At 41.3% G+C, this 57,671-nt stretch carries 55 protein-coding genes and 2 pseudogenes (1 of these 57 only partly in view); 21 read left to right on the forward strand and 36 right to left on the reverse strand.

Going from position 1 to position 57,671, the window contains the following annotated elements; all coding sequences use genetic code 11:
- Positions 1-39: 39 nt before the first annotated feature.
- From NON16_RS05105 to gerQ, 4 genes are all read left to right on the forward strand, one after another.
- The gene (locus tag NON16_RS05105) at positions 40-816 is read left to right on the forward strand and encodes a sporulation protein (RefSeq protein WP_257347528.1); all 777 of its coding nucleotides are present in this window, start codon (positions 40-42) and stop codon (positions 814-816) included.
- Positions 817-1,298: 482 nt separating this feature from the next.
- Positions 1,299-2,045, forward strand: a complete 747-nt coding sequence (gene hemQ, locus NON16_RS05110; protein ID WP_257347529.1) for a hydrogen peroxide-dependent heme synthase — start codon at positions 1,299-1,301, stop codon at positions 2,043-2,045.
- Positions 2,046-2,219: 174 nt separating this feature from the next.
- Entirely contained in the window at positions 2,220-2,651 is a 432-nt protein-coding gene (locus tag NON16_RS05115) for a cell wall hydrolase (protein ID WP_257347530.1), read from the forward strand.
- Positions 2,652-2,762: 111 nt separating this feature from the next.
- The gene (gerQ, locus tag NON16_RS05120; protein ID WP_372508749.1) at positions 2,763-3,212 is read left to right on the forward strand and encodes a spore coat protein GerQ; all 450 of its coding nucleotides are present in this window, start codon (positions 2,763-2,765) and stop codon (positions 3,210-3,212) included.
- A 202-nt stretch (positions 3,213-3,414) separates the two neighbouring features.
- Here the strand turns inward: gerQ and NON16_RS05125 are convergent, their stop codons facing one another.
- The 11 genes from NON16_RS05125 to NON16_RS05175 all read right to left on the reverse strand — a co-directional run bounded on the left by NON16_RS05125 (position 3,415) and on the right by NON16_RS05175 (position 13,483).
- Complete coding sequence (locus NON16_RS05125; protein WP_257347531.1) at positions 3,415-3,786, reverse strand: DUF423 domain-containing protein; 372 nt, start codon at positions 3,784-3,786, stop codon at positions 3,415-3,417.
- A gap of 385 nt (positions 3,787-4,171) precedes the next feature.
- Positions 4,172-4,456, reverse strand: a complete 285-nt coding sequence (locus NON16_RS05130) for a helix-turn-helix domain-containing protein (protein ID WP_257347532.1) — start codon at positions 4,454-4,456, stop codon at positions 4,172-4,174.
- On the reverse strand, positions 4,416-4,628 hold the full coding sequence (locus NON16_RS05135) for a YvrJ family protein (protein WP_257347533.1): 213 nt from the start codon (positions 4,626-4,628) through the stop codon (positions 4,416-4,418). The genes NON16_RS05130 and NON16_RS05135 overlap by 41 nt, the downstream gene beginning before the upstream one ends.
- The gene (locus NON16_RS05140; protein WP_257347534.1) at positions 4,621-5,148 is read right to left on the reverse strand and encodes a sigma-70 family RNA polymerase sigma factor; all 528 of its coding nucleotides are present in this window, start codon (positions 5,146-5,148) and stop codon (positions 4,621-4,623) included. Before NON16_RS05140 ends, NON16_RS05135 begins: the two co-directional genes overlap by 8 nt.
- Before the next feature lie 360 nt (positions 5,149-5,508).
- Positions 5,509-5,808, reverse strand: coding sequence for a YwdI family protein (locus NON16_RS05145; RefSeq protein WP_257347535.1), 300 nt, complete (start codon positions 5,806-5,808; stop codon positions 5,509-5,511).
- An 87-nt stretch (positions 5,809-5,895) separates the two neighbouring features.
- Complete coding sequence (locus NON16_RS05150; protein ID WP_257347536.1) at positions 5,896-6,153, reverse strand: hypothetical protein; 258 nt, start codon at positions 6,151-6,153, stop codon at positions 5,896-5,898.
- Between the two features lie 614 nt (positions 6,154-6,767).
- Complete coding sequence (locus NON16_RS05155) at positions 6,768-8,696, reverse strand: TRAP transporter permease (protein ID WP_257347667.1); 1,929 nt, start codon at positions 8,694-8,696, stop codon at positions 6,768-6,770.
- 41 nt (positions 8,697-8,737) lie between these two features.
- Positions 8,738-9,265, reverse strand: a complete 528-nt coding sequence (locus NON16_RS05160) for a DUF1850 domain-containing protein (protein ID WP_257347537.1) — start codon at positions 9,263-9,265, stop codon at positions 8,738-8,740.
- 294 nt (positions 9,266-9,559) lie between these two features.
- On the reverse strand, positions 9,560-10,543 hold the full coding sequence (locus NON16_RS05165) for a TAXI family TRAP transporter solute-binding subunit (protein WP_257347538.1): 984 nt from the start codon (positions 10,541-10,543) through the stop codon (positions 9,560-9,562).
- Positions 10,544-10,644: 101 nt separating this feature from the next.
- Positions 10,645-11,025: an SLAP domain-containing protein gene (locus tag NON16_RS05170; protein WP_257347539.1), complete on the reverse strand. Its 381-nt coding sequence runs from the start codon at positions 11,023-11,025 to the stop codon at positions 10,645-10,647.
- Positions 11,026-11,131: 106 nt separating this feature from the next.
- Complete coding sequence (locus NON16_RS05175; RefSeq protein WP_257347540.1) at positions 11,132-13,483, reverse strand: FdhF/YdeP family oxidoreductase; 2,352 nt, start codon at positions 13,481-13,483, stop codon at positions 11,132-11,134.
- A gap of 195 nt (positions 13,484-13,678) precedes the next feature.
- Here NON16_RS05175 and NON16_RS05180 point away from each other — a divergent pair, with 195 nt between their 5' ends.
- Complete coding sequence (locus NON16_RS05180) at positions 13,679-15,181, forward strand: amidase family protein (protein ID WP_257347541.1); 1,503 nt, start codon at positions 13,679-13,681, stop codon at positions 15,179-15,181.
- Positions 15,182-15,301: 120 nt separating this feature from the next.
- Here the strand turns inward: NON16_RS05180 and NON16_RS05185 are convergent, their stop codons facing one another.
- The 4 genes from NON16_RS05185 to NON16_RS05200 all read right to left on the reverse strand — a co-directional run bounded on the left by NON16_RS05185 (position 15,302) and on the right by NON16_RS05200 (position 17,738).
- Positions 15,302-15,649: an MOSC domain-containing protein gene (locus tag NON16_RS05185; protein WP_257347542.1), complete on the reverse strand. Its 348-nt coding sequence runs from the start codon at positions 15,647-15,649 to the stop codon at positions 15,302-15,304.
- A 316-nt stretch (positions 15,650-15,965) separates the two neighbouring features.
- Positions 15,966-16,478 (reverse strand): DUF6886 family protein, encoded by a 513-nt coding sequence (locus NON16_RS05190; protein ID WP_257347543.1) that lies wholly within the window; start codon positions 16,476-16,478, stop codon positions 15,966-15,968.
- Positions 16,475-17,065, reverse strand: coding sequence for a histidine phosphatase family protein (locus NON16_RS05195; protein WP_257347544.1), 591 nt, complete (start codon positions 17,063-17,065; stop codon positions 16,475-16,477). The genes NON16_RS05190 and NON16_RS05195 overlap by 4 nt, the downstream gene beginning before the upstream one ends.
- A 133-nt stretch (positions 17,066-17,198) precedes the next feature.
- Positions 17,199-17,738: a DUF420 domain-containing protein gene (locus tag NON16_RS05200; protein WP_257347545.1), complete on the reverse strand. Its 540-nt coding sequence runs from the start codon at positions 17,736-17,738 to the stop codon at positions 17,199-17,201.
- 376 nt (positions 17,739-18,114) lie between these two features.
- Here NON16_RS05200 and NON16_RS25445 point away from each other — a divergent pair.
- Both NON16_RS25445 and NON16_RS25830 read left to right on the forward strand, forming a co-directional pair.
- Positions 18,115-19,791 (forward strand): annotated as a pseudogene (locus tag NON16_RS25445) (M4 family metallopeptidase); the annotation flags it as partial.
- 129 nt (positions 19,792-19,920) lie between these two features.
- Positions 19,921-20,574 (forward strand): annotated as a pseudogene (locus tag NON16_RS25830) (PPC domain-containing protein); the annotation flags it as partial.
- 228 nt (positions 20,575-20,802) lie between these two features.
- On the opposite strand, the gene NON16_RS05220 reads toward NON16_RS25830, so the two are convergent.
- The 5 genes from NON16_RS05220 to coxB form a co-directional block, all read right to left on the reverse strand.
- Positions 20,803-22,398, reverse strand: coding sequence for an FMN-binding glutamate synthase family protein (locus tag NON16_RS05220; RefSeq protein ID WP_257347546.1), 1,596 nt, complete (start codon positions 22,396-22,398; stop codon positions 20,803-20,805).
- 122 nt (positions 22,399-22,520) lie between these two features.
- A complete protein-coding gene (locus NON16_RS05225; protein WP_257347547.1) occupies positions 22,521-22,781 on the reverse strand; it encodes a cytochrome C oxidase subunit IV family protein in 261 nt (86 codons plus the stop codon).
- Positions 22,778-23,386 carry a cytochrome c oxidase subunit 3 gene (locus NON16_RS05230; RefSeq protein ID WP_257347548.1) on the reverse strand — a complete coding sequence of 203 codons (609 nt, stop codon included), beginning with the start codon at positions 23,384-23,386 and terminating at the stop codon, positions 22,778-22,780. Before NON16_RS05230 ends, NON16_RS05225 begins: the two co-directional genes overlap by 4 nt.
- Positions 23,383-25,257 carry a cytochrome c oxidase subunit I gene (ctaD, locus tag NON16_RS05235; RefSeq protein WP_257347669.1) on the reverse strand — a complete coding sequence of 625 codons (1,875 nt, stop codon included), beginning with the start codon at positions 25,255-25,257 and terminating at the stop codon, positions 23,383-23,385. Before ctaD ends, NON16_RS05230 begins: the two co-directional genes overlap by 4 nt.
- A 71-nt stretch (positions 25,258-25,328) precedes the next feature.
- Positions 25,329-26,357 (reverse strand): cytochrome c oxidase subunit II, encoded by a 1,029-nt coding sequence (coxB, locus tag NON16_RS05240; RefSeq protein WP_257347549.1) that lies wholly within the window; start codon positions 26,355-26,357, stop codon positions 25,329-25,331.
- Between the two features lie 343 nt (positions 26,358-26,700).
- Here coxB and NON16_RS05245 point away from each other — a divergent pair, with 343 nt between their 5' ends.
- The 4 genes from NON16_RS05245 (at position 26,701) to NON16_RS05260 (ending at position 30,583) form a co-directional block, all read left to right on the forward strand.
- Positions 26,701-27,846, forward strand: coding sequence for a zinc ribbon domain-containing protein (locus NON16_RS05245; protein WP_257347550.1), 1,146 nt, complete (start codon positions 26,701-26,703; stop codon positions 27,844-27,846).
- Positions 27,847-27,859: 13 nt separating this feature from the next.
- Positions 27,860-29,026: a S1C family serine protease gene (locus NON16_RS05250; RefSeq protein ID WP_257347551.1), complete on the forward strand. Its 1,167-nt coding sequence runs from the start codon at positions 27,860-27,862 to the stop codon at positions 29,024-29,026.
- A 73-nt stretch (positions 29,027-29,099) separates the two neighbouring features.
- Positions 29,100-29,645: a 5' nucleotidase, NT5C type gene (locus NON16_RS05255; protein ID WP_257347552.1), complete on the forward strand. Its 546-nt coding sequence runs from the start codon at positions 29,100-29,102 to the stop codon at positions 29,643-29,645.
- A complete protein-coding gene (locus NON16_RS05260) occupies positions 29,645-30,583 on the forward strand; it encodes an NAD(P)/FAD-dependent oxidoreductase (protein WP_257347553.1) in 939 nt (312 codons plus the stop codon). The genes NON16_RS05255 and NON16_RS05260 overlap by 1 nt, the downstream gene beginning before the upstream one ends.
- Positions 30,584-30,766: 183 nt before the next feature.
- Here the strand turns inward: NON16_RS05260 and NON16_RS05265 are convergent, their stop codons facing one another.
- The 3 genes from NON16_RS05265 to NON16_RS05275 form a co-directional block, all read right to left on the reverse strand.
- On the reverse strand, positions 30,767-33,166 hold the full coding sequence (locus NON16_RS05265) for a penicillin acylase family protein (protein ID WP_257347554.1): 2,400 nt from the start codon (positions 33,164-33,166) through the stop codon (positions 30,767-30,769).
- A gap of 32 nt (positions 33,167-33,198) precedes the next feature.
- Positions 33,199-34,053 carry a DUF4037 domain-containing protein gene (locus NON16_RS05270; protein WP_257347555.1) on the reverse strand — a complete coding sequence of 285 codons (855 nt, stop codon included), beginning with the start codon at positions 34,051-34,053 and terminating at the stop codon, positions 33,199-33,201.
- A gap of 153 nt (positions 34,054-34,206) precedes the next feature.
- Positions 34,207-34,389: a hypothetical protein gene (locus NON16_RS05275; protein WP_257347556.1), complete on the reverse strand. Its 183-nt coding sequence runs from the start codon at positions 34,387-34,389 to the stop codon at positions 34,207-34,209.
- A 422-nt stretch (positions 34,390-34,811) separates the two neighbouring features.
- On the opposite strand from NON16_RS05275, the gene NON16_RS05280 reads away from it, so the two are divergent.
- Positions 34,812-36,023 (forward strand): mechanosensitive ion channel family protein, encoded by a 1,212-nt coding sequence (locus tag NON16_RS05280; RefSeq protein WP_257347557.1) that lies wholly within the window; start codon positions 34,812-34,814, stop codon positions 36,021-36,023.
- A 63-nt stretch (positions 36,024-36,086) separates the two neighbouring features.
- Entirely contained in the window at positions 36,087-36,212 is a 126-nt protein-coding gene (locus NON16_RS05285; RefSeq protein ID WP_257347558.1) for a YuzL family protein, read from the forward strand.
- A 69-nt stretch (positions 36,213-36,281) separates the two neighbouring features.
- On the opposite strand, the gene NON16_RS05290 is transcribed toward NON16_RS05285, so the two are convergent.
- From NON16_RS05290 to NON16_RS05300, 3 genes are all read right to left on the reverse strand, one after another.
- Positions 36,282-36,464, reverse strand: coding sequence for a YbxH family protein (locus tag NON16_RS05290; protein ID WP_257347559.1), 183 nt, complete (start codon positions 36,462-36,464; stop codon positions 36,282-36,284).
- Between the two features lie 50 nt (positions 36,465-36,514).
- On the reverse strand, positions 36,515-37,204 hold the full coding sequence (locus NON16_RS05295; protein WP_257347560.1) for a uracil-DNA glycosylase: 690 nt from the start codon (positions 37,202-37,204) through the stop codon (positions 36,515-36,517).
- A 77-nt stretch (positions 37,205-37,281) separates the two neighbouring features.
- Positions 37,282-37,836 (reverse strand): flavin reductase family protein, encoded by a 555-nt coding sequence (locus tag NON16_RS05300; protein WP_257347561.1) that lies wholly within the window; start codon positions 37,834-37,836, stop codon positions 37,282-37,284.
- Between the two features lie 161 nt (positions 37,837-37,997).
- Here NON16_RS05300 and NON16_RS05305 point away from each other — a divergent pair, with 161 nt between their 5' ends.
- From NON16_RS05305 to bshB2, 5 genes are all read left to right on the forward strand, one after another.
- Positions 37,998-39,236 carry an aminopeptidase gene (locus NON16_RS05305; protein WP_372508750.1) on the forward strand — a complete coding sequence of 413 codons (1,239 nt, stop codon included), beginning with the start codon at positions 37,998-38,000 and terminating at the stop codon, positions 39,234-39,236.
- A 463-nt stretch (positions 39,237-39,699) separates the two neighbouring features.
- A complete protein-coding gene (locus NON16_RS05310; RefSeq protein ID WP_257347562.1) occupies positions 39,700-40,281 on the forward strand; it encodes a GNAT family N-acetyltransferase in 582 nt (193 codons plus the stop codon).
- A gap of 130 nt (positions 40,282-40,411) precedes the next feature.
- On the forward strand, positions 40,412-41,221 hold the full coding sequence (gene pdxK, locus NON16_RS05315) for a pyridoxine/pyridoxal/pyridoxamine kinase (RefSeq protein WP_257347563.1): 810 nt from the start codon (positions 40,412-40,414) through the stop codon (positions 41,219-41,221).
- Positions 41,222-41,299: 78 nt separating this feature from the next.
- Positions 41,300-41,647, forward strand: coding sequence for a YojF family protein (locus NON16_RS05320; protein ID WP_257347564.1), 348 nt, complete (start codon positions 41,300-41,302; stop codon positions 41,645-41,647).
- Between the two features lie 137 nt (positions 41,648-41,784).
- A complete protein-coding gene (gene bshB2 / locus NON16_RS05325) occupies positions 41,785-42,453 on the forward strand; it encodes a bacillithiol biosynthesis deacetylase BshB2 (protein WP_257347565.1) in 669 nt (222 codons plus the stop codon).
- 183 nt (positions 42,454-42,636) lie between these two features.
- Here bshB2 and NON16_RS05330 read toward each other — a convergent pair whose 3' ends face one another.
- Entirely contained in the window at positions 42,637-43,080 is a 444-nt protein-coding gene (locus tag NON16_RS05330) for an RrF2 family transcriptional regulator (protein WP_257347566.1), read from the reverse strand.
- 201 nt (positions 43,081-43,281) lie between these two features.
- Between NON16_RS05330 and hmpA the strand changes: the two genes are divergently transcribed.
- A complete protein-coding gene (gene hmpA, locus NON16_RS05335) occupies positions 43,282-44,499 on the forward strand; it encodes an NO-inducible flavohemoprotein (RefSeq protein WP_257347567.1) in 1,218 nt (405 codons plus the stop codon).
- Between the two features lie 367 nt (positions 44,500-44,866).
- Here the strand turns inward: hmpA and msrA are convergent, their stop codons facing one another.
- The 3 genes from msrA to NON16_RS05350 all read right to left on the reverse strand — a co-directional run bounded on the left by msrA (position 44,867) and on the right by NON16_RS05350 (position 48,957).
- The gene (msrA, locus tag NON16_RS05340) at positions 44,867-45,832 is read right to left on the reverse strand and encodes a peptide-methionine (S)-S-oxide reductase MsrA (protein ID WP_257347568.1); all 966 of its coding nucleotides are present in this window, start codon (positions 45,830-45,832) and stop codon (positions 44,867-44,869) included.
- A 77-nt stretch (positions 45,833-45,909) separates the two neighbouring features.
- Complete coding sequence (locus NON16_RS05345; protein WP_257347569.1) at positions 45,910-47,085, reverse strand: class I SAM-dependent methyltransferase; 1,176 nt, start codon at positions 47,083-47,085, stop codon at positions 45,910-45,912.
- Positions 47,086-47,850: 765 nt separating this feature from the next.
- Positions 47,851-48,957, reverse strand: coding sequence for a PRK06851 family protein (locus tag NON16_RS05350; protein WP_257347570.1), 1,107 nt, complete (start codon positions 48,955-48,957; stop codon positions 47,851-47,853).
- A 168-nt stretch (positions 48,958-49,125) separates the two neighbouring features.
- Here NON16_RS05350 and NON16_RS05355 point away from each other — a divergent pair, with 168 nt between their 5' ends.
- Both NON16_RS05355 and NON16_RS05360 read left to right on the forward strand, forming a co-directional pair.
- A complete protein-coding gene (locus NON16_RS05355; RefSeq protein ID WP_257347571.1) occupies positions 49,126-49,476 on the forward strand; it encodes a DUF488 domain-containing protein in 351 nt (116 codons plus the stop codon).
- Positions 49,477-49,785: 309 nt separating this feature from the next.
- The gene (locus NON16_RS05360; RefSeq protein ID WP_257347572.1) at positions 49,786-50,058 is read left to right on the forward strand and encodes a hypothetical protein; all 273 of its coding nucleotides are present in this window, start codon (positions 49,786-49,788) and stop codon (positions 50,056-50,058) included.
- A 422-nt stretch (positions 50,059-50,480) separates the two neighbouring features.
- Here NON16_RS05360 and qoxD read toward each other — a convergent pair whose 3' ends face one another.
- From qoxD to desB, 6 genes are all read right to left on the reverse strand, one after another.
- Positions 50,481-50,855: a cytochrome aa3 quinol oxidase subunit IV gene (gene qoxD / locus NON16_RS05365; protein WP_257347573.1), complete on the reverse strand. Its 375-nt coding sequence runs from the start codon at positions 50,853-50,855 to the stop codon at positions 50,481-50,483.
- Between the two features lies 1 nt (position 50,856).
- Positions 50,857-51,504 (reverse strand): cytochrome aa3 quinol oxidase subunit III, encoded by a 648-nt coding sequence (gene qoxC, locus NON16_RS05370; protein WP_257347671.1) that lies wholly within the window; start codon positions 51,502-51,504, stop codon positions 50,857-50,859.
- Positions 51,464-53,398, reverse strand: coding sequence for a cytochrome aa3 quinol oxidase subunit I (qoxB, locus tag NON16_RS05375; RefSeq protein ID WP_257347574.1), 1,935 nt, complete (start codon positions 53,396-53,398; stop codon positions 51,464-51,466). The genes qoxC and qoxB overlap by 41 nt, the downstream gene beginning before the upstream one ends.
- 23 nt (positions 53,399-53,421) lie before the next feature.
- Entirely contained in the window at positions 53,422-54,333 is a 912-nt protein-coding gene (gene qoxA / locus NON16_RS05380; protein WP_257347674.1) for a cytochrome aa3 quinol oxidase subunit II, read from the reverse strand.
- Between the two features lie 464 nt (positions 54,334-54,797).
- Positions 54,798-56,666 (reverse strand): cation:proton antiporter, encoded by a 1,869-nt coding sequence (locus NON16_RS05385; protein WP_257347575.1) that lies wholly within the window; start codon positions 56,664-56,666, stop codon positions 54,798-54,800.
- An 876-nt stretch (positions 56,667-57,542) separates the two neighbouring features.
- Positions 57,543-57,671, reverse strand: partial view of a Delta(10) desaturase DesB gene (gene desB / locus NON16_RS05390; protein WP_257347576.1) — the end only. The gene runs 939 nt beyond the window's last position; only the last 129 of its 1,068 coding nucleotides appear in the window; its start codon lies beyond the right edge, outside the window — the gene reads right to left on this strand; it ends in the stop codon at positions 57,543-57,545.

A 57,671-nucleotide genomic window follows, 5' to 3' on the forward strand; every position in this document is an offset into this window, starting at 1 on the left:
ACTATTAACTATTCTTCAAATTAGAAAGGGGTATGTTAGATGTCTTTTGTTAATCGAGTACTTGCTAGTGTTGGAATTGGTGCCGCTGTTGTTGATACAAAACTGGAAGAGAGCATGTTTTATGCAGGAGAGATGATTAAAGGGGTTGTCGAAATTAACGGAGGAAAGGTTGAGCAACATATCGATGAAATCAACCTATATCTGATGACCGAATATATACGCGAGGTGGACGATAATAAAGTCAAGCAAGCACACACTCTTGATTCTGTTCGTGTAGCTCAGGACATTACGATTGCAGCTAATGAGCAGAAGAAAATTCCTTTTACCATGCCTTTACCATACGATGTCCCACTAACAATCGGAAAGACGCCGGTATGGTTAAAGACAGGACTAGATATCAAACAAGCTATAGACCCGAAGGACGAGGATTATATTACGATAAAATCTACAGATATAGTTGAAAACGTGTTTGCCTCCCTAGAACAGCTTGGCCTTCGCCTTCGAAAATCCATGTGTGTACATGTGAAAAGGCATTTACAAAACAACCGGCCTTTCGCACAGGAATTTGAATTTATTCCATCATCAGGACCGTTCCATGGTGACCTAGATGAACTTGAGGTCGTCTTTTACCCGGAGCGCGATCGTGTTCGCTTAATGCTTGAGGTTGATAAGCGCGGAAAAGGAATGCTTGGGTTCTTGGAAGAAGCTCTTGATGTTGATGAGCAAAAATCAATGCTAACGATCTCTCGTATTGAAGCCGAGGACCAAGCAACGCTAACACAAACACTAGAAAATCATATTCGAAGATACATTTAAGATTATAACGCGGGCTACACGAGTTGATTTACCATCTCCATTGTTGTAATGAAAACATCAATAATTTGAGCGTTTTGTGTCAGCTTTTAATCTTCAGGACTAATTATGGTATGATAGAAACGGAACTTTTATAGAGGTTGTTCAAAAAGTCCGGTAAAAATAGCTATCGAATTTCTTCGTTACTCGATCTCTGCGGTCCTCACGTATTACAAGAAAGCGTTGAGTTCATCGATGTACATTCATTGTGCACCTGCGTCTAACTAGTCAATGCTATCGATGAAAGTTTCCTCGGTGCAAGGCAGCAAAGAAACCTTCAAGTGAGTGGCCTTCCTCGAGATTTTCGTGCCTTGGGCTCACACGATGTGAGTCAGTTCAACGTTGTAACAGGACGTTACGAATTTAGTTGAAATTCATATATGACGGCTCTTTTTGTCCTCCTTTTTGAACACGCACTTATAGTAAAGAAAAGGGAGTGTCTTGTGATGAACGAAGCTGCCAAAACATTAGATGGTTGGTATTGTTTGCACGATTTCCGTACGATGAATTGGGCTGCCTGGAAAGCCTTATCAAGTAATGAACGAGAATATGCGATAAATGAATTGCTGACTTTTCTCGAAAAGTGGGAAGTTAAAGAAGCACAAAAGCAAGGGAGTCACGCGGTTTATTCAATTTTAGGACAAAAAGCAGATGTAATGATCATGCTCCTCCGCCCGACGATGGAAGAATTAAATGAAATCGAAACTGCATTTAATAAGACAACATTTGCCGAATTTACGCTTCCTGTTTATTCCTATGTTTCGGTAGTCGAGCTAAGCAACTACATGGCTTCAAAAGATGTCGACCCAGAAACAGATCCGATGATTCAAGGACGCTTAAAGCCTGCTCTACCGAAATGGGATCATGTATGCTTCTACCCAATGGATAAGCGACGTGAAGGTAATGATAACTGGTACATGCTTCCAATGGGGGAGCGTCGTGAAATGATGCGCAAGCATGGCATGATTGGCCGTGGATATGCCGGTAAGGTGAAACAGATTATTACTGGATCAGTTGGATTTGATGATTGGGAGTGGGGCGTGACATTGTTCTCGAATGACGTCCTCCAATTTAAAAAGCTTGTATATGAAATGCGCTTTGATGAAGTGAGTGCACGCTTTGGAGAGTTTGGTACCTTCTATGTCGGGAATATCCTGCCAAAAGAAAAGATCAGCTCCTTCCTAGCAGTATAAGCGGATATAAACATTGTACGAAGCACCTCTTTTATGAAGCGGTGCTTTTTCTGTTTATTGATTTTCCGGGTAATGGTTTCATTATTTGCTGTCATGATTTTTCTAATATCATCATAAGTATAAAAATGTGCGTTTTAGGCAGTTATGTATTGCTAATTCGAGGAGGTGACAGGTATGGCTGTTGTAAAGGCACCTCAATCTGATGTCAAGTTGCTTGCTAGGCTCATGCGTGCTGAGGCTGAGGGTGATGGTAAACTCGGGATGTTGATGGTCGGTAATACTGGAATCAACCGTGTACGAGGAGATTGCATGGATTTTGAGAACATTGATACGATTCGCGATATGGTATTTCAGTCACCAGGAGGATTTGAAGCGACCCAAAAGGGATATTTTTACCAACGCGCACGACAAAGTGAAATTAAACTTGCCAAAAAAACGATTGCTGGTAAAAGATATCATCCTGCTTCCTACTCACTTTGGTTCTTTAAGCCACCAGGTAATTGTCCTGAGCAATGGTTTAATCAATGGAATGCTGGTCGTTATAAATCTCATTGTTTTTATAAGCCTACTGAATCTAACTGTGCGGGCGTTTACTCTACTTATTAAGGTGAATTCAACTTGCTGTAATCCCGATTCTTCCTTTTAGGTGTCATAACTCATACGAGCATTGAGTATACCTAATTAGTAGAAGTCTCATTGAAGACGAGGAGGTCTCTTATGAATTATCGGCAAAATCCAGGCGGTATGAATGGTTATCCGATGGGTATGAACCCAGGGATGAATCAAGGTGGGATGCAAGGGCAAGGCGGCTATCCATCAGGATTCCCAGGGCAAGGACAGGGGCAAGGCGCAGGCCAGGCACAAGGCCCACAAGGTATGCTCCCTGTCGAACAGTCTTATATTGAGAATATTCTACGACTCAATCGTGGAAAAATCGGAACCTTCTATATGACATTCGAAGGCAATCCGAAATGGACTGCAAAAATTTTCAAAGGGGTTATTGAAGCAGCTGGGCGTGATCACATTATTATAAGTGATCCAGAAACAGGTAAACGGTATTTACTTCTAATGGTTTATCTTGATTACGTTACATTTGATGAAGAGTTGGATTACAGCTATCCTTACGGTGGGCAAAGCGGGCAAATGGTAACATATTCTCCAAGGTGATAAGGTGGAATTAATAGCACCTGGTCAGGAGCTGTGACAGTGGGTTTATCGTTAACTGAACTGTGAAACACGAAAGAGATGCCTCCTGTGAGACATCTCTTTTCTTTACACGTTAAGAAAGTATAAAGCAAGGGCCTTCAGGTCATCCCTTTAGGGACTAAGGCTCAGCCTGCGCAGAAGGCTTGGCATTGCCAAGTTTTCTTTATGCCTTAATTGCAGCAATTACAATCAACAGCCAGCTAATGATGAATGCCAATCCACCAAATGGAGTAATGATCCCGAGCTTTGAAATGCCAGTTGTGCTTAGGACATAAAGACTTCCTGAGAAAAGTACGATTCCAATTAGCATCACCCATCCTGCCCAGTGAATTAATGCGGAGCCCGCAAACTTATCTGCCAAGAAGGCAATAACAAACAGACCGAGCGCGTGAAAAATATGGTATTGAACGCCTGTTTTAAACACTTCCATCATTTTTGCAGATAGTTTTGATTCAAGGCCATGCGCACCAAATGCACCTAATATTACGGCTAGCCCAGCATTAACTGCGCCAAGTATGATAAACAACTTAAACATTAAGCTTCTCCTACCTATCTTTTATAAAATATTGATTGTTCAACTCTAACTTACTAACTAATTTTAATGTTAAATCATCGAACCCTTCTTGCCAACTCCCGGCTCTGTATATTCGAAGTTTTGTCACCTTTGGTTAAGAAAAGCGGAAGCGCCCTGGGTAGCCAGGAAGGTCACTGGAAGGCCACTGAGGAGGCTCGGCCCAAACAAGTTCGGCCCTGCGTGGGAATATACATGGAGTACTTCAGTGTGTTGCCGCCGGAAGGGGACTGAAGTGATCCGAGTGGCTGGGCGCTGGAGCTAGACATTGCCTCTTTGCATTAAAATTTTATACTTTCTTACCTCTTAAGAAAAGCGGAAGCGCCTTTTTAGGTGTGGTAAAGAATGATTAAGAATGTTCCGACTTCTTAGTGAATTGTTGGACCTCCTCTAAAAGATCCCTTCCCTCCTTCGACTTTTGCAATAACTGACTTAACGATGGTGTACCACTCGTGTCATACGTACGAACCGCTTCAAGAATTTTCAACTTTACCTCCTGTTCTACGTCCTCCTGATACCTTGTTCCCATTGACTTTACCGTTTGCTTTATTTTCGGCTCGAAGCGGTCAATAAGATCTTGCTGTGCCTTCACATCACCTTGCTTTGCGCTTTTGACTAGTTGAAGAAGGTTCATCTTTTTCCTCCCGATCCTGATTTTGTAAATCATCGCTAAGCGTTTCAATCGACTTTTCAAGACTTTGAAGACGCTTGTCGTACTGAAGCAGTAAATAGAGTGCCACAACCGCAGGAAATCCAACATTGTGAATAAGGTTAAACCAGCCGACAGCACTTGCTCCTTCAAGCATATTTTTTCCCCTCCATTCGTAATTGGAGCTGATCTAACGCTCGTCGATGTGTTTTCGAAATCGATTGCGGACTCACATTGAGGTAGTTTGCAATTTCCTTTAACTTCCACCCTCTTTGATAGTGAAGTTCAACAATTTGTTTCTGAAGACTTGTTAAATCACTCATTGCCGCAAAAAGCAAAGGGCTAGCGATCTCATTTTGCTCAATTGTAAGATCCGCCGCATTTACAATCCACTCTCCTTCTGCTGTTTCACCATACATAAGTCGGGACTGACTTTTCCGGAGCTTACGAATGTAATTAATCGCCTGAAAATAGATCATTCGAGAAACGTAATGGATGAAGCGGCACTCGAAACAAAAGGCTTGGAATTGTCTATCTATCCGTTTGTAATGTTCTATTGTTGGATTTTCAATCAAACGTATTATTTCTTGCTCGTTTTCTGGACTTTGTAAAAATGCGCTTAAAAAGTCTTGTTGTTCTGCGATTCGATTCAAGAGCTGCTGTTTGTTCTTTGTCATGTTAGAATCACTCCTTTATCAATAAAGCAAGTCCACACATTAAAAAAACAAATTAAATGCGAACATTTGTTCTTGTTTTAAGTATAAAAAACGAACACCCTTTTCCGCATGAGGCTTTTCGGGTGTTCTTTGAACGCTTCTAAAGACCTAATATTTCCATAAATGAACGATTTTATGTAAATTTCTCGAAACTTATTTTGATCAATTCCCAGGAAATGAACAAAAATCTAAAGAAAACTTGGCTAGCGCCAAGCTTTAGCGCTGGCGATCGCCTTAGTTGCACTTATACTATAGAAAGTATTTTTATACTTTCTTAACGTGTAAAGAAAACTTGGCTTTTGCCAAGCCCATTACTGTTTCTTAAAAATCAAAAATGGAATCCCCATTATCCTCTTCACCGTTCAATTTACTAGAATTATTCGAGGGCCAATTTTGTACAGACTGCTGCTCTCTCGGTTCCGATCCCGACTTAATAGAGCGTACAGTAGGCTTTTCTGATGTGTTATCATTTGACGTTTCCATTAATAGGTCACAGTAAGCTTTCACGGCACTTAGCTCTTCCTTTACCTTGCTTGATGATGGATTTTGGTCAACCTCACTTTTAATATTTACTAAACGATCGATCATTTTTTGTACAACAGAGCTTGATTGTATGCTCACGAACATCCCTCATTCCTTCATAACATTCTCCTTCCATTATATAAGTCATTCAGTGTAAAGAAAACTAGTAGCCCTCAGCCTTTTGTCTTATGAAGTATCCCAAAGCACATCCCCCTTCAGACGAAATAGTTCACTTCTTCTTAATTTACGTATAATTTGATTCCTATTTCGTTTGACTGTAATTTCATGCTGAACCTTTACAAACTTACAGAAAGTCGGAGTAGAGAAGTTCCATTCTTGTTGTTTTGTGCAAACCATATGAATAATTGCAAACCATAAAACCATACAATACGATACCAAATCAACCATTATAAATCCCTTCTCCCTTCTATTTTTCAATCTCATATCCCGATCCCCCTCAATAGACACCTCCTTCAAATCGGAACCTAATATTCTATGCCTTTGATAATATGAGTATACTTTGTCCGATTCACAATGTTTGTCAGAATCTGGTCAAAATTTAAAAAAGTTATCTACAAAAACCAATCCTATTTGTCATGACTGGTCAAACAGTTCAATCCTTTTTATTTACCAATCGCAAAAACCCTCGTATCACCACATTTAAAGGCTGAATTTTGTATAAAGAAAAATGCAAGCGGCTTTAATTCTATACAACAAAAGTTTCATACTTTCTCACCTATGACCACCTAAGAAAGAACGGATTGGCCATCGTGTAAGGATCCGTTTATTTTCTTGTACATTAGGAGATTAAAATTTTTTTATCAAGGGGTAAAGCGGAATCGGGACTATTTTACTATGTGTGGCCGATATAATTCAATCTGTGGCCGAAATAAAAGAGGGAAAATGATCATAGGAGCTTAAAACTTATTCAAATTAAACAGGAGGTACCCAAAAAGAAGGACCCCCTGATTTTACGATTTTCCTTTATAAGGTAGGCTGAATTTATATATCCACAGCCTTTAGTTTAAATTTGTCTACGCTATATAATCGATCACCGATTAAACATTTGCAGATTGGGGCGTTTGATCAACATCCTTACGTTTAACAAGGTATTGAACAGCGAGAATACCTGCAAACATTCCTAATCCGATTAGATCTGTTAAGCCCTCAGGATAAATTAACAGAATACCGGCTGCAAGAGCGAGTATCCGTTCAATCCAGTTTGTTCGTTGGATCCAATACCCAATCATAGCGGCACTAATAGCAATCATCCCGAGGAACGAGGTGAAGAAAATCCAGATGACTTCTGTCCACGTCGTATCAATCATCATTAGTTCCGGTGAATAAACGAAAATAAACGGAATAATGAAAGCTGCAATCGCTAGTTTTGAGGATATGACCCCGGTTTTGAGCGGGTCACCCCCAGATACCCCTGCGGCAGCAAAGGCAGCAAGTGCAACAGGTGGTGTAATGTCGGCGATAATTCCGAAATAAAAGACAAACATATGGGCAGATAATTCTGGGACAGCTAATGCCATTAAGGCCGGTGCTGCGATCGTGGACGTAATCACATAGTTGGCTGTCGTCGGTGAGCCCATCCCGAGGATAAGGGAAGCGATCATTGTAAAAACCAGTGTTAAAAACAGGTCGTTGTTAGCAAGGTCAACAAGTCCATTGGCCATTTTTAACCCGAGCCCTGTAAGTGTTACAACACCAACGATAATACCAGCTGCTGCTGTAGCCGTCGCAACACCGATCGCAGTCCTCGCACCATCGATCAGCGCGTAAATGATATCCATCAATCCCATTCGCTGATCCCTATTAATAAAACCAACCACAATTGTTGACAAAATTGACCATAATGCAGCGCTCGTAACACTCATGCCGGTCATTAACAGGATGACAACAATGACAATCGGAAAGAGTAAATAGATCTTTTTAAGAATTTCCTTTCGATCCGGTAATTCATCTTCTTTAAGGCCTTGAAGACCAATCTTTTTTGCTTGGAAATGGGTCATAATCCAGATCCCCGCAAAATATAAAACTGCAGGAATCGCAGCTGCTTTTGCGATTTCCCAATAGGAAATACCACCAATAAATTCAACCATTAGAAAGGCTGCAGCTCCCATAATCGGCGGCATCAATTGTCCTCCCGTGGAAGAGGCTGCCTCTACCGCACCAGCAAAATCTTTTCGATAACCCAGCTTTTTCATCATTGGGATTGTAAAAGCTCCCGATGTTACTACGTTAGCGACAGAGCTTCCAGAGATTGTCCCCTGCAGTGCGCTTGAGAAAATAGCAACCTTTGCAGGTCCACCAACACGCTTTCCTGCAACAGCAACAGCTAGATCGTTAAAATACTGCCCTACTCCAGTCTTTATAAGGAAAGCACCGAACAATAAGAATAAAAAGATGAAGGTTGATGATACCTTTAATGGCGTACCGAGAATCCCTTCGGTAGTGAAGAACATTGTCCGTATAATTCGGTCGATATCAATACCTCTATGCTGAATGAAACCAGGCATATAAGGTCCGAAATAGGCATATACGAGAAACAAGGCTGCAATAATCGTAATCGGCATTCCGACTACACGCCTTGTTGCTTCTAGGACAAGGACTATCGCAAGTCCCCCTATGACAAAATCCATCATTTCCAACCGACCAACTCTTAAAACAAGTTCTTGAATATTAAAAGGCCAATACAATCCGACAACGACGCTCAATAACGCTAGAACGCCATCAATCCAAGATATTTGAAACTTTTTCTTTTTCGTCCGCGGCTTTTTTTTCTTAGATGCCGGGAACAACAAAAAGGTCAGTGATAATGCAAAGCCTAAATGAATCGATCGGTGAATTTGCGGATCGAATCCAATAAAAAGAGAGGTATATAATTGATATAGTGAAAAGCTGAGGAGTAACGCTATTACAATCCAACCCATGACACCCGTCAGCTTTCGAAAGCCAGCCTCAGGATCATACTTTGCCATCAGCTGTTCAATTTCTTCCTCAGACAATTGTTGATTCTTCTTCAATCCTTTTTCTTCCAAGTAATTTCATCTCCTCTCAACCGCTGCCAGAAACTCAGTGATGCCACTTCCAACCTCGCCCAAGTACCAGGTTCAACAAACTCACGAAACGGCTTTTGAACACCATCGACAATCAAAGTGTGGTTTGCGATAACTTGTCCCGTCCGTAAATCTATTTTGTTAAAAACACGGTGCATATTCGAAATGAAATACTTCCCGTCTTTGTGATTAAATGTTTCTTCGCCATGTGCATTTGAAGGCATTCCAATGGCAAAGTTTTCATAGATAAGCTCTACTTGCACAATTTGCTCATTATCGATTTGATAGATTTCCACAACAAGAGTGCGATGAACGGAATGGGTATAACGGATTTGAAAGCGTTGTTGATCTTCGATAGGCATATAAGCAAGTAATCGATTAGAATTCTCGTATTCTACTGTTAATGCCTTTCCATATGGGATTAAGCCTGACAAAGCCACTAACAGCATTATTATTAATAGAAGAATGATACCTTTACGCTTTACTATCATGTGTTCACCTGAATGCATATTTATCATTTTTAGTACAGCCTTTATAAGTGCGTGTTCAAAAAGGAGGACAAAAAGAGCCGAGAAGTTCGAGACGTGAAAATCTCGAGGACCAGAACGTATGCTATTAATACGTGAGGACCGGAGAGATCGAACAACGAAGAAATTCGACAGCTATTTTTACCGGACTTTTTGAACAACCTCTATAAAAAACATCGCATCTATGCAGCAAAATTTGTACTTCTTATCTCTCATGTAAAGAATAGGCCGAGGAGGCTGCCCCGACCTAGACTTTGTTTACTTAGTTTCAATCCCTTTTTCATCAAAGTATTTTTTAGCACCTGGGTGGAGTTCGATTCCAACTCCATCCAGTGCTTTTTCAGCGCTGATTTTCTCACCTTTAGCATGTTTAATTTGATCCAAGTTATCGAACAGTGCTTTTGTTAATTCGTAAACGGTATCTTCACTTAAATCTTTACGTACAACAAGCATGGCAAGAACCGCTACAGTCGGCACTTCCTTCTCAAGACCATACGTACCCGCCGGAACTACATCCTCCGCATAGTATGGATATTCATCTGCAAGCTCTTTCGCTTTATCTGCAGAAATTGGTACAATCTTAACTGGTTTCATGGCAGATAAGCTTTCAACCGCTCCAGTCGGGGCACCTGATGTAATAAATGCCGCATCAATTTTACCGTCTTGGATGCCTTCGGTAGATTCATCGAATGCTAGATTTTGAACATCGATATCTTCTAACGAAAGGCCGTGAACTTTTATAATTTGCTCAGCATTAGCTGCCGTACCACTACCAAGTGCTCCGATTGAAACCGTCTTCCCTTTTAAATCCTCAACGGACTCGATGTCACTATCTTTTAGTGTGACGATCTGAATCGTTTCAGGATACAAAGTTCCAATCGCTTGGATATTGTCCACTTTACCGTCCTTGAACATCAACTCTCCATTAACTGCATAGCTCGCAATATCTGTCTGGGTGAAGGCTAAATCAGCATCTCCACTTTGTAATGTTTGCATGTTTTCAACCGATGCACCAGATGATTGTGCAGTGACAGTCTTTTCAGTTTTGTCAGACATGAGGCTAGCAATTTCTCCACCAAGTGGATAGTACGTTCCACCTGTACCCCCGGTTAGAAGACTAAGTTCACTAGGCTCTTCCTCGGAACCCCCATCGGAACCCCCGCCACTTGAATTACAAGCTGCAAGAATCATAGAAAGACCAAGTACAATGACTAGCATTGATAGCAATCTTTTTGTTTTCATCTAAATCCCCCTTGTAAAAATATGTACATTCCTCTTCATATTACCATAGTATTTTGGAGGTTAGTAGATAAAAAGACTTATTTTTTAAAATTATTTGAATATTAATGATCTGCTAGAATCCAATTTATTAATAACGGTCGTTGGGCAATTGTATCTTGTGGAAAAACGAAGGTCCAAGGCATTGAAGTGTGTTTTTCGATGATAATTTTCGGAAGGTTGAAACAGTGTTGTGCGATGACCCCTCTTCCTTCTTCTTCGTATTGAAGATCTAGATTTCGAATCGAAAATGAATCTTTGGTCCCGTTTTGAATTAAAACCATCGCTAATAGTGCGCCATAATGGTTAAGTGCCGCCCGGATCGTTGTATATGTAATGGTGTTTCCAACTGGTGGTTGGTTAAGATAAATTTCCGTGATCGTTTTGCGGTCAACCGGTGAAATGGCTTTTTCCCATGAGGATTCGAACATTAATTTATGATTCATATTATTTTCCTTTCGAGGGTGGACTAGAACAGTCGATAATGAATTATCAACGTGTAAACGAGGATTGGCTCTCATACTTGGAGCCAATCCCCGTTTCTTTAATTCATTATCCTACTTCCTGCTCCAGTTCTTCAACTCTTTTTTCCAGATACTTCGTGTCCTTTTGGGCATGGAAGGTTTCTGATTTTTCCACAATTACTGCTGTATTATATTCAGGAATACCTGCTAGTTCTTCATAAACACCCTTCGGCAAGAGGACGTTTCCCTCTGGCCAGTGCACCTCAATGTTTCCAGTCTTTACATTCACAAACTTGGCTTTCCCATGAAGAAGACCGAACTTATTGTAAACAACGATAGCTTCCCCTTCTTTAATTCCGTATGTCTTTCCATCATCAGCATTCATCAACACATCATAACGATCGGCATCATTGAATGGATCTTTGTCTGAATAAATCATTGAATTAAATTGCTTTCCACGCCGAGTCGTAACATAGAAACGTCCTTCCGCCCGTCGTAATTCAGGGATGTCCATCGCAATCAAGTTCCCTTTACCATCCGGAGTTGGGCAATTACCGTCTTCACACAACCAAGCACCACCCCACTGGAACACATCTCCCTTTTCCTTAAGGTACTGTATTCCATTATAATTCGGTGCAGCTTTCGCAATTTCATCCCGAATTTCCTGCGCGTTTTTAAATTCAATCAGATGACTTTGCTCCGGCTTAACACGTTTAGCAAGATCCACATAAATCTCCCATTCAGCACGTGCTTCTCCGATACGGGGACCCTTAATCTCAGGTGAAAAATAGACCATTCGCTCTGTCGATGTTGACGTTCCTCCTCCTGGCTGCTCATATCGAGTCATCGCAGGTAGAACAATGACTGCTTCCTTCGCATCGGCAAATGTAGACGTATTGAAAATGATGTCCTGATGAACACGGATATCTACTCCCTCAAGACACTCTTTTACAAAGTCAGGATCAGGCATCGTTTCGAGGAAGTTTCCACCAGACATATAATAGAGTTTAAGCTTCCGTTCATGATCTTCCGGTAACACCGCATTTTCAAGACTTACCCCAACGATATCCCCCTGCCATTTCGGAATATCGAAGTTCCAAATCTTTTCAAGTCGGGCTACGTTCTTTTCATCAAAACCGCCACCAGGTAGTACAAACGGGTCGGCTCCCATTTCTCCTGAACCTTGTACACCGGAATGTCCGCGGATGGGCATAACACCACAATGCTCTCGTCCAACATATCCTTGTAAAAGTGCTAGATTTGCAACTTGTGAGACGTTGTCTGTACCAAAGCGATGCTGAGTGAGACCCATCGACCAAACGAATACGGCTGACTTTGATTTTGCGAGTAAAACAGCAAGCTCTACCATCCGCTCTTTTGATAAACCCGATGACTCTTCAAGAGTTTCCCAATCATAGGACTGCACTTTCACTTTTAGCTCATCGAAATGGTTCACATGCTCTTGAATAAATTCATGATTAACGGCTGAACCTGGTTCCGCTTCCTCCATCTCAAACCAATGCTTCATGATTCCGTGCATGAAAGCAATGTCACCGCCGATGTTCACTTGATAGACATCATCTGCAATCTTTGTTCCAAATAAGGCAGATTCTGCAATCGAAGGAATCCAATAGTTATCCATTGAAGGTTCATGGTAAGGGTTTATAACAATAATCTTCGTACCTTTGCGTTTCGCTGCGTACATGTATTTCGTAGAAACAGGTTGGTTGGTTGCAGCAACTGATCCCCAGAATACGAGGACGTCAGTACCGATCCAGTCCTTATAAGTACAGCTTGAGGCACCAATCCCCATTGAACGACTCAATGCTGTTTTTGAAGGTGAATGACAAATACGAGAAGCATTATCTACATGATTTGTACCAAGGAATCGGGCTGTCTTTGCTGCTACATAATAAGATTCATTTGTGATTCCTCGAGACGTTAAATAAAATCCATATTGTTTTGGGTCAATTTTCTTTACTTTTTCCGCAATTGTATCAAGTGCATCATCCCATGAAAGGCGGCTGAATTTCTTTTCACCTGGTTTTCGAATGAGAGGATACGGAATTCTCCCAAGCTTTCGAAGCTCTGTACTACTCATCTTTTTCAATTCATCAATGTCCGCATGAACAATTTCAGGCTTCATTTCAGGCATTGTGTTTAGTCGGAGTACATTCAATCGTGTTGTACAAAGGTGTGGCCCCTGAAGGGTTTGATCTTGAAGGCCTGCAACACCGAGCGCGCACCCATCACAAACACCTTGTGTTAAAATTCGTGTCGCATATGGCAGATTATCTTTATTCTCCCAGGCAACCTTTATCGTGTCTCGAATGTGGTGCGGTTTTATTTTACCAAGTCCAAATGGAACCTTACTCACCCAGAGTGAAGGATCCGGAGATTTCGAAATATGCATCGGTCCTGTATGTTTTGTTTTCCCCACGTTCATTCCCCTTTTTTTGTGATAGTAGTTTAATAGTAGTATGAAAGCGGCTTCAACGCAACATTAGCTGATTGGATTATACGGCTAATCAACAGCTTTTTCAGAGACGGGTTTCCTGAGTTACATCTGAATCATTCGGTTATACTGATATGAAGGAAATACGATCGTTTTTGTGGAATAGTTAAGAGAATACATATGCAAAAGGAGAAAGAGACAATCATGAGAGAAAGCTTTAAATTGCGTAACGAGGACTGGCTGGAGAGAGCAACGGTCCTCGAACTTCAGAAAGCAATGAACAACGGTGAATTGACTTCTATGCAATTAGTTAGCCGTTGCCTCGAATATATTTCTCGCCACAATCACAAATCGGAAAAACTAAACGCCGTATTGGAAGTGAATCCTGATGCGCTACAAATTGCAGAAACTCTCGATTCTGAGCGGAAGGTAAAAGGAATGCGTGGGCTTTTGCACGGAATCCCTATCCTTTTAAAAGACAACATTGAAACTGGTGATCGTATGCATACGAGTGCGGGGTCGGTTGCTCTTGAGAATCACTATGCTGAACACGATGCCACAATCGTCCAGAAACTACGTAATGCGGGAGCCGTTCTTATCGGAAAAGCCAATATGACTGAATGGGCAAATTTCATGAGTGAATCGATGCGCAATGGGTACAGTTCACGAGGCGGACAGGTCCTTAACCCCTACGGAGGGGAATTTGACGTTGGTGGATCAAGTTCAGGTTCAGCTGTCGGAGTCGCTGCTCATTTTTCAACTCTTTCAATCGGAACGGAAACATCCGGATCAATTTTGAGCCCTGCAAGCCAGAACAATGTTGTTGGAATTAAGCCTACCGTAGGACTCGTAAGCCGTACAGGAATCATACCGCTTTCACACAGCCAGGATACTGCAGGTCCCATTGCTCGGTCTGTAACGGATGCTGCCATTCTTCTTGGCTCATTAACTGGACTCGATGAAACAGATGCAATTACGCAAACCAGTATGGAACGTAATTTTCGCGACTACACTTCTTTTCTTAATGCAAAGTCACTGCACAGTGCCAGAATTGGGGTAGCGCGTTCCATGTATATTGACGGCCTTAATCCACTGCAACAAGATGTCATAGAGCAAGCAATTCGTGACCTTGAAGCAGAAGGAGCGTCGATTATTGACCTTGAATCCATCTCTCCAATGGAAAAAGATGAATCGTGGGATTACAACGTCTTACTTTATGAATTCAAATCCGATGTGGACCACTATCTGAAAGGCCTCCATCCATCATTACCTGTTCACTCGTTGTCTGAAGTAATCTCCTTTAATGAGCAGCATTCAGAGCGAACACTTAAGTTTGGACAAGGCATTTTGATTGATTCAGATAACACGTCTGGAACGATGACCGAGCCGGAATACCTTGAAAGTAAACTTCGTGATCTAGAGCTTTCACGAACAAGGGGTATTGATGTTGTCATGGAGGAACACCAATTGGATGCACTTCTCTTTCCGAACTCGAACGGGGCTGGGATCCCGGCAAAAGCAGGCTATCCCTCGATAACGGTTCCAGGTGGATTTACTAAAAAAGGAGAACCAGTAGGGGTTACGTTTACTGGAATTGCCTACAGCGAACCTGCATTAATAGGACTAGCCTATGCCTATGAGCAAGCAACGAAACACAGGAAAGCCCCTGATTGGAAGAAATAATATTGAAGCCACCGTTCTAAAAACGGTGGCTTTTTATATAGGAAAGTATAAAATTTTGTTTCATAAATGCACTGTCTAGCTCCAGGCCAGTGCTTCTGCTTTTCCTAATTGGAGAAATCTTCATTGTAGTCGGACGATATCATTTTTCTGGATCTGACCGTTTTTCACTACTGTCGGATAAACGCCAAAGATCATTTTGTTTTCCTTTACTACTGTTTTCAATACACTATGATCAATTTGCTGGGTGGATGGATCAATGTTGACATAGGCACAACGCTGGCACCCCTTTTTTATGGACAATACAGCATCACCAATCCTCACTTCCTTTCCAATCCATACTTCTTCTTGAAAAGGTGTGTGATCATCTAGGTCGATAATGAGGTTCGGTCGAAAACGAAGCATATCTAGTTCATTGCGGTGGCTTACTTTTTGAATCGCCTGCAGTGAAGCCGTGGTTGTAATAAGCAACGGTTCTTCCCAGTAAGCAGGACCTTCAGTGTTTGGATTATCTCTACTAATTCTCCTTTAATCGATTTAAGGTTTAATCTAAATTACGGAGGTGAAAATAAAATAGCAGAAATTGAAAACAAATCCATGGAAGTTAAAGAAAACTTGGCTAGCGCCAAGCCTTAGCGCTGGCGATCGCCTTAGTTACACTTATACTATAGAAAGTATTTTTATACTTTCTTAACGTGTAAGAAAAGCGGAGGCACCCTCTTTATCCCCCGTATTTCAATTCATGTTTAGGCATCATAACATGCTTACACCTTCAGCCACCTTTAGCTTATACTAGATAGGCATTTCGCATTCGAATCATTGAATAGGATAAAGAAGAATTCAAAACGTCGTCGCGCAAATTTTTTAATGAACGAATCCACCTGAGCTCCACACTCGAATCAATCAGATGTTCCCGCAAGTGACCTATTTTAACAACCTCGATTGGCTTTACACTCTTTTCCGATGTAAAATAACCCGCATTTTCATCAAAGCATTGAAACGATTCCTCTGCAAATGTGTATTGAAAGATCACCGTCTCCTCTAGCTTTGGCAACCACCTGCTTTCAATTGTGATGACCATTTTCGCATTCAGATGAAACCGTTCCATATCCTGATCTGTTGTGTCCTTCCCTTTCCAAATCGCGATTCTTGGACAGTCCCTCGGGAAATAATACAACGGGGCATGCGTCTTATCAATTGCCCAGACCTTTGGAGGCAGCTGTGGAAAGGAAGAACTTTTTCTCGGTATGAACTGCTTAATATCTGCTTCCTCGCTAAAATGGTAAAGAAACTCAATCACGATTTTTGTTCTCCCTGTTTGGACAGGTGTTTACAGCAATTGAATAACTTTAGTTCCCATTTATCCTTTTGCTCCAAAATGGTCACAGATGTATTTTCCAGGCGTCCTTTTTTATACTCTTGTTTTAAAAGAATACCAAAAAGATCATTAAGGAATGCTCCGTGGCTGACTACGATCACATTACCACTTGGGTGTTGCTCAACAATTTCCTTTATAAACGTTTCAACCCGCAGTTGGACAGCCTCGTCGGTTTCAATCTCAAGATCTAGGTCCTTCCAGTTCTCTCCCCATTGCTTCACGCGTTCTTCCTCAATCGTTCCCTCCATCAAGCCAAAGCTCACTTCTCGAAGCCGTTTATCTTCTATAACGGGCAAGTCCAGGATCTCACTGACAGCCGCAGCGGTTCGTTTTGCTCGTTTCAAATCACTTGTGTAAATCGCATCCCATTTCTCGCCGTCAAAACGTCTGCTCAGCGCTTTTGCTTGGAGAATCCCATCCTCATTCAATGGGATATCTGTTTGCCCCTGAGCCCTTCGCTCCAAGTTCCAGCTCGTAGTACCATGCCGTATAAATGCAATCGTCGTCATGATTATCACTCCTTAAATTTATCCAGAACATTTGCTATTCGGTATGAATAAGTGGATTTCCTTCCTTTGTTAAGAAAAAATAGAGGAGGCTTTATGTAGGCCCCCTCTATCATATGAATCATCCGTAATTGTGCTAGTAGTATGGAGAAATCAAGATATAAACTAACACACCTGTCACGCTGACATAGAGCCATAACGGCATCGTCCAGCGAGCGATTTTGCGGTGTTTCTCAACCTGCATGCTCAACCCTCTAAACAAGGACAACAGTGCAAGTGGTACGATGGCCGCAGCGAGAATGATGTGTGTAATTAGAATAAAGTAATAAATATATTTAAGAGGTCCTTCTCCACCATAAGAGGTAGATTCAGATAAATAATGGTAGCTAACATAGGACAATAAGAATAATGTGGTTGATGTAAATGCAGCAAATATAAAACGTCTGTGCAGCTTTATATTCTTTCGCAAAATAAACCAAAGCGCAGATAGTAAAAAGACGAATGTAAAACTATTAAATATCGCATTCAATAACGGCAAGATGGTAATGTCGAATCCTGTCTCCCCACCATACTCCGGTAAAAAGAAAAGGATTACAACGAGTGCATTAACCACGATTGATAAAAGGACGACAATTCCCGTATAGCTCTTTTGTTGAGTAGGTTCCTTGTAAGTCATAGTTTTTCTCTCCTGTTCTTGTAAGCCCCAGTTATCCTTGGCCACTTTTTGAACATCTCCCTCAAGGATATAAGAAGTGGAGTCCTATCGGCAACTATTAACCAACGATTCCACAGAACGTTCACATACACTGTCAATTGTTTTTGAATTCGACCGGCTTTGAACATAGACTTCTATCGAACCATTCTTTATCAAAAAACCGAACATTCACAAGTTAAAAATACTGTTTTATAAAGAAAATGCTGCAATTTTTGACAAAAAATACACCAAATGTACTATATAACTGACTATTTCGATATAGATAGTAAAATTATCCTATTGATATAATATTTTGAATTTTATACTTTTAATATAATACTTAATAAGGGGTGACCAAATGAGTAAAAAATTTACAAAAAAGAGAGTTAGAAAAAAAGGGGTTGCGGTAAGTTTAGCATTATCACTTGCACTTAGTGGTTCTTTATTTCCACACGATGCTGATGCTGCAACAGTAAAGAATGACAAGATTGGTAAGAAGCAAGAGCAGATGAAGGTACTTCACAAGTTCGACAAGAATAACTCTAAGAAAGAGTTGAAAGTTTCTTGGGATAAGAAACGCGGGGTTCCAGATTTTGTTTCTGGCGTTTTATCAGACAAGCCGGTCAAATCTAAAGAGGATCTTCTTCAATACTTGGAGAACCAAGCAGAGTTATTCGATTTAACCGCTGGTAGTTTTAAAATATTGGACGTAAAAGAAGATGAGCTTGGCATGACTCATTACAAGACACAGCTCACAGTGGATGACATTCCTGTATATGGTGCAGAACTTTCTGTACATACGAATAAAGATGGTAAAGTCATTGCCATGAATGGACAGGTAGAGCCAAAGCTTGCAAATATTAAATGGAGTAAGAGAGTAAAAGTTTCAGAAAAGAAAGCGATCAAAAAAGCAGAAAAAGTCTTAGATTTCAAACCAACTAAAGAAACGTATACTTCGGAACCAACAGCGGATCTTTACCTTTATAAAGATAAAAACCGTTGGCTGCCAGTCTATCTGATAGAGTTGCAATATCTTTCACCAGAACCAGGACGTGATTTTGTATTTGTAAGCGCTGTCAATGGTAAAGTTGTTCATCATTACAATGCTTTACATGAAGCCACTGGATCTGGGATTGGGGTGAACGGGGATACCAAAACATTAAATACGTATTTAAAGAATGGTCAATATTATCTCTATGATGATACAAAACCTATGAATGGAGTTATCAGGACATACACAGCAAACAATGGTAGTTCCCTTCCTGGAAGCGATGTATTAGATGCTGATAATAACTTTAATGCTACTTCACAAGCGGCAGCAGTTGATGCCCATTATAATGCTGGTGTGACGTATGATTATTTTTACAATACACATAATCGCAACAGCTATGATAACAATGGATCTGATATCATTTCTACGGTCCACTACGGAAATAATTACAACAACGCATTCTGGAATGGTTCACAAATGGTTTATGGAGATGGGGATGGAAGTACATTCATACCGTTATCGGGTGCATTAGATGTTGTTGCTCATGAATTGACGCATGCTGTTACAGATACATCTGCTGATTTGGTATATGAATTGCAGCCTGGCGCACTAAATGAATCTTTCTCTGATGTTTTTGGTGTTATTGTAGACGCTGAAGATAGTGAATTGGACTGGTTACTAGGAGAAGATGTTTACACACCAGATACCCCAGGGGATGCTTTACGAAGCATTTCAAACCCTGAACAATACAATCAACCTGCACATATGGATGATTATAGAAACCTACCAAATACCCGTGAAGGAGATTGGGGTGGCGTTCATACAAATAGCGGGATTCCAAACAAGGCGTTCTACTACATTGCTTCTGACATCGGTTTAGATAAGTCTGGAAACATTTACTATAGAGCTCTTACGACTTATTTAACATCACAGTCTGACTTCAATGATGCTAGAGATGCGTTATTACAATCAGCTACTGATTTGTATGGAGCAAGCAGTGCAGAGTATCAGGCTGTCGCTGATGGTTATGCTGCAGTTGGTATAGGTGGTGGTACAGATCCTGGTGGTGAGGATACGTATGAGCCTAATAACTCTATAAGTGATGCATATGGTCCAATAACAACTGGTACAACCTACAATTCTTATATTTCATCGGCTTCAGATGTTGACTATTATAAATTTGATGCATCAACTACAGGAAATATTTCTGTAAGCTTATCAAATCTACCTGGGGACTATGACGTTTATCTTTATAACAGTAATGGTAGTTTAGTAGCTCAATCAGAAAATGGCGGAACATCGAGTGAATCTATCTCGTATTCGGCATCAAATACAGGAACTTACTATGTAAAAGTTGTCGGATATAACGGAGCATCAAGCACATCCACTGCTTATGCATTGAATGTAACCTACCCATCCGATTCATCAAGCACTGCACAGTGGTATTATGAGACAGCATCGGCTGACACACCACATCCATACCCTGACAACTACAATAATGGTCATACGTACTCTAAGCCAGGTGCACAAAAAGTTGCGATTCACTTTTCAAGATTCGAAACAGAAGCTGGATATGATTTCGTAAATGTAAAAGATAAAAATGGAAATGTCATTGCACAGCATGATGGAACTAAATCAGCATTCTGGGTAATAGTAGATGGCGACGAAATCACGGTCAACCTTGTTTCTGACGGTTCTATAACCGATTATGGCTATCATATTGATCAAGTTGCATACTTTAATGACCAACCATTACTAAAAGGCGATAATACAATTGTTAAAGATGAGCAAAAAGCAGATACAACTTTTAAAACGCCCATAGAATAATAAGAAAAGCGCAAGCGCCCTGGTTAGCCACGAAGGTCACTGGAAGGCCACTGAGGAGGCTGTTGCCGCCGGAAGGGGACTGAAGTGTCCGAGTGGCTGGGCGTTGGAGCTAGACATTACATCTTTGCACCACAAATTTATACTTTCGCTTAACATGTAAAAATACAAAAAGCGATGGCTGTCGATAAGCCATCGCTTTTTGTTATAACATGTTTCAATTTACTCAAGTTACATCTGTACCATTTCATCCTTCTTCAAAATACGGTCGACACTATATAAGCGCCCTTGCTCATCACGATAGGTAATATGCTTTGATTCAAATTTCGTCGGTGAATCAATACCCACCGCTGCTGCTAAATAAAATAAACCTTCTCGCAAGGACAATACGTAGTTACATACACGGTATGATTTTTCTTCTACAATCAATGCCTTTTGCAGTTTAGGATCCGTCGTTGCAACCCCAACAGGGCAATTATTCGTGTGACATACTTCAGCCATGATACAGCCGACACTGAACATGAATCCTCTAGCAATGTTCACAAGGTCCGCCCCCATTGCAAGTGCCACTGCAATTTTATCTGGCGTAATCAATTTTCCCGAGGCAATAATCTTAACATGATCTCGCACCTCATATTCTCGCAATGTTCGATCGAGCAAAGGTAACGCTGTTAGGAGCGGCAGACCCGCTGCATCAGCGAGCTCCTGATAAGACGCGCCTGTACCTCCTTCACTACCATCAACCGTGATAAAGTCAGGGCCTTTTCCAGAAGACTGCATATATGCAGCAAGCTCTTCAAGTTTCTCCAAATCCGCTACGACAATTTTGATCCCGACTGGTTTACCGCTTACATCGCGTAACCGATCTATAAAATCAAACATCGTTGGGATATCATCAAACTCACGGAATCGGTTTGGACTATCAACGGTTTTCCACGGCTCAACGTTCCGCATTCTTGCAATTTCTTCATTAATCTTTGAACCATCCACGTGACCGCCGCGTGTTTTCGCCCCTTGTGCAAGCTTTAGTTCAAACGCTTTAACCTGCTCGATCTCACTTTTTTTCTTAAATTCTTCCCAGGAAAATTCACCGCCCTTTGTACGAACACCAAATAAGCCAGGGCCAATTTGCATGATAATGTCGACGCCGCCCTTTAAATGATAGTCGCTCAGGCCGCCTTCGCCTGTGTTCATCCACGTTCCACCGGCAATCCCGAGTCCAGTTGAAAGAGCCGTTATTGCCCGGTCACCTAACGATCCAAAGCTCATTGCAGATTGACCAATCAGTCCTTGAGCTTTGAAAGGCTTCCGAGCTGTTTTTCCCCCGATTACAACCGTATCCTCCTCATGCAGAAAGTAAGGTAAACGGTCTTCTGTTTCACGGTGTTCTTTTCTGTTAAGCAATTTTTCATTATCAATATGGTAAACACGTGTTGTGATCTTTGGATTTTGTTCCATACGCATTTCCTCGTGCTGCTTCGGAAACATGGCATTTTTAATATAATATCCTGGCTTACTGAAATCACGCTCCGAGCCAAAGCCCATCATTCTTGTTACATATTTACCTGCTTTCACCACGTTGATATAGTCATTTCTTGAAAAGGGTTTCCCCTCATTATTGTTATTAAACAGATATTGTCTGAATTCAGGACCAATTTTTTCTATAATGTAACGTGCTTTTCCTAAAACGGGGTAATTTCGTAATACTGAATGTTCATCTTGTCTGGCGTCCTCTAGATAAAGCCACACAAATAAACCAACTGGCACAAGAAAAACAACCCCGATGATTACGAGAATAATCGTGGTTAATGTTGTCGTTAAACCCATTCTGTCTCCCCCTTGTTCACCTATTCACTTTAAAAGCATAAAGAAAACTTGGCTCAGCCAAGCCTTTGGCGCCGGCTGAGCCTTAGTTGCGCTTATACTATAGAAAGTATTTTTATACTTTCTTAACGTGTTAAATAAACTATTGCTAGAATCGCCACAAGTAAACCACCGCTTAAAGAAATCCATTTAAACCCTTTTCTCTCGGTTTGGATATCCATGAAAAAGAACAGTTGAAGCATTACCTGTACGATTGCAAAACCTATCAACACGACTGCAGTCCATTCCGATATAACGCGCTTATTCATTACTAAATAAAAAGCGATTCCACTCATAAAAAGCATTGCAGCAAAACCCATCCATTGAGCTCTCGTTGATATTTTCATAATACCACTGCCTTTCCGATCAAATAGACGATCGTGAAGATAAAGACCCAGACGACATCAACGAAATGCCAATAAAGACTAAACACTTCAAGCTTTGTACTTGTATATGAAGAAACCTTTTCTTTACCAAGGTGGACGAGTAGGACAATCATCCAAAGGCATCCAACGAGCACATGCATCCCATGTGTCCCGACCAGTACGTAGAACGAAGACATAAATGGGCTTGATGTAAACGTATGACCATCGCGTACATACGAATAAAACTCGTGCACCTCCAACCCTAAGAATATCAAGGCTAATAATAATGTGCCAATAAGGAAGCTTATCGTTTTGTTGAATTGTCCTTGTGTCGCACCAATCAGAGCCTGTGCGCACGTAAAGCTGCTTGATAATAGTACAAAGGTAGACAGAATAATCTCTTTAAGTTCAAATAATTGTTCAGGGGATTCCCCAGCTCGCGTTTGGCCGTTCAGCGTTAAATAAACTCCAAACAAACAACCAAATAAGACGATCTCAGCTCCGATGAAAAACCATAAGCCAAGTACCTTGTCAGCTTGTTCCGATTTTGAAAATTGCTTGCTTGATACTGTTCGTGAAGTCGTCATTCCTTCTCCCCTCCGATCGATTCATCCTCATCGTAAGGTGGTTTAATCGATTGGCTGCCAGTATCTTGGAAAGACCTTGCTACCAAGAGCAAAGCAACTCCAGTAATCCCTACTATTTGAAAGACAAGAACGTGAAAGATGAACCCGAAGGAAGCGATCGTTAACGCACCACTCATCAAGACTGGTTTCACAGTCGACAAAGGCATTTCAATCTCACCAAGCGGTTCAGCTGCTTCAATTTCTCCATTGGTATACGTTTTCGCTTGCCATAGCGGGTCGATGCCGCGAACTTTAGGAATTCTTGCAAAGTTATATTCGGGAGGTGGTGAAGGGATTGTCCATTCTAACGTACGTCCATCCCATGGGTCCTTCCCAACAGATCGTTCACTATGACGTGCACTATAATAAAGATTCCATAAAAAGATCATCATCCCTGCTGCCATCATGAAAGCACCTATTGTACTTACCATGTTCAAGCCAGCAAGCCCATCCTCAGGTAAATACGTATAAACCCTTCTCGGCATTCCCTTCAAGCCCATAATATGCATTGGAAAAAATGTAATGTGGAATCCGATCAGAAATGTCCAGAAATGCCACTTACCAAGCACTTCATTTAGCTTGAAGCCAAACATCTTCGGCCACCAGTAATATATACCAGCAAATATCCCGAGAATCGTCCCACCAATAATCACATAATGAAAGTGTCCAACGACAAAATAGCTGTCATGGAATTGATAATCAGCTGGAACTGTTGCAAGCATAACACCAGTGACTCCACCAATAACAAACGTAGGAATAAATCCAAGTGCAAACAACATTGCGGTGCGCATTTGAATAACGCCGCCCCTGATCGTAAACAGCCAATTGAAAATTTTAATTCCAGTCGGTACCGCAATGGACATTGTTGAGATTGCAAAAATTGCATTTGAGGTTGGCCCGAGTCCGACGGTAAACATGTGATGTACCCATACCATAAATCCTAGGAACCCAATCAACATGAGAGAGATGACCATCGAACTATAGCCAAATACACGTTTTCGTGAAAACGTACTGATCACATCTGAGAAGATTCCGAACGCCGGTAAAACGAGGATATATACTTCCGGGTGACCGAAAATCCAGAATAGATGCTGCCATATCAATGAGTTCCCTGCATCAGCAGCCAAGAAATTCGTTCCATAAAGACGATCGAACATTAGCAATAACAACGCCACAGTTAAGGCTGGAAACGCAAATAGAATCAAAATGGATGTAACCAGTGTTGACCAAGGAAATAACGGCATACGCATAAAGGTCATCCCAGGCGCTCGTTTATTGATAATGGTTACGAGAAAGTTAATGGCCGTTAACAAGGTCCCTATACCAGAGACCTGGAGACCGAGGGTATAATAATCGTTACCTGGCCCTGGCGCAAACTTTTCTAATGCAAGAGGCGCATACGATGTCCACCCAGCTGTTGGTGACCCACCGAGAACAAAGCTTATATTGACTAAAATGCCCCCAGCCAAAAACAGCCAAAAGCTCATTGCATTTAAATACGGAAAGGCAAGGTCGCGGGCTCCAATTTGCCATGGAATCGCTACGTTCATAAGTCCAATTAGAAGCGGCATCGCGACAAAGAAAATCATTGTTGTCCCATGCGTAGTCATCATTTGATTGTATTTATCACCTTGAAAGACCCAAAATTCATTTTGTGGCAATGCAAGTTGGACACGCATGATCAACGCATCCAGTCCTCCCCTTAGAAAGAAAGCAAAGCCTGCAGTTAAATACATAATACCGACTTTACTATGATGGGTAGACTTCAGCCATTTCCAGAGGGATCTCCACTTTTTGTAGTAAGTTAGAAGAATGGCTACAGCAATACCCATAATCAATATCGAAAGATCGGCTACGATAATATCGGACATCATTTTGATTTTCGTATCAAAAAATGTAAAGGTCATTTCTCATCCCCCTCGACCTCTAAAGACATTAGAAAGTTAATCAAGTCTTCTTTCTCTTCATTATTAAGCTTATCTTTAAAGGATGGCATCGCGACGTCAGGCTTGATCGCCTCAGGGTTATCCAACCATTTCTTCAAGTGCTCAGGTGTATTAGGAAGAACATTGGCAATCCGCTCACGTGAAGCGAAATCCCCTAAATGGGGTGCCACTGCCCGATTAATTTCAGAATCCATCGTGTTCGTAGCATGACAGCTAAGACAATTATCCTTAAATAATGCTTTCCCACGCTTTTCCGAAGATGTTAAGTTACTTCGGTCAGGATTCTTCATACCTTCCACCCATGAATCGAAATCAGCTTCGGATTCAACCTTTACATGAAAACGCATATACGCATGGGCTGCTCCGCACAACTCGGCACATGATCCACGGTACATCCCCGTTTCTCTCGGAATGAATGATAACTTATTCGTCCGATCCCTTATCGCATCCTGCTTACCTGCTAGCTGTGGAACCCAGAACGAATGGATTGTATCAGCAGATGTTAGCTCAATAACGACATTTTTATCAACAGGGACATGAAGAATTTCAGCGGTCGTAATCCCAAAGTCAGGGTACTCAAACTCCCACCAATATTGATGAGCTATCACCTTTACCGTAATCGTTCCCTCTGCTTCTTTCGGTTCATCTGCAAGTTTATATGTATCTTGCACGGTTGGAATCGCTAGTAGCGTTAAAATAAGGATCGGGATGATGGTCCAGATGATTTCAAGCTTTTTGTTTCCCGCCTCTTGTGAAGGGTTCCGGTTTGTCTGTCCAGGTTGTTCCCTATATTTAACGAGAAAAACCGTAAATAATGTAATAACGGTTACAAGGACAATCGACATTAATAACATACTTAGTTGTATTAAAGAAAGCTGTGTTTCAGCAGTGGAGCCTTTCGGATTCAACACATCCCATTTAGACGGACTACACCCTGTAAGTAGCAACATAAAAACAGACCACATTAATAAATGAATTGGCTTCAAGGAACCTGACCTCCCCACTCATTGTAATGTTATCGATCGTTCGGAAAAATTGTAATAAGGGGAATGGATTACCACCTCCCCTTTTATGTACCGAGTTTTTTACACGTTGAGAAAGTATAAAAATACTTTCTATAGTATAAGCGCAACTATGGCGATCACCTGCGCTAAGGCTTGGCGCTAGCCAAGTTTTCTTTATATACTTATTCCCCGACAGATTTCATGCCTAAACCCAGAATTGAAAAAGTTCGGAAAAATGAGGTAATAATTCATAAAAGTTGTTCCATAGTATACTAAATTATGACAGAATAAGTAGAGGAAACAACGGTAAAGAGAGGGAAGAAAAATGTATTGTTCGAATTGTGGGAACCAGCTTCACGAAGAGGATAATTATTGCCAGTCATGTGGGGCAAAACGGACATCCACAGCTGAAAATAAACCATTACATATACGTAAGTGGCACTGGATTGTTCCTTTACTGACTCTTATCATTGTAGTTAGTAGTTTAGGAGTCTATGCTTTATCGGAATTTGTACAAACAAACTCCGCCCAAGAGGCATTTCAAAAAGGGGAAAACCTCGCGCTTGAAGGGGATTATCAAAAAGCAAAAAAGTCGTTCGAACGCGCTCTCGAACAACGTGCGAACTTTAAATCCGCCACAATGAACCTGAAACTAATCCAAGCTGCTACTGCTACTGATGAACACCTACATAAAGCTGAAAAACTCCAAAAAGACCATAAATACGAGAAGGCAATGGACGAGATCCAGGCTGCTGAAACGATTCTCTCAGGATACACTGGTAAATTCATTACTCAACTTGAGAAGGAAATAAAGGAAAGTAGAGTTGAAGCAAATGTTGCTCAGCTACGCTTTGAAATGAAAGGGAAATCGACTATTGAAGAACTCGAGCCGATACTTGTAAAAGCTGAAAAGCTCAATATCCCTGAGGCAAAACAGATCGCCAACAAAATTCGAGTGCAAATTGCTGACTATGCCTACACTGCAGCGAGCGACCTTTTGAAAGAGAAGCAATTTTCTGCCGCACTCGCTTCTGTCACTAAGGGTTTGTCTTATGAACCTGAAAACAAAAAGCTAACCAACCTAATGGCAACAATTAAAAGTGAACAAAAAGCGTTTGAACATGCTGAGCAGAAACGAATCGAACAAGCACTTTTAGCCGCTTCCAAAGAAAAAGAGCACAATTTAAATAGTGCAATTGAGGTTACTTCCATTAAGACGACTTTGGATGAATTTGGAGATGTTGTTGTATCAGGGAAAGTAAAAAGTAACGCAACAGTACCTGTTTCATCAATCATGATTTCCTACACACTGACGAAAAAAAATGGCACAACGTTTAATGAAAATGAAGTATACGTATATCCAGATGTTTTGTATCCGGACGAAACTGGTTCATTTGAGTACACACATTATCTTGTAAATGAAGAGCTAAATGTCAAGTTTAATAAAGCGACGTGGTACCTACAAAAATAAGGAGGGAAAATCTTTGAATCGAACTGCAATTATATCGATTATTCTTACCGTCCTTTTGATTGCCGCAGGTGTGGGAGGATTTTATGCCCTCTACGACCATTATGATGGGTACAAGGTAAAAGCGAGCTCTTCTCTTGGAGAGGTCAGTGAAAAGACTAAACAGTCAACAGCATCTAATTCTTCAAAAGACTTAAAGACGATTATTTATGAAAGCCAAAAGGGTGTCGTTCAACTCGAAGTGACGACCTCCGCTGGAGAAAGCCTAGGCTCTGGCTTTCTTTACAACGATAAAGGGGATGTAGTAACGAATGCACATGTCGTCCAAGGAGCGAAGAAAATAATTGCAAGGACAGCAGATGGACAACAATATGAGGGATATTTAATCGGGATGGGTGACACAACCGATGTTGCAGTTGTTCGTGTACCTGAATTAGCAGGGAGAATGCCTATTCCAGTTGAAAAGAAAGACCCTGCAGAGGTTGGAGATGAGGTCATCGCCCTCGGCAGCCCAATCGGCTTACAAAACACAGTTACTACAGGAATTATTAGTGGGGTAAATAGAGAGTTTACAATCGATGACTTCACATATGTAGATGTCTATCAAATTTCCGCTCCAATCACAAAGGGAAACAGCGGTGGGCCATTAATAGATAAACAAACCGGAAAAGTTCTTGCAATCAACTCTGCAGGAACAGAGGAAGGATCAATCGGATTCAGCATTCCTATCACCAACGTATACGATAAAATCATTTCATGGTCAAAAAACCCCGACAAGGTTCCCCCTGAGATGATGACCAAGAAGGAATCACCAACACCCACGGAAGAACCTATTAAACTCTATCCCGGCGATGGAGAATACATTGTTAATTACTTTTATGAAAGTCTTACCATTGGGGATTACGTAACTGCCTATTCCTTATTAGGTAGCAAACGACAATTGGATATTTCCTATGAAAAATTTCGAAAAAGCTACCTTCATACGGTTAATGCAACGGTTGATAAAATTAGCAGCACTCATAATAAGGACAATGAGGAAGCAACTGTCACGGCATTTATAAGCACGATAGAACGCAGTGGTAATCAAAAAACACAGTCGATCCCTTACAAAGGTACGTATAAAGTCGGATTCGAAAACAATCAACTTAAAATAATTAGTGAGGAACTAGAGAAACTTAAATAAGTGATGGTTTATGGAAAAAGCTAACGATTCGGTTGATACTTTCTTACCTTCGAACTAAAGGAGAACTACCGAGATGAAGACATTGTTGATTGATATGGACTCAGTGATTTGCGACCTTATGACTGAGTGGCATAGAAGATATAACCGAGATTATGATGATAACCTAAGCATTCAAGATCTAAAGTGTTGGGACAGCGAAAATTATGTAAAAAAGGAATGTGGCAACAAGATTTATGATTACCTAGATGAACCAGAACTTTTCATAAAATTGGACCCTCTTCCTAATGCAATTGAGGTCTTAAGACGTTTGCATGAAAACTACGAAATCCTTATCGTCACTAGTAGTAGAACATACGCCTACACCGAAAAAGAAAAGTGGATTGAAAAGCACCTGCCATTTATCGGGAAACGGAACCTCATTTTCACCCACCGGAAAGAAATGGTCCGAGGCGACATTCTTTTTGATGATGCCCCCCATAACTTAATTGCCTTTAAAAAAACCGGGCGTACAGCGATTGCAATGGATTATCCTTATAATCAAGATGTAAAAGTGGACCGGGTAAGTAGCTGGCTTGAATTTGAAGGTTGGTTGGAAGCTTACGAAAAGGGTGATCAATAGTGAAAACAACGGATATCTTAATAGTTGGCGGCGGTCCAGCAGGGATTTCAGCAGCAATATGGTGTCAGCGCCTCGGTTTGGATTACTTGTTAATTGAAAAGGCAGAGCAACTTGGTGGTCAATTAATGGGAATACATAACCAAATTGTCGATTACCCAGGTCAAATTTATGCAACTGGGAAAGACTTTAATGACCAACTCATTCACCATATCCACCACCTAAAATGCAATTATAGCGTTCGAACACCCATCAAATGGATCGATTTAGATAAGCAAATTGTGAAGCTCCAATGGGATGAGACTTTGTTGCATTACTGCTATTTAATCGTCGCATCTGGTACATCAGTTAGGAAACTGAATATTCCAGGTGAGCAAGAAATGATCGGTCGAGGTGAAATCTATTCCGCGACGAAGGATCGTCATCGTTTTAAAGGTAAAAAGGTTGTTGTAGTCGGTGGTGGTGACCGTGCATTCGAAGGCGCATTGTTGCTTGCTGATTGCGGCGCGGACGTTGTTGTAGTACATCGTTCCAAACAGTTCCGAGCGCGTGAAGAATTTCGAAAGCCTGTACTTGAACATACGAGAATTTCCGTTGTTGAGGATACGATTATTAGTCGAATTCACGATAATGGGAGCCAAGTAGATTACGTTGAGTTAGAAAATGTAAAGGATGGATCGATGCAAACACTAGCTGTTGAAGGCATTTTCGTTCGGATCGGTGTTCAGCCAAACACCAAATTTGTTAAGGAATATGTCTGTCATGATGAAGATGGCTACATTCAGGTTGATACATGCCAACGAACAAACCATCCTTCTATATACGCAATCGGGGACGTATGTACACACCCTATTTTCTCGAGCATTTCTGTAGCCACTTCCCAAGGAATGATTGCTGCGAAACACCTGTCATTGCAGCTCTCATGCCGAAATGTTGATTGATCCAGATGAACTTATAGTAACTCATACACCAAAACAGCTCTTTCCGCCGTTTTGGTGTATTTCGTCTCTACTTAGGTCTTTTACTTACTACTAAAATTGTTGATCTTCCCTCTCTATGAAACTTGTTCAGCACCTATCTTCGTTGTGTTCTTCTTAGCAGTCGTAATAACAAAAATACTTACATCATTTCTCCGGTAGTAATCGTAATTTGTCACCTTTTCGATAGTCATCTTTAACTATACTTGTAATGTGGTATCTCCCCGTTGTCCATTCATTGATTTGATCATCATACCAATCGCTTAGGACGTGGCCGGATTGGCCTGGGCTAACGACATTAAACGTATGGCTAATGTCTGAAAGGTCAACCACCGTTCGCCAGGCTGCACCATGGTTCACATTCCCGCTCCCCCAATTCCAGCCAGCTGCCATTACAGTCACACGACTCCCTCCGAGTGGGACTGGATCGGAATTAAATAGCAGGTTAAGAGGTTTAATTGATCCTAGCGGGTGTTCGAATGATAGAGTATGATAATCTCCCCATTTCCATTCGTCTGAATCGTCTCCTTGCAGTTCCGTTATTTTGTCAACTGTACGTTTGAAAGCTTGTGACGCTACATTAGACAATCCTCCTGCCTCACTGATCCAAATACCATCTTCTCCAATATTGGCATTCCTGATTAATTCATCAACGACCTGTGCCCTTCCATCAAATAAGTCCATCATTTCTTTATCAATCTGTTCGTCAAATAAGGTATGGCTAATCTCATTCATCCAGAAATGGAAAAGGAGAGGCGCACCTAAATTCTTATCATCATTGTAATTCCATTGGACGAGCATATTATAGGCTTCCTTCTCTACTTCAGACAACGATGATTGGGATAGCCTCGGCAACAAAATAGGAATCATTTCCACTGCCTGCAGATTATATTGATCGAACTGTAATTGTTTCATATCTTCTACTGTAAATTGGCCAAGTCCTGACAGAACATCAACAATCCGCTCATGGCGATAAGGTTGCGCCCAAGTATGGGTGATATGGTACGGATACTCTTCACCGACGATCTTATTGTTTGCGGTTGCGATAAACCCTCGATCCGGATCTTCGATTGTTGGAAGCTCATCCCACGGAATAAATCCTTCCCATTCATATTCATCCGTCCAACCAGGTACAGGGAGCATACTGTCTCCTTTTTTACGAATTGGAATCAGCCCATTTGCTCTATAGGCAATCTTTCCATCCTTAGATGCAAACACAAAGTTTTGAGCAGGTGTATGAAAATAGGTTAGTGCCTCCTTGAATTCGTCCCAATCCTTTGCACTATTCATGAGAAGGACTGCTTCTAGCTCGGTTGAAGGTTGTAAGGCAGTCCATTTCAAAGCAAGTGCTGTGTCAGGATTATCGTCGTGAGCAAATTCTGAAATAATGGGTCCATGCCTTGTGATCATAACAGTATGCTCAACTGGATTAGCACCTTTTATCTGAATGGTTTCTTCAATAATTTCAGCCTCTTTCCACTCCCCCATATATTGAAAAAGTGTTGGATCCTCCGGATGTCGCTTCTCGATATAGAGGTCCTGCACATCAGGCCCGACATTCGTCACTCCCCAGGCAATATTTTCATTATGACCGACAATAACCCCGGGAATTCCGGCAAAAATTACGCCGCTTACATTCAGATTATTCGACTTTAGGTGGGTTTCATACCAGATGGATGGTGTACCAAGGCCTAGGTGAGGGTCATTCGCAAGTAAAGGTAATCCACTTTCTGTTTTTTGACCGGAAACGACCCAGTTATTACTTCCATTAAAAGTGTTTGGAACCACAGCGTTCGCAAAGCTTTTCTTAAAATGAAGCGGATTATTCTTGGCGGCTGAAATAATGGTCGAACCGTCTTCAGGATAGGATGGAAAGAGCTCCAGCGCCTTCTCTTCCGGAAACTTTTGAAGCAGGTATTGACGAAAGGCCTGGCCTTCCCAATGACCTCCCAAATCAAAAGCCATATATTTTGCAATCGTTAAAGAATCTACTGGTGTCCATAATTCTGGTTCGTAGTTCATTAGTAGAAATTCCACTGGCAGGGTGTTTTTCCTTTTTGCCTCTTTTATGTATGTATTGACACCCTCCGCATAATATTTCAACACTCGTTTCGCCTGATCTGAATAACCGTCCCATGAGGCCTCTGCAGCACGCCTCAAACCAAGTGTACGGAAAAATTTATCGTTATCGACAGTCGCTTCACCTACAACCTCGCTAAGCCTTCCTGAAGCTAATCGACGACTTAAATCCATTTGAAATAAGCGATCTTGAGCGGTTATGTACCCTTGTGTAAAATAGAGATCTCTCACATTTCCGGCTTCAATATGAGGAACCCCGGCTTGATCCCGGAATATCGAAACTGGTTCTGAGATTCCTGAAACAACAACTTCTCCCTTAGTGGTTGGCAGTGTTTTTTGCAAAATATAAATGGATATCGATGAGGTAATGATCAGTACAATAAGTAAAATCGAACAAAGGATCAAAATGACCTTTTTGAACGGAAGACGACGTTTGACTACGTACTCTCTTTGGACGACTTTTTCCATCTACATCCCCTCTCTTATGAACCCTCTCTATCTCATCTAATCGACTCAGCTTTACCAGACATCGGCCGCAAAGATTGAGCATTTGATTTAAGCTTGTGAATAGTAATATTCGGACACTCGTTTTCAATTAAATGGAACGTATCTTCAATAAGGGTTTCTAATGTTTGAACTCCTTCATCAGGCTCTAATTTTCCAAAAACCTTCAGAAGACGGTCGCTGAAATACTTCGGCTTAATGTCGAATCGTTCAGAAGTTTCTTTTATCCATTTAAATTTAGGATGATGGATATATTGCTTGTTTAAAGCACTCAAAATGGCCATGAGGTTCATACTTACGCCTGTCATAGTTCGATGTAGCATCAAATAATCTCCTCTATGTAAGAGAGCAGAACGATTTTGCCATGGACCACCAAAGTCCAAATGCTCGAGGATCATGTTCGACTTTAAATGCTCTGGGTAGGTTTCTAAGGCTGTTTTCATCTCATTTAGACGACTTTCCCCTTTATGCGGGATCCCGTCTATAATAGCCCCTAACAAGCATTGCTTATCAAGCGAAGAATCCCCATTCTTACATACATCTTTTATATAATCCTCAGCTGTTGCGGTTAAAAAGTTGCTAATTTCAAATTTCGTTTGATCAATCACAAACGATTCGGACCATTCGTTATCTTCATACGGATGGAAATCAAGAATGGTTCCATTAACTTTCTCGATTGGTGTTAACCGATCTTCATCTTTTGGGGCCCTGTCCCATAATAAAAAGAGCTCTATATCCGAATACTCATCCTGCCACCCTCTCGAAACTGATCCACCGACAAAGAGAACGGACAGTTTAGGATTTTCACGATATATGGCTGACATTTGCTGTGCTTTTTCAAATAAGTTCATACTATCTCCCCTAGCGTGGTAACTACTTCCAATTATATATTATAATATTGTGAAAATATATGAAATTTTAGATATAATTTGAATCTTACCTTCAAAAAAAATCAGGACTTTCCGATAGGCGTAGCCCGTCATCGGAAAATCCCTGAATTGTTGTTATCGCGGATCTGTTTCATCAAGAGATAATGTCGTAACTTCAGTATAATCTCCCTTTTTAACTTCCTCTTTTGTTGCATTCTGTTTCAGTTGATAATCAATATCCATGCCTGGTGCAACAGTCGGTTCATTAGGTTCATTAGGCTGTTTAGACTTTTCCTTATCTTTTCGTTTGTGGGGCATTGGGCACCCTCCTTTTCATAAATTGATCTTTCGTTTATTCTTATGAGTAAAGAAAGTATAAAAGTTTGCGGCATGGATGTAATGTCCAGCTTCAGCGCCCAACCCCTTGGATCACTTCAGGCCTCCTGCGGCGGCAACACACTGAAGTACTCCATGTATATTCCCACGCAGGGCCGAACGCGTTTGGGCCGAGCCTCCTCGTCGGTCTTCCAGTGACCTTCGTGGCTAAGCAGGGCGCTTGCGCTTTTCTTAGTATTCATTCTTCATTTGGATATAATCCTTACTTTAAACTCAACACATTATTTTACCCTTCCCGCATTTTCTGATAGATTACAATTAACGTGCATATTTAATATGAAAGTTCAACCGCCTAAAATCGGTATATAACAACGGCGATAACGTCACCTTAAAGGAGTACTACTATGCGGGAAACAATTGAAAATTGGGTCAACCTAGCAACTGATCTTTCGTTATGGAAAGATATCGGAATTGCTTTGGCGATCCTTTTAGCTTTTGTCTTATTTCGAAAGCTATTTACGAAATATGTTTTTAAATTAATTAAGCGGTTTACGAACAATTCACGAGCAAAGCTTTTCCATAAGATACTACTTGCTTTTGAAGGTCCTTTGCGTGCCTATTTCATCTTTCTAGGTCTGTATATTGCCTACCGTTCTTTAGAATTTAGTGGTGGGTATCTAGATGTTCCTCAACAGTTGTTTCGGACCACAGGGATTCTAATGGTTACATGGGGCTTGATTAATTTAGCATCATCGTCATCAATATTATTTGATCATATACAACGCAGATTTAATCTTCAGGTCGACCAAATTTTAATCCCTTTCCTTTCTAGGGTCTTAAAGGCTATAATCGTTGCGATTAGTATCAGCATCATTGCGCAAGAGTGGGGTTACAATGTCAATACTTTTGTAGCAGGGCTTGGTATAGGGGGGCTTGCAATTGCCTTCGCTGCGAAAGAATCCCTAAGCAACCTGTTAGGCGGAGTTATCATTATTATTGAGAGACCTTTTTCAATTGGAGATTGGATCCAAACACCATCGGTTGAAGGTGTCGTAGAGGATATCAATTTCCGAAGTACTCAAGTCCGTACCTTTGCAGACTCATTAGTCACTGTACCGAATTCAATAATCTCAAACGAAACCATTTCAAACTGGAGTAGAATGAGAAAGCGCAGGGTTACGTTTAATTTGGGATTAACGTATAGTACGCCAAAAGATAAAATTCAAATCTGTGTAGAGCGAATTAGAACTATGATCCGTGAGCATAAAGAAGTGCACCCGGATTTAATCGTCGTTAATTTTGACCATTATAATGCGAGCAGCCTCGACCTACTCATTTATTTCTTTACAATTACAACCAGCTGGGAGAGGTACCTCGATGCTAAACAAGATATCAATTTAAAAATTATGGATATTTTGCAGGAAGAAGGCGTCGATATTGCATTCCCTAGCACAAGTGTATACGTTGAAAAAGCCGAAGAAACACAAACAAAACCAAACGTCTATCAAGAACAACAATCACCTTTTGAAGAAAACACAAAACAAGAACTCGATGAAAAGTATGATGATTCGGTTGAACGAAACATGGAACACTCTTCTGAAGGTGAAAGAGGTTAAGGTACACACTTTTTGAATTTGATTTCATTAAGGAGGACAAATTAAAATATGGAGGTGTTAATAATGTCAAAAAGGAAAGCAAACCCTACAACGATTGGTTTGGGTTCTCCGCAGCCAGAAGGTCAAGGAACCGGTTATGAAAAAGGAAAAGCTGTCGATTCCGCACGTAAAAAAACGAAAAAGCACTAGACTTATCTTCTTAGAAATTAGGATGGGGACGACTTCATTTAGTCCTCCCCCTTATGGTTAGTATGTTGATCACTGTACTAAAAAACGATCCACTACTTGTTCGATTTCATCTTCGTTCGGTTGCTGACCTGAAAATTCAAACGGTAATTCCTTAATGAATTTGCCATCCTGGTAAACATGAACCGCACCATTTTGATGAGATACACTGTACTCGACTTCAAACGTAAAGCCGTCTCGTTGAATAGCACCCATAGGGTTAAAACCTCCTCTGTTCCTACCATATTTTATTAGTATGAGCAGAGTTAGTCATTTTCAACAGAGAGGTTTGGGATTTCCCAATCAATTTCGTCCAGCCCACTTTCTTTTAAAAACTGATTCGTACGCGAAAAAGGTCGACTCCCAAAAAAACCTTTGCTTGCCGAAAACGGACTTGGATGTGGTGATTTTATAATACAATGATGGTCGTTCGTGATCAATTCTTCCCTTTGTTGAGCGTGGCGTCCCCATAAAATAAAAACAATAGGCGTAGAACGTGCATTCAAATGTTGAATGACCTTGTTCGTAAAGTGCTCCCACCCCAATCCTTTGTGGGAATTTGGTTGGCGCTCCTTGACTGTCAGAACCGTATTCAACAACATCACACCTTGCTTTGCCCAGTGAATAAGTGATCCGTGGTTTGGAATGTCATGACCGAGATCCTCATTTAATTCTTTAAAAATGTTCCGTAATGACGGTGGATGCTTGACCCCAGGCTGAACAGAAAAGCTAAGGCCGTGTGCTTGTCCGGGACCGTGATAAGGATCCTGTCCTAAAATAACCACTTTCACATCTTCGTAAGGTGTATAATTCAGCGCATTAAAAATGTCATACATATCCGGATAGACCTTCTCCACTTCATATTCTTCCTTTAACTGTCTACGAAGGTCTTTATAATATGGTTTCTTAAATTCATCCTCTAGTACTTCTTCCCAATCATTTTGTAAAATTGCCATTGATAATCACCCGCTTGTAACAAGATTAATTGATATCCTAATGAACTATATGGTTACTAAGAACTCAATCTTTCCCCCTACACTCTATACTGCTTGATGACACTTTTCATATCTGCTTTCAAGTAGCTGGAACGTCCTAAATACAGTGGAATCTCCAACTTTCCAAAGTCCGGTAATCCATCTTCTTTAAATAACGCATCGTCTCGGTAAAATTTCATAATATCAGCGACGAACCAATCATGGTCTCCGTATGAATTGACGTCGATCGTTTGACATTCGTACGCGACATACGCATCATGTAAAATTGGTGCATCTACCATTATGCCACGGTCAAAACCAACACCGCCAAGCTCCAATTTATTCGTGTCACTCCCCGAATAAGTGCCCGTTTGTTGAATGAACTCCGCCTTTTCAAATGGAAGAAAATTGATCGCAAAACGACCCGCTTTTTTAACAAGCTCGTGTGTATGTCTTTCTCGTCCAATCGCAACGCCATAAATCGCTGGTTTATATGATATATAAGAATGCCACCCTGCTGCCATCACATTGTCTTCTCCCTTATAGGACACCGTTACAATCGCCACCATTCCTGGATAGCTATGCATCACAGTTCGATCTGTAGGTATTCGCATCGTTCTTCTCCCCCCATACTCTCTTTCTGGTTATTATCACATGAAAGTGAATTGACTGTCAGTTTGATTGCCTCGAATTCTGATATAATTGTAGAAGATATTCAAAATACTACAAAAACTATATGTGTGATGTTCAAACATTTAAAGGAGGATCAGCGAAAATGAACGCAATGACAAATGAAACCAAACTTTCAAACCTAGCGAAGGTTACGGTTGAAGTAGGAATTAACCTTCAGCCGTATCAAACGCTTTTTATAAATGCATCAATTGAAGCTTTAGGGTTTGTTCGAAAGATAAGCGAATTGGCGTACCGAAAAGGGGCAGGAAATGTTCATGTAGAGTGGTCTGATCAAGAGCTTTCCAAACAAAGGTTGACTTATGCGAGCGAAGAAATGTTAGCTTCATACCCTAATTGGAGTAAAGGGCGGGCCGAATCCTTTGTCGAAGAAAACGCAGCATTTTTGAACATTCAAAGTACAGATCCAGATGCATTTAAGGATATTGACCCGAAGCGAGTAGCGATCCAAAATAAAGCGGCTGCACTCGCACTACGTAAAGTGTCGACAGCCAGACAATCAGGGAAAGTAAAGTTTTGTGTCGTGTGTATACCAAATGAAGCTTGGGCAAAAAAGGTCTACCCACACCTAAACCCTAAGGACGCGGTTGAGCAATTATGGGAAGCGGTTTTTCAGATGACTCGGGTGGATACTCTCGAACCGGTAAAAGAGTGGGACAAACATATCGCTTACTTAACAAGTAAAGTAGATGAGCTTAACGAAAAAAGGTATCGCCAGCTCTATTTCGTAGCACCTGGTACGGACTTGACGATAGATTTACCCGATGATCACCTTTGGGTTGGCGGGGGTACGAAAACTCACGACGGCGTCTTCTTCACACCAAATTTACCGACTGAAGAAGTGTTTACAGCACCACTAAAAACGGGTGTAAATGGAACTGTTACAAGTACGAAGCCTCTCATTTATAGTGGGACTGTCATTGAGAACATCCAGCTGACATTTAAGGATGGAAAGATCGTGAGTGTCAACGCTTCAAAAGGACTGGACACTTTAAAGGAATTAATCAAAACCGATGAAGGGGCTCGGTATTTGGGAGAGGTCGCTCTTGTACCCCAGGATTCACCGATTGCGATACGGGAAACGATCTTTTACCATACATTATTTGATGAAAATGCGTCATGTCATTTAGCAATCGGTGCTGCTTACCCACTTTGTGTACAAGACGGAAACAAAATGACGGGTGAGCAGCTTGGAGAATCTGGTCTAAACACAAGCATCACACACGTTGATTTTATGATTGGTTCGAATGAAATGAACATTGATGGTATCCAAGCAGACGGACACCGCGAACCATTGTTCCGAAACGGCTGTTGGGTAAAGTAAAACACCTATCCTTCCATTATAAGAAAAGCGCAAGCGCCCTGGGTAGCCACGAAGGTCAATGGAAGGCAACTGAGGAGGCTGTTGCCGCCGGAAGGGGACTGAAGTGATCCAAATGGCTGGGCGCTGGAGCTAGACATTGCCTCTTTGCATCAAAATTTTATACTTTCTTACCTCTTACGAAAAGCGCAAGCGCCCTGCTTAGCCACGAAGGTCACTGGAAGACCGACGAGGAGGCTCGGCCCAAACAAGTTCGGTCCTGCGTGGGAATATACATGGAGTACTTCAGTGTGTTGCCGCCACAGGAGGTCTGAAGTGATCCAAGTGGTGGGGCGCTGAAGCTGGACATTACATCCATGCCGCAAACTTTTATACTTTCTTAACGTGTTAAAAACTCTGTGAAAAAACATTATCCGTAGAGTAAAAAATTACACAAAGTAGAGACAAATTACTAGGGGGAAAAGCTATGATTACACGATCGATACGAAACGGCCAACGTATCTATCTTGGCCGATTTAAAGAAGAGGATCTTGAAACGATATCGAGCTGGTATCACGATGATGAGTATATGCGCTGCATGGACGCCTCTCCATCGTTTCCACTTCTTGCCCGTGATTTTAAAGAATGGGTAGAACAAAAACCGAAGGAGCACAAATCCTATTTATTTGCTGTTCGATTAAAAGAAGATGATCGAGTTCTCGGTTGGGTCGACATCGATGGAATCCTATGGCCACATCGAAACGCTTGGCTTGCAATCGGTATTGGCGAACGGGACATTTGGCAGCAAGGGATTGGCTATGAAACAATGCAGCTCGTCCTTGATTTCGCTTATAATGAACTGAACCTGCACCGTATACAGTTAAGCGTATTCAGCTATAACAAGCGAGCAATAAAGCTATACGAACGACTCGGCTTTACGTATGAAGGAGCACAGCGTGAATTCGTATTCCGGGATGGAGAAGCCCATGACATGCTCATGTACGGGCTATTGCGTCGAGAGTGGCTTGAGCTTAACCAAAAACAAGATACAAAGCCTATTTTCGAATAAGATTGCTTTAACTCTACAATTCAACACGTTTCTTTTTCTAAAGGAAACTTGATATAATTAAAGATACGATAAAAAAAACATAGATTTCATATAGGAATTCCAATAGATTGAACACTAGGAGGTTTTACAGTTGAAAAAGGCATTAACGATTGCAGGCTCTGACAGCTCGGGCGGCGCTGGGATTCAGGCTGATTTAAAAACATTTCAAGAATTGAACGTTTATGGTATGTCCGCGTTAACCACAATTGTGTCGATGGATCCAGACAACAGTTGGCAACACAATGTTTTCCCGCAAGAAGTAAGTACGGTTGAGGCACAATTAAAGACTATTGTATCTGTTGGTGTGGAAGCGGTGAAAACAGGTATGCTTGGTTCCCCTGAAATCATCGAACTTGCTGCTAATACGATAAAAGAAAACAAGCTACCAAACGTAGTCATTGATCCCGTTATGGTTTGTAAAGGAGCTGAGGAGGTGCTTCACCCCGAAAACACGGATGCACTACGCGATATCCTTGTTCCAACGGCTGATGTTGCGACACCAAACCTTTTCGAGGCAGCATTCCTTGCAAAACAAAAACCGATTACAACGGTGGACGACATGAAGGAAGCGGCAAAGAAAATTCATGAAACGGGTGCGAAGTATGTCTTGATCAAGGGCGGAGCTAAACTGGAGCATTCAAACGCAATTGACCTTTTGTATGACGGAAAAGAATTCAGCATTCTTGAGTCTGAAAAGATTGATACACCATACACGCACGGCGCGGGATGCACTTATTCTGCCGCGATAACAGCAAGCCTAGCACAAGGAAAACCCGTTCGGGAAGCGATCGAGGCTGCAAAAGCATTCATTACAGAAGCAATCCGTCACTCGTTCCGCTTAAACGAATATGTTGGACCAACTAATCATGCAGCTTATAAGCAATTGGTTGCACAAAAATAACGAAGCATTCATACAAACATACACGTCTAATTTCTAGTACAATGTAAGATAGATGTTGTATTTGTAGGAGGGATTTTTTTGGATCCAATTGATACTACGAAAGTACAAGCCGTTATTGAACGGTTTGTTGATAAGGATGTCTATATTCACCTTGAGACAACGAATGGCGCGTATGCTTCTCACTTTAATGAATCATTTTTTTCAGCAGGAGCCTATATTCGCAATGGAAAAATTCGTTATACCCGTGGAAAAATCACTGGAGACGAACCGTATCGTGTTGGTCTGAAAATGGAACTTGGCTGGATTTATGCGGAGGGGATCACCCACTGGGAGCTCGATGGTGAAAACCGTCTCCTAATGGCAGGGTACGATAAAGATGGAAAGCTTGCCGTCGCACTGCAGATCAGTGAAACTCCTTTTGATTAAGGAAAAGCGGAAGGTGCGAATAAAGAAACCTTGGCTAGCGCCAAGCCTTAGCGCTGGCGATCGCCTTAGTTGCGCTTATACTATAGAAAGTATTTTTATACTTTCTTAACGTGTAAAAAATGAAAGGAGTGGACCAAATGGAAAAGCATGATCACGTCCTTGTCGTATTCCCTCATCCGGATGACGAAGCATTTGGTGTTTCCGGATCGATTGCATCTTTCATACAAAATGGAACACCTGTGACTTATATGTGCCTGACCCTTGGAGAAATGGGGCGAAATATGGGAAACCCACCCTTCGCGAACCGTGAAACCCTTCCATTGATTCGTAAAAAGGAATTAACAGCAGCCTGTGACGTTCTTGGGATCAAAGACGTACGAATGATGGGCTATCGCGATAAAACGATCGAATTTGAAGATAATGCCCTGATTGCGAAACAAGTAACTGATGTAATCGATGAACTGAAGCCGACACTCGTTATCACCTTTTACCCTGGTTACAGTGTGCATCCTGACCATGATTCGTGCGGTGAAGCGGTTATTGAGGCAGTAAGGAAGCTTCCTGAATCAGAACGTCCGAAGGTAGAATGTGTCGCTTTCTCTAACAACTGTGTCGAAGAGCTTGGAGAAGCGGATGTCAGTCGTGATGTAAGTACTGTTCAGGACAAGAAGATTTCCACGATTGAAGCACACCGATCACAAACAGCGGGTCTCATAGCGGGAGTAAAGAAACGCCTTAAAGCCAATGAAGAAGAACTGCTCAACTGGTTGCAAAAAGAACGCTTCTGGACGTATAAATTTGATTAGGATTTATAAGGGAGCATTGAACTTTCAATGCTCCCTTGTGTTTGTACGGGAGGAAAGTATAACTTTTCATCAAAGAGCAAATCGAAGCGGGTGAAAAATTTAAGTCCCAGTATAAGCTCAAGGGGCTTTAGAGCTAAAGCTCAGCCTACGCAATGCGCTTGGCCATGCCACGTTTTCTTACTATCAATGAAACCCCATATTAAAAAGCTTCTGGAATGCGGATTTATTGAAGGTTAAGTCAGCAAGAGTATATCCGTCAAGTACTTTAAAATAGGCTTCCAAGGCTTCGTTCAATACTCCTTTTAATCCACAAACCGGACTGATGATACACCCATTCCGTGAATCTTCAAAGCATTCAACGATATAGAAGTCCTCCTCTGTCTTTCGAATCACCTCACCGATATTGATCTCTTCTGGACGTTTGTTTAATCGTATTCCTCCATTACGCCCACGAACGGTTTGGATTAATCCAAGCTTCCCTAATTCGTGTATGACCTTCATCAGATGATTTTTCGAAATTTGATACATATCTGCAATATCTTTTATGTTAATGAGATGATTATCCTTTTGTACAGCGAGATAAATCAGCACGCGTAAGGAATAATCCGTATAATTCGTTAATCTCATTCTTTATCCTCTTCCCTTTTTGCCTTCTTTAGCGTCTATCTTACCATTCTCTAATTGCTTATTAAAGAATTGTGAACAACGATTGACACTAAATATGGTGGAACTATGAAAGATGTATTTAAAATATTGCTTTAACACAACAATGGGTCTACGATAAAGATGTATTTAAAATACTTCTTTTATCGAAAGGGGCTACCAATCATGCTAGAGCAAAAAACAATCAATACGATTAAAGCGACCGTTCCCATGTTAAAGGAGCATGGAACGACGATTACGACACGATTTTACGAACTGCTTTTCCAAAACCATCCTGATCTATTAAATATTTTCAACCACTCCAACCAAGAAAAGGGCCGTCAGCAACAAGCACTTGCAAATGCGGTTTATGCAGCAGCCGTCCATATTGACAGACTTGAAGAAATCTTGCCTGCAGTCAAACAAATTGCCCATAAACACCGCAGCCTTGGGGTTCGTCCAGAACATTATCCAATTGTGGGAAAAAATCTACTAGCTGCAATTAAAGATGTACTTGGTGATGCCGCAACTGACGAGATTATCCAAGCATGGGGGAAGGCTTACCAAGTAATTGCAGATGCTTTTATCAATGTTGAAAAAGAGATGTATGAGAAAGCAAAGCAACAACAAGGCGGCTGGGAAGGTGATCGCGAATTCATACTTATGAAAAAAGAGGTGGAAAGCAGAGTAATTACGTCCTTTTACTTACAACCGTTAGATGGTGGTGAGCTTACAGGGTTTCTAGCAGGTCAGTATGTCAGTGTAAAAGTACAACTCCCGAATGATCCTTATACGCACATTCGCCAATACAGTCTCTCAGATGCTCCGGGAAAAGACTATTATCGCTTAAGCATTAAGCATGAAGGAATCGTCTCAACCTATCTACATGAATGCGTTGAAGAAGGTAATACGATTCTCCTAAGTGCTCCAGCCGGTGATTTTACGTTGAACATGAACGAGGAACGACCATTAGTTTTGATCGCTGGAGGTGTTGGTTTCACCCCACTGATGAGTATGCTTGAAACGAGCTTAAGAGATACTCCAGACCGTGACATCTACTATATCCATGCAGCAGTTAATGGAGAATACCAGGCAATGGGCCAACATGTACTCGAGCTGACTGAACACCATGATCATTTGAAAGCTTACTTCTGTTACGAGAATCCGACTGACAAGGACCGCCTTAATACGTGTTTTGGAAAAGAAGGGTACATCGATCTTCCTTGGCTGCAAACGGTTCTTCCAAGTCGTGATGCGGATCACTATGTATGCGGTCCAGAAGGGTTTATGAAGGCTGTCATTTCCGGATTGAAAAAATCAGGAGTAACTCCCAAGCAAATCAACTATGAATTTTTCGGTCCAGCTATTGACCTTTCAAAAGAACTACAGGCATCAGCTGGATAAAGAGTATATCCGGAATTCAATTAAAGAAAACTTGGCTAGCGCCAAGCCTTAGCGTAGGCGATCGCCGTAGTTGCGCTTATACTATAGAAAGTATTTTTTATACTTTCTTAACGTGTAAAGAAAAGCGCAAGCGCCCTGCTTAGCCACGAAGGTCACTGGAAGACCGACGAGGAGGCTCGGCCCAAACAAGTTCGGCCCTGCGTGGGAATATACATGGAGTACTTCAGTGTGTTGCCGCCGCAGAAGGCCTGAAGTGATCCAAGTGGTTGGGCGCTGAAGCTGGACATTACATCCATGCCGCAAACTTTTATACTTTCTTTACTCACAAGAAACAGGGATGACGCAAAACTACGTCATCCCTTATACTTTAATCAAATAACTGTTTATATTCGCTAAGCCCTTCTTTATCTAGATCCTCTTTTGCAATAAACCGAAGTGCTGCTGAATTGATGCAATAGCGTACTCCCTTTGGCCCCGGCCCATCAGGAAATACATGTCCTAAGTGGGAATCGGCTTCCTTACTCCGTACTTCTGTCCGAATCATGCCATGACCCAAGTCTTCCTTTTCCTCGATTTGTGCCAATCGGATCGGTTTCGTAAAACTCGGCCAACCGCAGCCTGCATCGTATTGATCTTTTGAACTGAAGAGCGGCTCACCAGAAACGACATCAACATATATTCCTTCTTTTTCATTGTTCCAGAATTCATTATTGAAGGGCGGCTCTGTACCATTTTCCTGCGTCACCTTGTATTGCATATCCGTCAGGCGTTCTCGAAGCTCTTTCTCATCCTTTTTAGCTTTCCAATTTGTTTCAATAAAATCTTTACGTCCTGATCCTTTGTGAAATTGATTGTAATGAAACGGATTCTTTTTATAATATCCTTGATGATAGTCTTCTGCTGAATAAAAGGCGGATGCTTTAATAATATCAGTGACGATTGGTTTCTGAAAACGCCCGCTCTCTTCCAGTTCTCTTTTCGAAGCCTCTGCTTTTTCCTTTTGTTCCTCATTGTGATAATAAATCGCCGTTTTGTAGGACTCTCCACGATCGTAAAACTGGCCGCCTGGATCTGTCGGATCAATTTGCTGCCAATAGAGCTTTAACAGCTTTTTATATGGGAATACATTAGGATCAAACGTGATTTGAACCGCTTCACGATGCCCAGTCGTATTCGATTTCACCTGTTCATACGTCGGATTTTCTATATGTCCACCGGTATAGCCTGAAACCACTTTTTCAATCCCGGGCATCTCATCGAATGGCTTGACCATACACCAGAAACAGCCTCCCGCAAAAGTGGCATGCTCGAAACGTTCATTGCTTTCAGTCATTTGAATCCCTCCTGAATATCGCTTTTTCCTTAACATAACCTGTTTTCAAAAGGAATTACAGAAAAATGCTTATTATTTTACTTTAAAGGCTTTTCTGCAACTAACGTAAATGTCTTTGGGAGCCCGATGTCATGGACCTTCTGATTCGGTTCCTCATCTAATACTTTGATAACAAGCCCTTCCTGTGCGACCGCTGTAACCAATTCTCCTAAGGTCCATTTCCGTTGCAATACATTTGTTACTGGAGCAGCCTCCCCTGATGCATACTTGGTGAATGCAACCTCTCTGCTATCAATTGTCGGATCGAAGTAATTTCCGCTTACTTTGTGCTTTTTCCCTTTTGAGGTAATCAATTTTGTCGAAATAGGATGAAATTCATGTAATACAAATTGGCCACCTTCACACAGTAATTTGGAGATTGTTTCGACAAGTGGCTTCAAATCAATAAAATAGTGAAGGACACCAAGCTCCATTAAAACAATGTCAAAATCTCCTTCGCCTTCAAATGATAAAGCATCTGAAACCGTGTAATGAATAGTAACTCCAGCTGCACCGGCAAGTTCAGCCGCAAACCTAGCATTTTCCTGTGAAAAATCAACAACTGTTACATGAGCCCCTAACATCGATAGCGCCACCGCTTTAATTCCGTTCGAACCCATCAAGTGAACAATTGATTTTCCTTTCACTGGCTTCATATACTTATAAAATGGCCTAAGCCTGCCTTCAGGATTCTGTGTTATTTTTTCAGCTACCTGATCAGGATTTCCATATCGATTGATCAATGCTTCGTAGTTATTCTGGTTCCATGCGAATTCATTCTGTTCTGTTACCATTTTTTGCTGGTTTTGTAAGTACTCACGGACAACACGAGCATATTTTGAAGTACCCGATAGCTCATAATAAAGAGACTGACACCAATAATCCATCCCCTCTGTTTCTACTTGTATTCGAGAGGCATCTGCTCTGAGCACTTTATTGTAGATACAGTGCAGAGTGACATCGATCCCATTCATCTGAAAATGAAAGCGACCGATTAACTGATCCTTCTCCAATCCGGATGGTGTATAAGAGTTAAAGAACCCATAGATATTTTCAATCAGGTCCCATTGTACTTCTATTGAGACATCCCCCGGATCAGTTAAAACCCCTTGTAAAAACAATGCGGATTCCTCAACAAATTGATAAGGAACTGACTGTTCTTCTAACGTTGATGCAAGATTATATAAGTTAGCCCTATAGATGGATGTGTTCATAAAGTCCTCCGTCTCTGCGTTCTGTTTCTAAAATGACAGATTCACGTTGGAATTTCAACATATGGAGCATTCTTAGGTGAAAAAGGATTGGAAATTTGGCATTTGAGTAAAGCGGGTGTAGCTTTTAACAGCGCATTAGGCCTTTTTGTCGACAAAAAATAATTTTATCGGCGATTTTCCCCTTTTATCGGCGAAAAAATCAATATATCAGCGATTTTCCCTTTTTATCGGCGAAACACTAAATATATCAGCGAAATCCAGGATTTATCGGCGAATAGACCATCACTGGAGCATTAACAATATTAACATCCTTTTGGGCACCTCTTATCTCAGCTCCCCTATAATTCCACAGAAAAAGAGCCCGAACGCATCCGAATTACTCGAAGTTGGTTTGCATCAGGCTCTTTCCCGTGGTTAATATTTCTGCTTATTGATGTGCTGGTTCTTTTGCTTCAACTTCCTCCTCTCCCTCTTAATCAGTTGAAACTTCCTTCTTATTCGGTTTCCTACTTTTCCGACAAATATCGTTCAAAGGTCGGAAATGAATAAACGGAACAAGGAAAGAAGGATGGAATAACAAAAAGGACTTTTAGACTGCAAGAGAGGGAGAAAAGAATTTCTCTAAATAAATCCTTCATTTTTCCGGTTCGTATCGATAGAAAGTATTTTTATACTTTCTTAACGTGCAATAAATTAGCCGATATCCCTGCGGTAAGGGGTATCGGCTTCTTTACGTGTTATTGCTTTTGATCGTCACTCGCTCACCTAAAACGCCTGAACTGCAACTTCCAATCGCTCAATCTGTTTTTGTATGTCAAACTTAATACGGTTTACCTTTTCATAATCCATTGCTTCAATATAGTATTGCTCAAGTTCATCATGCAGCTCTTTTTCTTTGGCAAGACAAGCGATGGCATCCTTCATTTTACCTGAATAGCGGTCTTTAATATCTTCAAGTTCTTCCTCGTACTTTTCGTCTGTTCCGGGTGTGATCGTTCGTTTGTACATATCCACGATCTCATCATTTTCTCGGTCTGGAAAATATTCATGTGGGGCCGTACTGTCGAAAATTGCAAACCCCAGCTCTCGTACAATCACCATGTCCAAACTGTTCGGATCAAAACCGCAATGATAGACTTCTGTATCGAATCCTTTATCCTCTGCAGCAGCAGCAATTTTCTTTAGCATGGTTGACTTTCCTGAACCTGGACGACCCTTTATGAAGTATCGTTTATAAACATCCTCTGTTAAATTTTGAATAAAATCAACTGCCCCTTCAGGAGTGGCAGCACCAAGGTAGCGATGACGAATATCCGCGTCCTTCTTTAAACTTTTTCCAGCAAAAAAAGTCTCCAAAAGCTCTCCCGTCAATTGATCCGCTTTATGAAAGTCCATGTTTTCGATATAAATCTTTTCCCATTCATCATGTATGGCAAGTGCATCCGCAAAGTTTGCATAAGCTGATTGGAAGCATACTTGAATTTTGTCATTCAACTCAAGGATTCGTTCTTTGTACGGCGCTAACAAATCGGCATTCCAGGCAGCTCCTAGATTCACATATTCCTCTATGACACCTGGTGCTTTTGGTTCTATGACATGCGGCGCAGTACCGTCAACAATACCAACTTTTAAAACTGGTATGATAACCCCATCGATTGAGTGATTATCCGAAGAACAATGCAAGTATTCAATATCAAAGCCCTTTTCGTTCCAAGCGTTCCCGATTTCCTTCATCAAAGTTGATTTTCCAGTTCCAGGACCGCCTTTTAAAATAAAGAGTCGATTTAACCCAACCAGATTGTTCTCATATAAACTATAAAATCCTTTTGCCGTATTACCACCTGCATAATAGTTTTTTATTTTTCCAGCCAAATGAAGCACTCCCTCCACGGTAAATTTCACTAAATTGGCCTGCCTTCATTACCATATGCACATAGCTTGGTTTGGGTGAATGCCTATTGAAATGTTAACAGTTTCAAATCCACCCTCAAAAGGAATAATAAAAGTAGGTGAGACATTAATGGATCGGAGGGTTTTCAAATGAGTATTGAACTCAAGCGAATTTATGATTCTAAGGGTGAAAAAAGCGGAAAACGAATTCTTGTTGACCGCGTTTGGCCCCGAGGTGTATCGAAGGAAGATGCCAATCTAGATGAATGGTTTAAAGAGGTAGCACCGAGCTCTGACTTAAGAAAATGGTTCGACCATGATCCTGAAAAATTTGAATCGTTTAAGAAACAGTATAAAAAAGAGCTGGATAATGATGAAGATCAATCTAAAGCGCTTAAGAAGTTGAAGGGGCTTGCGAAAAATGGAAAGCTCGTATTGCTTTACGGGGCAAAAGATGAGGAACACAACCATGCAGTTGTGTTGAAAGAATTGCTTGATTAGGCGGATAACTTTACACATGTTTCAAAAAACAAAGATAAATCGTAAAATCCACTAATCTAACAATACATGCCCAGATAATTTTATTTGATTCTTAAGATCATGCTCAAGCCCCATGGAGAAGAGATGTTTTGTTTTTTGAAATCGGGCATATAAAATCATGAACTTTCCGTGACATTTCTATGGATAATTTGTTACAATAAATGATAAGAATATGATTACGCTTACAAGTAAATTTCGAAGTGTCTTTATCATACGTGTTCAAAAGGAGGATCAACTTTTGAACATCCTCTTAATAAGGAGATGTATTCGATGAGTATCATACTTATGTTCATGTTAACAGCTACCGTTACTCCATTCGTATTTATGCATTTGAAAAAAACAGGGTTTGCTTTGGTTCAAACAGTCCTTCTTGTAGGGATGTGGCTTTACTTTTTCCAAGCAGTGTTTAGCGTGGCACCAGCACCGCTGACTTTATTATGGAGCACGTTCTATGTCGGCCTTGTCGTTTCTTTTGTGGCGTGGATTATGATGATTATACACATGGTCGAATCGCCTTCAGAGCATAAGAAAAGTTATCAATAATAAAGAAAACTTGGCTAGCGCCAAGCCTTAGCGCTGGCGATCGCCTTAGTTGCGCTTATACTATAGAAAGTATTTTTATACTTTCTTAACGTAGAACATACAAAAAGCTCCTTTTCCAATTTGAAAAAGGAGCTTTTTTTTCACGTTAAGAAGTATGCTTTTCTTAGTGATTTCAGGTTCTCTGACTCGCACTTATATAAAATAACTGAAGTATAGCCTGCAAGAAAGCAAATACTGATATGGCGTAAAGAACTATTTTAATCGAATACCCAGTATTATTTGCAGTCCAAAGCGAGAAAGCCGTCAATATAATCGACAAAACAAACCCAACCACATGCTTCCATGAAAAACCGCTGTATCCTTTTCCATGTCCATTGTTAAAATTCTTATTTTGTACCATATCATATCACCATCCCTGTTTGCTAGTGTTCAGTGTGTCCTTCATGTTGTTCCTGTTGTTGTTCATGCTTCATATCGCCATCATGATCTCCTCCAGATCCATGACCAGAGTACATCGTAAACAGGGATCCTGCGACGACGATAGCCGCTAATACTAAACCATGAAAGATCATGTTCCAGGGTACATGACCGTTATGGCTTTCGGATTCAATCATATGCATGAACATGAATAACTGGATACCAGCTTGGATGATCGCCAAAGCCATAATAGATACAATAATCCAAACCGTAGGTAAATCAGAACCTAGGGCTGCCCAGAGGGCCAACAACGTCAAGGCAATCGATAAGATGAAACCAATAACATGTTTGACTGGAAAACGTCCTGTATGTCCTGCCATCTTAAACCACCATCCCGATCAAATAGACGCTTGTAAAGATGAAAATCCAGATAACGTCCAGAAAGTGCCAATACAAACTAATAATAAAGACTTTTCTGCTTGTCACAGGTGTTAAGCCCCGTTTTGCAAGTTGGATCAACAAGAGAATTGCCCAGCCGATCCCTAGCGTCACATGCAAGCCGTGAGTACCTGTCAATATAAAGAAGCTAGACCAGTATGCACTTGACTGTAATGTAACCCCTTCATGTGTATAATGAATAAACTCGTATATTTCAAAACCAAGGAAACCGAGGCCCAAGACTAATGTAATAATCAACCAGGTTATGAGCCCTTTAACAGAACCTCGGCGCATTTCGTGAACCGCGATACCGCATGTAAAGCTACTTATGAGTAAGAGAAATGTCATCACGAGCACGGTACTCGGTTCAAATAGTTCGCCCGGTGTCGGTGCATTAGCTGTCCGGCCGAATAATACAGCGTAAGTGGCGAATAGGGTTGAAAAAAGTACAATCTCCGCGGCGAGAAAAATCCAGAAGCCGAGAATGTTCATCCGCCCTTGTGAACTACGATATTCCAATGGACCGGATTTCAGTTCATGTGCACTCATATCATAGCCCCCTCGCTGAGCGCTCTGTACGCTTAATTTCATCAACTTTAACATAAAAACCGTCATTATAGTCGAACGAACGGAAAGCCATCATCACAATAACCCCGATAAGACCAGCAATAGCCATCCACAACCATTCAAAGACGAGACCGAAACTGGCCACAAACATGATGGACATCATAATGAATGGCTGGCCTGTATTACTTGGCATATGAATCGGTTTTAAATTCGCTTCATCGAAGGTGGTTTGCCCTTTTTCCTTCATAATTAGATAAGCATCAAGCCCTTCAACATGAGGAACGGTTGCAAAGTTGTAAAACGGTACTGGTGTTGGTGTGGCCCACTCGAGCGTACGCCCATCCCAAGAGTCTCCGCTTTTTTCTCGTTCATTGTATCGCAAGCTGTAGTAGATGTTATACACAAAGATCGCAAATCCCATTCCCATTCCAAATGCTCCGACTGTCGAAATGACATTGAGCGGCATCCATTCTGGGATAATCGTAAACACCCTCCGCGGCATACCATCTAAGCCCACAAAATATTGCGGGAAGAAGCACACATGGAAGCCGATCACAAAAAACCAAAGGCTCCACTTACCGATTCTTTCATTGAGTTTGTGCCCGAACATTTTCGGATACCAATACACTAGGCCAGCAAAACAAGCAAATACTGTACCGGCAATCAAGACGTAATGAAAGTGAGCGACCAAGAAATACGAATTGTGATACTGATAGTCCGTTGCGGCCATTCCTAACATGACACCGGTTACCCCGCCGATCACAAAACTCGGGATGAACGCAAGCGACCATAACATCGGCGTCGTCAATTGTATACGTCCTTTGTATAAGGTCCCTAGCCAGTTAAATATTTTAACCCCTGTCGGTACGGCAATCAGCATTGTCGATATGGAGAATACGGAATTTACGAATGCCCCCATACCCATCGTAAAGAAGTGATGGACCCATACGAGAAAGCTTAGGCCGGCAATAACAATCATCGACCATACCATAGCCTTGTAACCGAACAACTGCTTGCGTGCAAATGTTGATATGATTTCCGAAAAAATACCGAAAGCCGGTAAAACTACGATGTAAACTTCCGGGTGACCCCACATCCAGAATAAATTCGTCCACATCATTGGCATTCCTTCACCTGTCAGCGTAAAGAACTGTGAACCGAAAATCCTGTCAATCGTCATCAATGCCAAGGCAACCGTTAAAATTGGAAAAGCGAAAACGATGATGAATGACGTTACAAGTGTTGACCAACTGAAAATCGGCATCTGAAACATTTTCATACCTGGTGCACGCATCTTAAGTATTGTAACCATGAAGTTAATGCCCGTGGCCAAGGTCCCTATCCCTGAAAGTTGTAACCCAAGTAAATAAAAATTTTGCCCAGGTCCAGGGCTCATCGCTGCACCTGCGAGAGGAGTGTAACTTGTCCAGCCGGCATCCGGTGAACCTCCGATAACAAAGGAAATGTTGAATAACATCGCTCCGAAGAAGAAAGACCAGAAACTGACAGCATTCAAATACGGAAAAGCAACATCCCGTGCGCCAATTTGTAACGGTACCACAATATTCATTAAACCGATCAAGAATGGCATCGCCATAAAGATAATCATAACTGTACCGTGTGTTGTGAAAACTTCATCATAATGTTGTGCATTAAGGAAATTCATGCCAGGAAATGCTAATTGTATCCGCATCATCAGAGCATCCATACCACCTCGGAACAACATAGCCAGAGCACTGATGATATACATGATACCTATTTTTTTATGGTCAACAGTCGTCAACCATTCGCGCCACAACCAGCCCCATTTTTTAAAATAGGTTAAAATAAAGATAATAGCTGCGGTCACGAGCGCGATCGAGACCATCGCTCCGTAAATAAGCGGTTCGCCTGTGACAAAAAATTCATCTAGTTGCATGCCTTTTCACCTGCTTTCTTCGATCAATGTTCATTGTTGCCATCTTCTTTACCATTTTCTAAATGTAATAACTCTTTGTATGCCTCTCTATGTCGTTTGATCGCATAATCTTTATCCGCCATCGTCCCATGATTCACCCATTGCAAGTGCGTTGACGAGAACGTCATCTCATTAAGCAGTCCAGGTTTTAACAGCTCATCATATTTATCTTGAGTTAAGTCCGGCGCTTCATTTTGTGATTCATTAACCCAATCAGAGAATGCTTCTTCACTTTCAGCATGCACTTCAAATGTTTGCTCCGTAAAGCCTTCCCCATTGAAGTTGGAATTACGACCCTTATACATTCCAGGTTCATCAGCCTGAAGATAAAGTTTGGTCTCCATACCCGCCATGGTGTACTTTTGACCACCAAGTGCCGGAATCCAAAGCGCCTGCATTGAATCAGCCGAAGACATTCGAAATTCAATAGCACGGTCCGTCGGGATGTGCAAATAATTTACGGTTTCAATGTCTTGCTCAGGGTAGCTAAAGAACCATTTCCAGTCAGCCGATGTCGCATAAATAACGAGCGGATCCTTATTACTCGTCGATTCCGGAGGTTTTTCCAACTCGTAAAGAGTCTGTACATTCGGTACCGACAAAATAACGATAATGATGAGTGGAATAATAGTCCAAAGAATTTCAAGACGAGTGTTGCCATGAAGACTAGGATCATAATCTTTGTTACCCCGTCCAGGACGGTCCCTGTATTTGACCACCATGTAAGTAAATAAGACAAATACAACGATAACAATCAACAGCATGAAAATGATAGAGAACATAATTAGATCTTTCTGATTTTGGGCGACTGGGCCTTTCGGATCGAGCACGGTCAGTTCACTGCAGCCGCTTAAGAATAATATCAAGCCAAGTGGTAACAAACTCAGCCATTTCATCAAGTGCTGTTTCCTGTGTTTCACTGGGCACAACACTCCTCTCTTTTCATTTTTGAATTGTATTGTGTAATTAGTTTTAGTATTGAGCATTTTTGTCATACTAGCTGCTACTTAAACTCTTTTACCCATATCCTATCAAAGAACAAACCTTTTGAAACCACAAAAGAACAAGTGTCAACGGATGATCACCGTTTGCTCATAATTTCGCAACAACTTCGTCATACAATGTTCAAATGAATGGAAACTAATTCACCCGTGAGGTTGCCTTTTCCATACATAAAGAAACCGAAAGCATATAAAGAAAACTTGGCTAACGCCAAGCCTTAGCGCAGGCGATCGCCTTAGTTGCGCTTATACTATAGAAAGTATTTTTTATACTTTCTTAACGTGTGAAAAAGGTCCATCTCCTCCAAATCAATGGAGGAGATGGACCCCTCATATAAATCAGTCTTTTTTAATTAGCTTTAATATACTTTTCCATTACTTTTTAAACTTGAGCTCGATAAGCTTTTATATTTTTCTTGAAAACGATCCTGCCCTTTATTCGGAGGTCCGAGACTCACGATAACATCGCCTATATCTCCGCGGAGTTCATTCTCTTCAGTGTAGAACTCTAATTTTCCAGATGCACGATAAACAAAAAGTAGTTCAGCATCAGAAGCTCGTTCTTCTACATATTGATCGTACGGGTATTGTTCAGTAATCGTCGTTCTCCGGAACACATACCCACTTTCGACTTTCTTGTTGAGAACTTCCCATGTTGCACCATCGTGGAAGATGATATTCCCTCCAACAGTCGGTTTAAGTGCTATTAAGTTATCTCCATGCGAATTATGCAGGCTTAACTGGAAAATATTCGTCCGCCCGAACGACGGGATGAATGTTTTACACACGAGTGCGTTATAAGAATCAATATCCGTAGACGCAATTAAATATTCATATGGTGTAAGGTCGATTTGAAAGTCCGTTTGATCCGATAAAATTTCACCTCGGTAATGGGGTACGCCAAGATTTCTTGCTGCTACGAGTCGATCCCAAGAAGAATCGGTAATCAGTACAGGTATTTTCATTTCCTTTAACACTTCTGCAAATTTCGCACTAAAGACGCTACCCCCAACAAGAAGCACTCCAGGCTCGTCATCTACCGCTAATCCGAGCTTACTTGCAAATCCACGGATTGAGAACCCATGAGCACATACAGTTGCAAAGACGAGCCCAAGCGTTAAGGAGGTTAGAATCGTAGCGTCCTCAAATCCAGCCTCAAGTAGTGAGTTAGCAAAATAACCTGAAACCGTCAATGCAACGATTCCACGGGGTGCAATCCAACCTAACAGTGTTTTTTCCTGCAAGGAGAGATCTGTTCTGACTGTCGATAAAAAAATAGATATCGGACGGACGAGGAACATCATGAATAGGACATAGCTTATAATTCTCCAATTAAAAATCTCCAATAATGTTTCCATCGAGAGAGATGCCGTTAGCATTACGAATACGGTAGAAATAAGCATGACAGACATGGTTTCCTTAAAGTGGCGCATGTCATCGATTGAGGAAATGTGTAAGTTAGCCATTGTAATCCCCATCGCCGTAACCGCAAGAAGTCCGGTTTCGTGCATCAATCCATCAGACAAGGTAAAGCAAGCAAGAACGAACGCAAATACAATAGGAGATTTCAGAAACTCAGGTACATGCCCCTTTTCCATCATCCAGCCTGCGATACGACCAAATGCCCATCCTAAAAATCCGGCAAAGATCGATGCAGCAAAGAATAACAACAAAGCAATCGCAGTCACATCTTCGAGTAGTAAAAATTTGATAATTTCAAAAGTAAAGACCGCAAGTAATGCACCTAAAGGATCAACGATAATTCCTTCCCATTTTAAAATCGCAGCAGGTCTAGGTTTAAGCTTAGCTTGCCTTAACAGGGGTAAGATTACAGTTGGGCCCGTAACGATAAACAATCCGCCAATGACAGATGCTACAGCCCATGAAAGACCAGCCAAATAATGCGCTGCCAACGAGCCGAGAACCCAAGCAATCAGTGCACCGATTGTTACAATTCGAAAGATAGGACGACCTAACCCTTTTATTTCTCGATAATCAAGGTTTAAGCTGCCCTCAAATAAGATGATGGCAACAGCAGCTGTAATTACTGTATTAAAAAGGTTCCCAAAGTCTTCAGCAGGATTAATTAACCCTAAAAACGGACCAGCGACTAAACCTGAAACGGTCATAATAACAATAGCCGGCATCCCAAAACGCCATGACAGCCATTGAGAACCTATACCTAGTACAATTATTAACATAATGGTAAATAGAGTTGATTCGTACATGTATTTCTCCTTTTGATGGGTTTTTAGTTACCCTAAACTATATACATCCTTATATTAGATTACAACAAAAACACTTATTTATCCTGTAAAGAAAACTTGGCTAGGCGCCAAGCTTTAGCGCAGGCGATCCCTTAGTTGCGCTTATACTATAGAAAGTATTTTATACTTTCTTAACGTGTAAGAAAAGCGTAAACGCCCTGCTCAGCCCCGAAGGTCACTGTAAGGCCCCTAAGGAAGCCCGGTCCAAACATATGAAGATCCGTTCGTTTTCTTGTACATAAGGAGTTTAAAATTTTTTCATCAGGGGGAAATGAAATCGGGACCATTTTACTATGCGTGGTCGATATAATTCAATCTGTGGTCGAAATATTGGATTCGTGGTCGATATAACACCATCCGTGATCGATTTAACACAATTCGTGGTTGATAAAACACATTCCCTGCTTGATTTAATGTGTGGGGTGGAGGTTAATGCTTATTAAATCCCCCAAAAAAGCATCTCAACTCAATCGTTATTCGACTTTCCCATTAAATGGATTGTAACGGATCAACTTTACATCCGTTAAGTTGCCGTTCCTTCGATTTATTCCTCTTAATAGTCCATTACTTAATCTAATACCCACTATACATCTCAAAAAGATAACACCTAAATCCAGTTCAACTTATAAATTTGAACTATAAGAAAAGCAAAAACGTTCTGGGTAGCTCCGAGGTCCCTGGAAGACAAACAGGAGGATGTGGTCGCCGCCGAATAGGACTAAAGTGATCCAAGGGGGTTGGAGTTAGCCATTACATCTTTGCAACAACTTAACTTTCCCTCTATGCAAAAAAAAGCTGACCCATGCTACAATCAGCATGAGCCAGCTTCTAATCTTTCTATTGTTGTTTCTGGTCACCCTTCAATACTCTCGCCTTGATATTATTCGGGTCTAGTCCATTCCCAAGTGAACCGAACACATTACCGTGATATGGATCACCTAGCTCTGTATTCTCGTAATAGACACG

Source organism: Pseudalkalibacillus decolorationis (assembly GCF_024609785.1).
Classification (GTDB): domain Bacteria; phylum Bacillota; class Bacilli; order Bacillales; family Fictibacillaceae; genus Pseudalkalibacillus; species Pseudalkalibacillus decolorationis.

Coding starts and splice junctions, on each gene's coding strand:
- NON16_RS05125 (WP_257347531.1), bottom strand. CDS start 3,786: ATGTTTAAGTTGTTTATCATACTTGGCGCAGTTAATGCTGGGCTAGCC.
- NON16_RS05305 (WP_372508750.1), top strand. CDS start 37,998: ATGAACGCAATGACAAATGAAACCAAACTTTCAAACCTAGCGAAGGTT.
- NON16_RS05290 (WP_257347559.1), bottom strand. CDS start 36,464: ATGGGTGCTATTCAACGAGACGGCTTTACGTTTGAAGTCGAGTACAGT.
- NON16_RS05270 (WP_257347555.1), bottom strand. CDS start 34,053: ATGAACTTATTTGAAAAAGCACAGCAAATGTCAGCCATATATCGTGAA.
- bshB2 (WP_257347565.1), top strand. CDS start 41,785: ATGGAAAAGCATGATCACGTCCTTGTCGTATTCCCTCATCCGGATGAC.
- NON16_RS05345 (WP_257347569.1), bottom strand. CDS start 47,085: ATGAACACATCCATCTATAGGGCTAACTTATATAATCTTGCATCAACG.
- NON16_RS05295 (WP_257347560.1), bottom strand. CDS start 37,204: ATGGCAATTTTACAAAATGATTGGGAAGAAGTACTAGAGGATGAATTT.
- NON16_RS05155 (WP_257347667.1), bottom strand. CDS start 8,696: ATGGCAAAGTATGATCCTGAGGCTGGCTTTCGAAAGCTGACGGGTGTC.
- NON16_RS05360 (WP_257347572.1), top strand. CDS start 49,786: ATGAGTATCATACTTATGTTCATGTTAACAGCTACCGTTACTCCATTC.
- NON16_RS05355 (WP_257347571.1), top strand. CDS start 49,126: ATGAGTATTGAACTCAAGCGAATTTATGATTCTAAGGGTGAAAAAAGC.
- qoxA (WP_257347674.1), bottom strand. CDS start 54,333: ATGAAATGGCTGAGTTTGTTACCACTTGGCTTGATATTATTCTTAAGC.
- qoxB (WP_257347574.1), bottom strand. CDS start 53,398: ATGCAACTAGATGAATTTTTTGTCACAGGCGAACCGCTTATTTACGGA.
- NON16_RS05280 (WP_257347557.1), top strand. CDS start 34,812: ATGCGGGAAACAATTGAAAATTGGGTCAACCTAGCAACTGATCTTTCG.
- NON16_RS05330 (WP_257347566.1), bottom strand. CDS start 43,080: ATGAGATTAACGAATTATACGGATTATTCCTTACGCGTGCTGATTTAT.
- NON16_RS05170 (WP_257347539.1), bottom strand. CDS start 11,025: ATGAATCATAAATTAATGTTCGAATCCTCATGGGAAAAAGCCATTTCA.
- NON16_RS05285 (WP_257347558.1), top strand. CDS start 36,087: ATGTCAAAAAGGAAAGCAAACCCTACAACGATTGGTTTGGGTTCTCCG.
- NON16_RS05195 (WP_257347544.1), bottom strand. CDS start 17,065: ATGACGACGATTGCATTTATACGGCATGGTACTACGAGCTGGAACTTG.
- NON16_RS05115 (WP_257347530.1), top strand. CDS start 2,220: ATGGCTGTTGTAAAGGCACCTCAATCTGATGTCAAGTTGCTTGCTAGG.
- NON16_RS05245 (WP_257347550.1), top strand. CDS start 26,701: ATGTATTGTTCGAATTGTGGGAACCAGCTTCACGAAGAGGATAATTAT.
- NON16_RS05300 (WP_257347561.1), bottom strand. CDS start 37,836: ATGCGAATACCTACAGATCGAACTGTGATGCATAGCTATCCAGGAATG.
- NON16_RS05160 (WP_257347537.1), bottom strand. CDS start 9,265: ATGATAGTAAAGCGTAAAGGTATCATTCTTCTATTAATAATAATGCTG.
- qoxD (WP_257347573.1), bottom strand. CDS start 50,855: ATGGCAGGACATACAGGACGTTTTCCAGTCAAACATGTTATTGGTTTC.
- hmpA (WP_257347567.1), top strand. CDS start 43,282: ATGCTAGAGCAAAAAACAATCAATACGATTAAAGCGACCGTTCCCATG.
- NON16_RS05225 (WP_257347547.1), bottom strand. CDS start 22,781: ATGAAAATATCAACGAGAGCTCAATGGATGGGTTTTGCTGCAATGCTT.
- NON16_RS05265 (WP_257347554.1), bottom strand. CDS start 33,166: ATGGAAAAAGTCGTCCAAAGAGAGTACGTAGTCAAACGTCGTCTTCCG.
- NON16_RS05255 (WP_257347552.1), top strand. CDS start 29,100: ATGAAGACATTGTTGATTGATATGGACTCAGTGATTTGCGACCTTATG.
- NON16_RS05200 (WP_257347545.1), bottom strand. CDS start 17,738: ATGACTTACAAGGAACCTACTCAACAAAAGAGCTATACGGGAATTGTC.
- NON16_RS05150 (WP_257347536.1), bottom strand. CDS start 6,153: ATGAGATTGAAAAATAGAAGGGAGAAGGGATTTATAATGGTTGATTTG.
- NON16_RS05385 (WP_257347575.1), bottom strand. CDS start 56,666: ATGTACGAATCAACTCTATTTACCATTATGTTAATAATTGTACTAGGT.
- NON16_RS05275 (WP_257347556.1), bottom strand. CDS start 34,389: ATGCCCCACAAACGAAAAGATAAGGAAAAGTCTAAACAGCCTAATGAA.
- NON16_RS05230 (WP_257347548.1), bottom strand. CDS start 23,386: ATGACGACTTCACGAACAGTATCAAGCAAGCAATTTTCAAAATCGGAA.
- NON16_RS05140 (WP_257347534.1), bottom strand. CDS start 5,148: ATGACAAAGAACAAACAGCAGCTCTTGAATCGAATCGCAGAACAACAA.
- qoxC (WP_257347671.1), bottom strand. CDS start 51,504: ATGAAATTAAGCGTACAGAGCGCTCAGCGAGGGGGCTATGATATGAGT.
- msrA (WP_257347568.1), bottom strand. CDS start 45,832: ATGACTGAAAGCAATGAACGTTTCGAGCATGCCACTTTTGCGGGAGGC.
- NON16_RS05220 (WP_257347546.1), bottom strand. CDS start 22,398: ATGGGTTTAACGACAACATTAACCACGATTATTCTCGTAATCATCGGG.
- NON16_RS05135 (WP_257347533.1), bottom strand. CDS start 4,628: ATGCTTGAAGGAGCAAGTGCTGTCGGCTGGTTTAACCTTATTCACAAT.
- NON16_RS05310 (WP_257347562.1), top strand. CDS start 39,700: ATGATTACACGATCGATACGAAACGGCCAACGTATCTATCTTGGCCGA.
- NON16_RS05130 (WP_257347532.1), bottom strand. CDS start 4,456: ATGAACCTTCTTCAACTAGTCAAAAGCGCAAAGCAAGGTGATGTGAAG.
- NON16_RS05165 (WP_257347538.1), bottom strand. CDS start 10,543: ATGAAAACAAAAAGATTGCTATCAATGCTAGTCATTGTACTTGGTCTT.
- NON16_RS05105 (WP_257347528.1), top strand. CDS start 40: ATGTCTTTTGTTAATCGAGTACTTGCTAGTGTTGGAATTGGTGCCGCT.
- gerQ (WP_372508749.1), top strand. CDS start 2,763: ATGAATTATCGGCAAAATCCAGGCGGTATGAATGGTTATCCGATGGGT.
- ctaD (WP_257347669.1), bottom strand. CDS start 25,257: ATGGGTATTGCTGTAGCCATTCTTCTAACTTACTACAAAAAGTGGAGA.
- hemQ (WP_257347529.1), top strand. CDS start 1,299: ATGAACGAAGCTGCCAAAACATTAGATGGTTGGTATTGTTTGCACGAT.
- NON16_RS05180 (WP_257347541.1), top strand. CDS start 13,679: ATGCAAAAGGAGAAAGAGACAATCATGAGAGAAAGCTTTAAATTGCGT.